This window comes from Kitasatospora sp. NPDC101108 (assembly GCF_055584725.1).
Genome location: NZ_JBVJLM010000020.1, coordinates 57,672 through 113,190 on the forward strand (window position 1 = coordinate 57,672; position 55,519 = coordinate 113,190).

Below are 55,519 nucleotides of genomic sequence, written 5' to 3' on the forward strand. Positions count from 1 at the left end.
GACGCATCAGCGCACTGGGCCCGGCTGCTTTTTTGCTCGCGACTCAGGGGTCACGTGGCGGAGTCAGCGCAGACCGCAGTGGGAATGACGCCCTCCGACGTCGAGCCTTCGTTGACGACGTCGACAACCCATCCGACGGGCTTCTGAGTTCCGACCTCCGTGTACGGGTACGACCTGACGGCCCGGACGTCGGGGCCGGCAATGTAACCTCCGCCGGTGGCGATCTTCCCGTCGGGGCAGGTCACAATGGCGTTGGCAGACCCGCCCGCTGGAACGGGGACCTCGGTCCCGAAGACCCCGATACCTGTCACGCCTCCTGCACCGTCGCCTGAGGGAGCGGTCTGCCCAGCGCCCTGACTGCAGTTGATGTTCTGATTGCCGTTGACTGTGTTGCCCTGCCCGACCTGGCCCATCGGGTAGCACACCTGAAGCAGCGACACGTTGCCCAGGAGCGGAGGGAGGCTCCCATCGGCCTGGGCCTGCGCGCCGGCGGCGCCGAACCACACTGCCGCCGCCACAGTGGTACTGATCACGGCAGACTGCCTGGTGAGCTTCACTCCACGACCTCCGTCGAAACGTCGTACCGGATCCTGCTGTTGGCCAACAGGATGACGATGTGAGGTGTCATACGAACTCGTGGACACGCTGATGCCCTCCGCCTTCCCCCGCATGGCTCCGGTTTGCCCGGCGGCAGGTGCCGCGTACCCGAACAGGGCGACCGGGCGGACGGCGAGCGCGCCGCACCGGCCGTTGGCCTTGTCCAGGACGGACGTTAGGCGGCGCTGGTCCTCGACCGCCCGGTCGAAGGTGAGCTGGACGTCGCCCTCGGCGGCCGGGGCGAGGTGGCCGGCCCTGACGGTGAGGGCGCGGACCCGGATCCGTTGCAGGCCGAGGCAGGCGTGGACGACCTGTCGCGGGGGGGGTGGGGGTGTGGGCGGTGGGTTCGCGCCGCGTCCGGGAGCGGGTATGCGGCCTCTGACCCCATGTGAGCCCTTGTGCGGCCGGTTCGAGGTGGATCTGAGGACCTGGCGGAGCGCCACAAGGTTGCGAGGCCACTTTTCGGCTTGCGGCCTCGTCACCTACATGGCACGGGCGTGGACGCCGATGCCTCCGGAGACGAGCAGGTTGTCGCCCGTGATGTAGCCGGCTGCGTCGGATGCGAGGAAGGCGACGGCTTCGGCGACGTCCGCGGGAGCTCCGACGCGGCCGAGGGGAACGCCTTCGCCCCAGGAGGCGATCGTGTCCTGGTCGATGCCCATCTTGCTGTACGCGGGGGTGTTGACCACGCCGGGGCTTACCGCGTTGACCCGGATGCGGCGCGGGGCGAGTTCGATGGCCAGGGAGCGCACGAGGGGCAGCAGGGCTCCCTTGGCGGCGGTCATGGCGGCGCCGAGCCCCTCGGCCGCGCCGACGGTGAACACCACGGACGCGCCTTCGTTCAGCAGGGGGAGCGCCTTCTGCACTATGAAGAAGTTGCCCTTGACGTTGATGTTGAACAGGGCGTCGAACGTGGCCTCGTCGGTGGACTCGATCGAGAGGCCGGGACGGGGCAGGCCCGCGTTGAGGTGGAGCAGGTCGAGGGAGCCCAGGTGCTCGCGCGCCTGGTCCAGGGCCTGGTCGATGTCGGTCAGGGAGCCGATGTTGGCCTCGACGGCGATGACGTCTGCGGGAAGGCCCGTGCTGTCGAGATCGCCGAGGCCGGTGACCATGACGCGGTAGCCGCGCGAGTGGAGCAGTTCCGCGGTGGCCTTGCCGATCCCGCTGGTTCCGCCGGTGATGAGTGCTGTCTTTGCTGCCACGGTTGTTCTCCTTGCCGATCGGGCGGGGCACCTCCGTCGTCGGAGGCAGAGGTGGCCCGGGAGGCCCAGCGCAGGGCGGGCACCCGCACGCTTCAATGGCAGCGTACGCCACCCTGGCAGTGACTGCCAGACCGCATGCGGGTGCCAGGTTGGCAGGCGGCGCTAAACTGGCGGCATGACGCAGGGAACACGAGGCAAGGACCCGGCTACCTCCACGCTGTGGGATCGCACCCGGCAGCTGGCCTCCCAGGAGATCCTCCGGACCGCGTTGCGCCTGTTCGCGCGGCAGGGCTATGAGGAGACGACCATCGCCCAGATCGCCCGCGAAGCCGGCGTCTCCCAGCGCACCCTCTTCCGTTACTTCGGCACCAAGGAAGACCTCATCGGCGGCAGCGAGGAGCAGTTCGTCGCCTTCCTGACGGAAACCGTCCGCAACCAGCCCGCCGAGGCCGACGCCTGGGAGGTGTTGCGGGCCGCGTTCAAGGCCGCGCTCTCCCTCCACACGAGACCCGAGGAGGCCTTGGAGCGCTTCCGCCTGGTGCACCACACCGACTCGCTGCGCGCCGCCTACCTCGGGAAGCGAGTGCGCTGCCAGGAGGAGTTGCTGCCCCTGCTCGAAGCCCGGCTGACGCCCTCGGGGACGGACAGAGGGCAGGTCCGCGCCATCGTCGCGACCGCGTTCGCCTGCTTCGATGCCGCCACTGCGACGTGGCTTGAGGGCAACGGGCGGGGCGACATCCTTGACCTGTACGACCATGGGCTGGCCGTGGTGCGGGGCTAGCGTTCTCGCGAACGGTCCTTTGCCGGAGCGAGATCGAGAAGAAACATCACCGGGTCGGGTATCGGCGGAGGTGCCGGTCCGCGATGCTGCCCGCGGGCATGGTCTGTGCGCCGGCCTTCCTGTTGGGGCCGGGGTGGGAGCCTGTCCTTTGGTGAGGCGCTCGGTTTCCCTCGGTCGCGAGGATCTACCGGGCGCCCGCCGTAGCGCGAAGCGTACAAGCCGTCGAGCAGGCCAACTCCGGTCTCGCTGGCCGAGAGCGAGGCTCCCGGTGCCCGGGTCAGAGCGTGACCACACTCCGTTCGATCATGCTGCCGCCGGCAGCCGCGACGGCATCCTCGCTGGGGCGCGGGTGCCAGCGCAGGATTCGTCGTGCCTTGTCGGTCGAGAAGCGGCGTGCGTAGCCCAACTGGTCCTTGACCGAGCGCAAGCTGGGGTCGGTGGCGGCGCCGGCGCGCACGGCGTCGTCGGGGATGACAGCGGTGGGCACCCGAGCCGCGTGCCGGCCGAGCTGGGCCCTGAGGATGCCGGCGATCTCGCCCATGCTCAGGGCGGGGTCGGCGGCCAGAAGGAACCGCTCGCCCGCCGCGCCCGGCGCGGTCATCGCGGTGACGTGCGCGGCGGCGATGTCGCGGACGTCGACGACGGGGAAGTAGAGGTTGAGCAAGCCGGGCAGCCGGCCGGTCAGCAGGCGCTGGACCAGCTGGTTGGCGCCGGTGACCTGCGGGCCCAGCACTGGTCCCATCACCGCGACGGGGAGCAGCGTGGTCAGTTCCAGGCCGCCGCCCTCGGTGGTGACGAAGTCCCACGCCGCCCGCTCCGCCAGCGTCTTGCTGCGTCCGTAGGCGTCGGTGCCCGGCCCGTCCAGGACCGTCCAATCCTCTTCGGTGAACACGTGGTCGTCGTGCGGGTGACCCCACGCAACCGCGTGGAACGCCGAGGTGAGCACCACCCGAGTGACACCGTTGTCGCGGGCCGCTCGCAGCACGCGCAGCGCACCCTCGCGTGCGGGGCCGATGACCTGCTGCTCGTCCTCGACGTGGCCGGGCATGACCGGGGAGGCGACGTGGATGACGTAGTCGACCTCCTTGAGTGCGTCGGGCCAGCCCTCGTCGCGGGTCAGGTCGGCGGCGACGAACTCGAGGTCGTCACCGTTCGTCATCCCGGCCTGCGTCAGGGACGCGCGGACGGCGGCTTCCCGGTCCAGCGACCGGACGGTGGCTCGCACCAGGTGGCCCTGGGCGAGGAGCTCAAGGATCACGTGCCCGCCGATCAGACCCGAGCCCCCGGTCACCAGCACACGCTGCTTGGACATGATCATCTACTCCTTGTCGTGGGTGTGTATGAAGCTGGGCACCGGCCGTCCCGACCGGTGCTCGACACATCCCCAGCCTGCGGCCGCGGAGCGGGACGAGGCAGTCCCCCGCTGACACTGGTAGTGCGGGGACCAGGCACCCGGCCCGCTGCCTGCTTAAGCTGGCCGGTATGAGCGAGGAGCCGAACCTGCTGGGTGAATACCTCCGTGCCCGGCGCGAACTGGTCACCCCCGAGCAGGTCGGCATCCCGGTCATCGGCCGGCGCCGCGTCCCGGGCCTGCGCCGCGAGGAAGTCGCGATGCTCTCGGGCATCAGCGCCGAGTACTACCTGCGCCTGGAGCAGGGCCGCGACCGCAATCCCTCGGTCCAGGTGCTCCAGTCCATCGCCCGGGTCCTGCAGCTCGACGACGACACGTACCTGCTCACCCTCGCCGCCGACAAGCCACGTCGCCCTCGTCGGCGTCCGCAGCGTGAGATCGTCCCGCCCAGCGTCGTGCGGCTGGTGCACACCCTTGGCCTGCCGGCGTTCGTGGAGGGCCGCTACCTCGACGTGCTCGCCGCCAACCAGTGGGCCACAGCGTTCTCACCACGCCTGGTACCGGGCCGCAACCGCCTCAAGGACGTCTTCCTGGATCAGGCCGAGGCGGCCATGTTCCCCGAGTGGGAGCGCACGACGGCCGGCCTGGTGGCGAGCTTCCGCAACTCGGTGGGGACCGATGCCGACGACCCGCGCGTGGTCGAGCTGGTGGGGGAGCTTTCGGTGGCCAGTCCGCGGTTCCGCCAGTTGTGGGCCCGACACGACGTCGGGACCCGGCGCACCGCGGTTTCCCTCACGTTCGAGCATCCGCAGGTAGGGCCGATCACCCTTGACCGCGAGAAGCTCCTCCTCAACGGGACCGACGCGATGATGCTCGTCATCTACCACCCGCAGCCCGGATCCGACAGCGCCGAAAAGCTCAGCCTGCTGGCTTCCGCATCGCTGCCACCGGCATCGGCCCCGGATGTCCCCTCCTCCGATGCAGCCCGGGAGCGGCGGACGTAACGGCCGCGCACCCGGTCGGACAGCTGCCCCACCAGCACCACCTGGGAAGTCCGTTCGCGCGTGCCGAGCCGCCGTGTCACAACTCGCCGTCCTCCTCGTCGGCCAACACGTAACGGCCGAGCCCAGGAAGTCGATGCGGTCGGACTGCAGCGGTGAGAGCCTGCGCGTCGATCAGCACGCCTACGCCTACCTCGACGCGCTGCTGCGCGACCTCGTCCTGCCGCTGCGGCCCGTCATCGCCACCGAAGCGCGCGGCATCGCCGCCGGTTGGATCGAGCAACTCGCCAGCCTGGGCGTCGAAGGGAAAGCCGCCAAGCCGCAGGCCGGCCGCCAGCACCCTCGCGGCACCGGAAGCCGGTGACAGCCACCTCGTCCAAGTGACGACCATCGCGATCAATCACAGCCGTGGTCGGGCGGCGATCAGCCGCGCAGACCTCGCCACACCGGCTGACGGAGTCGGCCGGCGTCGGTGAGTTCGAGGAACTCGACCTCGGCGCGCAGCTCGGGGCGGACGAACCGGACCAGGGTGCCGCGTGGCAGTCCCAGTCCGGCGGCGGTGAACGGGGACACCGGGGAGTCGATGCGCCGCAGCACGGCAGCCAGGGCGCGGCGTTCCGCCCCCGCGAACCCGGTGCCGACCGAGCCGACGAACGTCAGTCGTCCTTCGGCTTCGACCGGAACGCCGACCAGGACCGCGCGGACCGATGCTTCACGGGGGGCGGGCAGCCAGCCGCCGATCACGACGTCGGCGGTACGCAGATGCTTGATCTTGACCCAGTCCCGGGAGCGTGTGCCCGGCCGGTACGGGGAGTCGGATCGTTTGGCGACGACACCTTCCAGCCCGTGCTCCCGTGTCCAGCCGAACGCCTCGGCGACCGAGTCCCATACCGGCGGCACCCGCAGGCCCGGCCGCTCCAGCTCCAAGCCCTCCAGCAGCTCTCGCCGCCGCGCGTACGGCTCGATGAGCAGTGATCGCTCCCTGGTGTGCGGGAGGTCGAACGCCACGAACACAGCGGGCGCAGCGGCTGCCGCGGCCCGTACCGCGGCGGGACGCGTGCGGTGGATGCGTCCCTGCAGGGCCGCGAACGAGGGGCGGCCTCCGCGCATGACCACGAGCTCGCCGTCCAGGACCAGCGGGCCCCGCACCGTCAGGGCCTCGGCCACCTCGGGGAACCGGTCGGTCAAGTCCGTTCCGTGGCGGCCGAGCAGCCGGACCGGCGCGGCCTCGGGCACGTACGCCATGCACCGCACCCCGTCCCACTTCACTTCCCCCATCCAGCCTGGCCCGGCTGGCAGTGGGCCGGCCGTCGCGAGCATCGGCTCGACATGCGGCAGCCTCACCTGCGCCGATCCCTCGGGACTCATGCTTCCAGGGTGCAGCCGGCCCGACCGTCGTGGAGCCGGATACGGCCGGTCGGCCGACACCGCAAACCCGGGCACGCCACGACGGACTCGGCATGGTCGGTCGCCGCACCGTAGAACGGGCCTGGAACGTTGCGCCAGTTCCGTTCCGCCCAATCGCGCAGTACGGGGCTCGGATCCAGTACGCGCGGGACGCCTCGGCGGCCGTCGCCGGCCAGCCCGGCGTCACTCTCCGGACAGGAGAGGCCCGTCCAGTCAGTCTTCGGTGGGAGTGCGGATGGCCAGGATGGCCATGTCGTCGTGGCCGTCGCTGGGGTGGTTGTCGGCGAGGGTGCGGACGAGGTCGTCCAGGGGCCGGTGGGCGTGGGCGGCGGCGAGGTCGGCGAGGACGTCCAGGCGGTCGTCGATGGCGTGATCGGGGTGTTCGACGAGGCCGTCGGTGAAGAACAGGACGGTGGTGCCACCGGGCAGGAGGTGGGTGTGGTCGGGGCGACGGATCTCGTCGTCGACGCCGAGGGGGATGCCGGGTTCGGCGTGCAGGTACCGGGGTGGTCCGTCGGGAGTGAGGATGAGCGGCGGCGGGTGGCCGGCGCTGCTCCAGTGGAGTGTCCAGCCGTTGGTGGCGGGTTCGATCCGGGCCAGCAGCGCGGTGGTGACGGGCAGATCGGTGATGGCGTGGATGGTGCGGTCGAGCTGGGTGAGCACCGCGCTGGGCGGGGTCTTGCGGGCGTAGAGCAGGGCGCGGAGCATGTTGCGGGTCTGGGCCATGGCGGCGGCGGCGTGCAGGTCGTGGCCGACGACGTCGCCGATGACGGCTGCGCAGGCGCGGTCGGGCAGGACGACGGCGTCGTACCAGTCGCCGCCGACGGTGGCCGGTTCGGCGGCGGTACGGTAGACCGCGGCGCCGGAGAACGGGGTGAGGTCCGGCAGCACGGGCAGCAGGAGTCGCTGGAACTGTTCCGCGCTGTCGCGCATGTAGCCGAACAGGCGGGCGTTCTCGATGGCGATGCCGGCTGCTCCCGCGAGGGCCCGTACGACCCCTTCGTCATCCCGGTCGAACGGCTGGCCGTCATGGCGGCCGGAGAGGTAGAGGTCCCCGTAGATCTCGCCTCGGACGCTGATCGCCACGCCGAGCAGGGTGCGCATGGGCGGATGGCCGGGCGGGAAGCCGACCGAGGCCGGATGCGAGGGAATGTCGTCCACCCGCAGCGGCTCGGGATGGTGGATCAGGTGCCCGAGGACGCCGCGGCCGTGGGGAAACTCGATCCCGGCGAGGGCCGCGCGTTCGTCGTCGGTCAACCCGGCGGTGATGAACTGCTCCAGGTGGTCGCCGGAGGGGGCAAGCACGCCGAGCGCTCCGTAGCGCGCGTCGGCCAAGTCCATGGCGGTCGTGACGATCCGCTGCAGCACCGTCGGCAGGTCCAGCTCGCTGCCGATGGCCAGCGCCGCCGACAGCAGCCCCTGCACCCGGTCCCTCGCCCTGGCCAGAGCACGCAACTGCTGGGCGATGCCCTCCAACTGATCGTCCAGGAACAGCCGAAGATCCGGCCTGTCCCCCTCACCAGGTGACGTGCCCGGATGGTCCGCATCACGATTCACGCGTCGCCTCGTTCATCACCGTCAACGCTACGCACGACATCGTCGCCAGGCCGGGAGCACACGCCCAGCAGGCATCACCGGTCGCGGGAGCCGGACCCGGCCGAGCGCCGACCGCTCGGTGCCCCATGACGCCGATTCCGGCGGCCGAGCTGCCCCACCTGCAGGCCGAACCGGTCCTGCCGCAGGAGACAGCTTCGAAGGCGAGCAGTCCGACCTCCCCCCAAGGGTGACGCCGCCTTCCGCGGAGCACGGCTCAGAGCCGATGGCAGGCTGCTGCTTCTTACCGATGGATGACGCGGCGGCCGCCTTCGGTGGCTGTGCGGTCCGCGGCCGGTAGCGTCGGCGGGCATGAGGATTCTGGTCACCGGCGGCGCCGGGTTCATCGGTTCGGCGGTCGTGCGGGCGCTGGTGGCGGCCGGTCACGAGGTCCGCGTCCTGGACGCGCTGCTGCCCGCCGTTCACCCTTCCGGGGTGATGCCCGTGCTGCCGGACGGCGTGGAACTGCGGCGCGGGGACGTGCGGGACGCGGCGGCGGTCGGGCAGGTGCTGGCCGGGGTGGACGCGGTCTGCCACCAGGCCGCGATGGTGGGCCTGGGGCTGGATCTCGACGACGCGCCCGCCTACGCGGGCTGCAACGACCTGGGCACCGCCGTGCTGCTTGCCGCGATGGCGCGGTCCGGGGTACGGAACCTCGTGCTCGCCGGGTCGATGGTGGTCTACGGCGAGGGCCGGTACCGGTGCCCGGTGCACGGAGACGTCTCGCCCGGTCCGCGCCGCCCGGACGAGCTGGACGGCGGCCGGTTCGAGCCGCCGTGCCCGCGGTGCGGCGCACCACTGCACCCCGAGCTGGTGACGGAGGACGCTCCGACCGATCCGCGCAACGTGTACGCGGCCACCAAGCTGGCCCAGGAGCACCTGGCGAGCGCCTGGGCCCGAGCCTGCGGGGGCCGCGTTCTGACGCTGCGTTACCACAACGTCTACGGGCCGGGGATGCCGCGCGACACACCGTACGCCGGAGTGGCCTCGCTGTTCCGCTCCGCCCTGGCCCGGGGTGAGGCGCCCCGGGTGTTCGAGGACGGCGGCCAGCGGCGGGACTTCGTCCACGTCGAAGACGTCGCCGCCGCCAACCTGGCCGCGCTCACGGCGGTCGGAGATCGGCCGCCGGGCGGCGCCCGGGCCTACAACGTGGGCAGCGGCGAGGTGCACACGATCGGGGAGATGGCCCGGGCGCTGGCCGCCGCTCACGGCGGTCCGGCCCCGGTGGTGACCGGCGAGTACCGGCTCGGCGACGTCCGGCACGTCACCGCGGACTCCTCCCGTCTCCGCGAGGAGCTCGACTGGCGTGCCCGGGTCCCGTTCGCCGAGGGAATGGCGGAGTTCGCGGCGGCGCCACTGCGCGCGTGACCTCAGGTTCGCGCGGCGGGAAGGACGATCTCGAAGCAGCAGCCCCCGGTGACGTTGCGGACCCGGGCGCGCCCGGCGTGCGCCTCGACGATGCCGCGGACGATGGCGAGCCCGAGCCCGGCACCGCTGCCCCCGCCCTCGCTCCGCTGCCGCGGATTCCCCTGGTCGGCCGGCCGGGGCGTGCGGGCGGCACTGCCGCGCCACCCCGTCTCGAACACCCGGGGCAGGTCCTGCTCCGGGATGCCGCCGCAGCCGTCGGTGACCGACAGCACCACCTCGTCGGCCTCCCGGCGAGCGGAGACCGCGACCACGCCGTCCTCCGGGGTCGAGCGGATCGCGTTGACCAGGAGGTTTCCGAGCACCCGGGTGATCTCGCCGCTGTCCACCTCGACGGGTTCGGCGGCGACCTGCCGGCCCTCCAGGCGGACACCACGCTTCCGGGCCAGGGGATGGGCCCCGGCGAGCGCGTCGTCGACGAGGTCGTAGACGGACACCCGGGACAGCGACAGGGCCAATGCCCCCGCCTGGATGCGCGAGAGCTCGAAGAGGTCGTCCACCATCCCGGTCAGCCGCTCGACCTCGGTCCGCATCCGCTGCAGGTACTGCTGCGGATGCTTCGCGACGCCGTCCTCCAGCGCCTCGGCCATGGCGCGCAGCCCTGCCAGCGGGGTGCGCAGGTCGTGCGAGATCCAGGCGATCAGCTCCCGGCGGGAGGCGTCCAGGGCCTGCGCGCGGGCCCTCGACTCGGCCAGTCGGGCGCTGGTGGCGGCGAGTTCCTCGCTGAGCTGGGCCAGTTCCAGGCCGAGCGGGGGCTCCGGCGCGGTGAACCCGGTGTCGCTGCCCACGGTCCGGGCGGCCGCGGTCAGCGCCCTGCCCCCGGCCACGACCTGGCGGCCGAGCAGCGCGGCGGTCGCCAGCGACACCACCGAGGCCATCGCCAGCACCGTGATGACCACTCCGAGGTCGTGCCGGGACAGGAACATCGCCTGGGCGACGGCGAAGGTCCCGGAGGTGACCGCCAGCACGGTGACGGCGGCGACGCAGAACAGCGCCAGCGCGAGCGAGCGCCGGCGCAGCAGCCGGACGGCCGCCCAGCCGAGCAGACCGGCCCCGCCGGCTCCGAGCGCGGCGAACAGGGCGATCAGCAGCAGGTCCTTCACGCCGGGTCACCCTCCCGCACCGCTGCCGGGCCGCGCTGCTGGTCCGCTGCCGGGCCGCCCGCCTGCCCGGCCGCCGGGTCGTAGCGGTAGCCGACGCCCCAGACGGTGGTGATCAGCACCGGCGCGGCCGGGTCGTCCTCGATCTTCTCGCGCAGTCGGCGGACGTGGACGGTGACGGTGGACAGGTCCCCGAAGTCCCAGCCCCACACGCGTTCCATCAGCTCCTGGCGGGAGAACACCGTCTGCGGGTGCCGGAGAAGGAACGCCAGGAGGTCGAACTCCCGTAGGGTGAGCAGTAGTTCACGCCCACCGCGGTGGACACGGCGGGCCTGCGGGTCGAGCGCCATGTCTCCGGAGACCACCGGGCCGCCGACGGGGGACGCCGGAGCGGCGGCCCGGGAGCGGCGCAGCACGGACTGGACCCGCAGGACGAGTTCCCGCGGGCTGAAGGGCTTGGTGACGTAGTCGTCCGCGCCCAGTTCCAGGCCGAGGATGCGGTCGGCCTCGTCGCCCTTGGCCGTGAGCAGGACGACCGGCAGCCCGGCGCCGTCCTCGGAGGCGCGCAACCTGCGCAGGATCTCCAGGCCGTCGATGCCGGGGAGCATGAGGTCCAGGACCAGCAGGTCCGGGCGATGGGCTCGGGCCAGGGCAAGGCCCCTGTCGCCGTCGGCAGCGCGGTCGACCCGGTGGCCCGCCCGGGTGAGGTAGCCGGCGACGACCTCGGCCACGGTCGGGTCGTCGTCGATCACCAGAATGCGGCCGGGGCACGGCGGTCCTGGGGTGGCGGGGCTCTCGTTCACCCCGCCGAGGATACGAGCCCCGGCGAGCGCCGAGCGGCACGCCGGGTCCGACGTCCGGGTTCCGTAAGATCCGCCGAACGGGCCAGCGGTGCCCGGACGTCGCACTTCCGTAAGGGCGCGGTTCGGCTTCGACGGGCCCGACCGCGGTTAGCGTGGCCGACGTGATCCCTCCCCTTGTCGCTGATGTCGTCCTGCCCTGCCTCGATGAGGCCGAGGCGCTCCCCTGGGTGCTCGGACGCGTGCCCGCCGGTTGGCGGGCGATCGTCGTGGACAACGGCTCGCGGGACGGCTCCGCGGAACTGGCCCGCTCCCTGGGCGCAACCGTCGTCACGGAGAACCGGCGCGGTTTCGGTGCCGCCTGTCATGCCGGACTCCTCGCCGCGACCGCCGAGCTGGTCTGCTTCATGGACTGCGACGGCTCGCTCGACCCGGCCCAACTGCCGCGGGTCGCCGCGCCGGTCGCGGCGGGCGCGGCGGACCTCGTACTCGGTCGGCGCCGCCCCTGGGAGGCACGCGCGTGGCCGGCGCACGCTCGGCTCGCCAACGCCCTTCTGGCCCGCCGCCTGCGCGCCCGGACCGGCGCGCCGCTGCACGACCTGGGGCCGATGCGCGCCGTGCACCGGGAGCGGCTGCTCGCGCTCGGACTGGGAGACCGCCGTTCCGGCTATCCGCTGGAGATGGTGCTCGCCGCCTCGGCGGCCGGGCTGCGGATCGCCGAGACCGCCGTCGACTACCTGCCCCGCACCGGCCGCTCCAAGGTGACCGGGACGCTGCGCGGCACCCGGCAGGCCGTACGGGACATGCGGGCCGTCCTGGCCGCACCGCCGCCCACCCTGCTGGTCATCGCGAAGTCTCCGGTGCCCGGGCGGGTGAAGACCCGCCTCACCCCGCCCTGCACCCCCGAGCAGGCGGCGACACTGGCGGGAGCCGCGATCGCGGACACCCTCGCCACCCTGAGCCGGATGCCCGCCGGGCGGCGGCTGCTGGTGCTGGACGGCGAACCGGGTGGGTGGCTGCCACCGGGATGGGAGGTGGTGCCGCAGTGCGCGGGCGGGCTCGACGAACGCCTGGCCGCCGCCTTCGCGCACGCCGGCCGGGTGGCCCCGCGGGTACCCGCTCTGCTGGTCGGCATGGACACCCCGCAGCTGGACGCGGCGGCGCTGGCCGAGCCGCTGTCGGCCGCCCGCCGCCCGGGCGTGGACGCCTGGTTCGGGCCCGCGACCGATGGCGGGTTCTGGGCCCTCGGGCTGGCGCGCCCCACCGGGCGACTCGCCCGGCGGCTCCTGCTGGGCGTACCGATGTCCACGCCCGGCACCGGGCGTGCCCTGCTCGACCGCCTCGTCGCCGACGGGCTGACGGTCCACCACCTCGACCGGGCCACCGACGTGGACACCATCCTCGACGCGCGCCGGGTCGCCGCCGAGGCACCGCAGACCGCGTTCGCCGCGTGCCTGCGCTCGATCGACGCCGCACCGGGGACGGCCGGATGACCGCCCAGGCCACCGCGTGGGTGGACGATCCGTTCGCCGAGGCCGTCCGCGCCGGGCACGGCCCGCTGTGGCTGCGCCAGGAGGACGGGGCGCGCGTCCCCCTCGATGTCGAACGCTGGTGCGCGCCCGCCGCCGCGAGTGACCACGGCCTGCTGCGGCGCTGCCTGCGGGTGAACGCGCCGGTGGTGGACCTGGGCTGTGGGCCCGGCCGCCTGGTCGCCGCTCTGCTGGCCCTCGGCGTCCCGGCGCTCGGTGTCGACATCACCGGCGCCGCCGTGGCGCGCACCCGGCACCTCGGCGGTCCGGCGCTCTGCCGATCGGTGTTCGACCGCCTGCCCGCCGAGGGCCGCTGGGGCGCCGCGCTGCTCGCCGACGGCAACCTCGGCATCGGCGGCGACCCCGATGCCCTGCTCCGCCGGGGCGCCGAACTCATCGCACCGAACGGGCTGTTGCTGGTGGAGGTGGAGCCGGAGGAGGTGGACGAACGCGCCGTCGTCCGGGTGGAAGGCCCGGACGGCCGCTTGGGCCCGCCGTTTCCCTGGGCCCGTCTCGGCGCGGACGCCACCCTGCGACGGGCCCGCACCACGGGCCTCGTCGGGGCGGAGCGCTGGACCTCGCACGGCCGCCACTTCCTCGCGCTGCGCAAGGGGTGAACCGCGCCGCGCAAAGGGTGAGCGCCCCTGGACGCGGCGGAGGACGGGCGGCGCGGTCCAGGGGCGCCGGCGCGGTGCCGCTCGCCTACCGCTCGGCGTCGGTGGCCCGCCACTGCGGGTGCTCGCGCTCGGCCCAGTGCCGCTCGACCAGGCCGGTTCGCATCCCGAGCCGTGACTCCCGGTCCCGCCAGGCCATCCGGACGTGCCCGGCGACCACGACGGCGATGGCTGCGGCCAGCCAGTCGTGCACGAAGGTCGCGCCGGTGCGCCAGGAGGGCGGGGCCAGGTGGGTGAGCCACATCAGCAGTCCGGTGCCGACGATCACCAGCATCGAGCCGAGCGTCCACTGCGCGTACAGCTTCTGCCCGGCGTTGAACTTCCCGGCCGGCCGGTGCCCGGCCCGGGCGCGCACGGCCCGCAGCCACTGCCAGTCCGCCGGGGTGAAGCGGCTGAGCCGGGCGGCGTCCGCCCGCACCGCCCGGGAGACGAGGCCGAGCAGCAGCGGCACCGGCAGCGCCAGGCCGCACCACACGTGCACGGTGACCACCAGCGGCCGGTTGCCGACCAGTTCGGCCAGCGGCGCGAGGTAGAGGCAGCCGGCCGTGGCCAGGCAGACGCCCATCAGCGCGGCCGTGGTGCGGTGCACCCAGCGCTCGGCGCGGGTGAAGCGCAGGACCAGCTCAGCTCGTCGGCGCATCGTCCCGCCCGTTCGACCGGCCGACCCAGGCGTCGACGTCATAACCGTTGCCCTCCCAGTACCCGGGCTGCACCGCGTCGGTGACCGTGATGCCCGACAGCCACTTCGCGGACTTGTAGAAGTACATCGGCGCGACGTACAGCCGCACCGGCCCGCCGTGGTCGTGCGCGATCGGCTTGTCCTGCATGCGCAGCGCGACCAGCACGTCGTCCCGCCGGGCCTGCTCCAGGGTGAGGCTCTCGGTGTACGCCCCGTCGAAGCAGTCGAAGCGCACGGCCTTGGCGCCCGGCTTGACCCCGGCGGCGTCGAGCAGGTGGGCCAGCGGCACCCCCTCGAAGGGGGTGTCCGGCACCCGCCAGCCGGTGACGCACTGGACGTCCCTGACCAGCCGCCGCTGCGGCATGGCCTGGAGGTCGGCCAGCCGGTGGGTGGCGGGGCGCTCCACCAGGCCGCCCACGGTGAGGGTGTAGTCCGTCGCGTCCCGCTCGGGGACGGAGGTCACCACCGAGTAGTACCGGAAGCCGTTGTTGCCCGGCAGCAGCCCGCTCAGGCCGCTCGGGTCCCGCTCCGCCAACGACGACTCGGCCCGCTGCAGGTACGGGCCCGCCGCGACGCCCACGGCGCCCAGCCCGAGCAGCCCGAGCACCACCCGGCGGCCCACGGGCGTGCCCTTGGGATGTTCCGCTTTTCTGTCCACGGCCCCGATTCGACCAGGTCGGCCCGGGCCTCGGCCAGTGACGGCGGTGTTCCGTCAGGGTTTCGTCATCTCCGGCGCAGCGCCGCGCGCCGTGCGGACCGGCGCGGCGCTCACGAGCCTGCGCAGCGCCGGCACCACCAGGACGCAGACCAGGGCGAGCGCGTAGGCGGTGCGCTGCGCCTGCGGCCCGCCCACCAGGTAGAGCGCCTGTCCGGCCGCCGGGACCGCCAGCCACTCCCACCGCCCGTCGAGCGCCACCAGGGCCACCACCAGCAGTCCGTACCAGGGGTAGCTCGGCGCGACGAGCAGCAGGGCGCTCCCCGTCACCAGGAGCGCGCCGCGCCACGGACGGTGGGGATCACCGCGCCGCAGCACCCACAGCACCACGGCGCCCAGCGCCAGGGCGGCCGCCCACGCGGCCCACCGGTCCGGCACCACCACCCGCAGCAACCCGAACCGGTCGAGGTGCCCCTGCTCGTACCCCTCCTCCCGCAGGTACCCGGGCAGGTAGCCCAGGACGCCGGCACCGGAGACGGCGACGTACGGCAGGTAGGCCAGCACGAACGTCCCGAGGGCCACCGCCGGCACCAGCAGGTCGCCCTTCGTCGGCCGCCGGGCCAGCAGCCCGGACACCGCACCGGGCAGGGCGAGCGCCGGCAGCAGCTTGGTCGCGGCCGCCGCCCCGAGCAGGGCGCCCCCGGCACCGGCCCGGCGGCGGGCCGCACAGCCCAACCCGGCCACCATGAGGAGCGCGCCGAGGGTATCCACGTGCGCGTCGTTGACCGCCCACACCGTCACGCCCGGACACCACCCCCACAGCGCCGCGCGCCGACTGCCCCGCCCGACCGCCAGCAGCACACCGGTGGTGAGGACCGCCAGCAGCGCACCGGCGGCCTGCACGCCGCGCACCCCGCCACCGAAGGGGTGCACGGCGAGGAACCAGGCCTCCGCGACCGGCGGGTAGACGGTGTGCACGGCCGGCCGGTTGATGCGGGTGCAGTCCCCGGCCGCCGTCCGCCGCTCGTCCCAGGTCGCACAGCCGTCCCCCACCGGGAACAGGCCCGCGTCGCGCAGCCGGACCAGCGCCGGGTCGTCCGGGGTGTACGCGTACGGGGAGAGCCCGGCCGCCTGGACCCGCCCGTCCCACACGTACCGGTAGGCGTCGTCGCTGGTACGCGGCGGCGCCAGCAGCCCGGCCGCGGCGACCAGGACACTCCCCGTCAGCACCAGCGGCACCACGTGGCGGCGGCTCACCTTCCGCAGCAGGAGCAGCGCGAGGACGAAGAGCGCGGCGTCGAGCGTGTACCAGTCGTGGAGCGGCGACCGGTCGGCGAGCGTCCCGCCGCCGGTCACGGTCAGCGCGAGGGCCGCCGCGAGGGCGGCGACCGCGAGGGCGCAGGTCAGGGAAGCACGGGTGGGCACGCGCCCACCCTGCCACCGGTACCTGCCCGCCGTCGGCACCGGCGGGGCCGCCGTTCGGAATCCGTAAGCACCGCGCGGTGGTGGCGTCACCGGTCCGGAGCGGTCAGTCGCCGGGGACGCCGGGAAGGCCGGTCGTGAGGCCGTCCAGGGCGCGCGAGCAGACGCACGCGCGCTCGGTGGGCAGCGTCCCGATGGCTTTGAACAGCACCGTGCGCAGCCGGTCGACGCTCCCCGCGAAGACCTTGAGCACCTCGGCCTGGGTGACGCCCTCGCCGGCCTCCACACCGGCGTCGTGGTCGGTCACGAGTGCCACCGAGGTGTAGCAGAGCCCGAGTTCACGCGCCAGCACCGCCTCGGGGTGCCCGGTCATGCCGACCACCGACCAGCCGTTGGCGGTGAACCAGCGGGACTCGGCCCGGGTGGAGAAGCGCGGGCCCTCGATCACCACGAGCGTTCCGCCGTCGACGGGTTCCCAGGCCGCCCCGCGCGCCGCCTCCAGCGTGGCCTGCCGCCCGGCCGGGCAGTACGGGTCGGCCATCGACACGTGCACCACCTCGGGCACCGAACCGTCCGGCAGCGGCAGCCCGTCGTAGAAGGTCTGCACCCGCCCCGAGGTCCGGTCCACGAACTGGTCCGGCACCAGCAGCGTGCCGGGCCCGTACTCCGCCCGCAGCCCGCCCACCGCGCACGGCGCGAGCACCTGCCGCACCCCCAGCGAGCGCAGCGCCCACAGGTTGGCCCGGTAGTCGATCCGGTGCGGCGGCAGCCTGTGGCCGCGCCCGTGCCGGGGCAGGAAGGCGACCCGCCGCCCTGCCGCCTCCCCCACGAACAGCGCGTCGCTGGGCGGCCCGTACGGCGTGTCGACCCGCACCTCGGTCACCTCGTCCAGCAGCGCGTACAGCCCCGAACCGCCGATCACACCCACCTCGGCCCGCGGCTCCTCCTGATGCACCGTCACCTCTACCACCTCTCAGAGCAGGAACGTACCGGCCACTGTAGGAGCCGGCCACGGCGGACTCCGTGAACCACAGCCTTACGATTCGCGGACGCCGTGCACGCGCGGAGGGCCGCCTCGGCGGCCGGCGTCCGGTCAGCGGTGTTCCAGGCCGCCGCAGTGCTTACGCTGCTTCAGTGGGGAGCTACGGCGGGTGCCGCTCACCGCGGCTCGCGTCGCCCGGTTCGATGGGCGGCGCGCAGCCTGAGCGCCAGGCCGACGGCTGCCGCGCCGAACAGGACCCCGGTGATCGCGAGCCATCGGCCGAGGTAGACGTCCGCCGACAGCCCGGTGGCTCCCGGGTAGGGCTCGGACAGATCGAGAATGAGCGGGAACCAGACGAGCAGCAGGAGACCGGAGAGGAAGGCCGGTACCCGGAGATAGCCGATCCACTCCACCGCGGCAGCCCGTTCCCGGCGGTGGCGGAGCACGGCCCGGGCCGAGAGGTCGGCGAGCGAGTACAGCGGCAGCAGGATCAGGTCGTGGGCGACGGCCGCGCCGACGAACCAGATCGCCACGGCGAGAGGCCGGTCGGCCACGAGTCGCTCGACGGCGTACCCGGTCAGCGCGAGGGACGCGACGAGAACGAGCAGGTGCATCGGGCCGGCGCCGTACCAGCGGGTGAGGCGGGCAGGTCGGGCCATGGTCACGTCCTGAAGGTGAGTCGGCGGACCCATTTGGTGTTGTTCACACCGGGGTTGGCGGGAACGATGATCCGGGCGGGATAGCCGTGGTCGAGGGAGAGGTCGGCTCCGTTGACCCTGAGGGCGAGGAGAGAGCGGAGGTCGCGGATCTGATTGTCGCGCAGCACCACGGAGCTGTAGGGCCCGGGCGGTTGGACCGACTCCACCAGCACGCTCGACGCCTCGGGCAGACCGGCCATGGCGGCGAGGTCGGCGAGCCGGAGCCCGCTCCAGTGCTGGTCCGCGGTGGACCAGCCCTCCACGCAGGCGATCGGCAGCCAGGCCGACCGCTGCGACATCGCCAGCAGTTGCTCACGGGAGAGCGACTGCGCCGGCCCGGCGCCGTACAGCTCCAGCCGCCAGCGCGGACCGACCATCGCCGGCGAGACGCCGACGGAGGCGGCCGTCTTGTTGATCTGGAAGCCGTTCGGGCCCTCCCCCGGTTCGCGGTTGTGGGGTGCCAGCAGTGCGGTGGTCCGGAGCCGGCCGCCGACGCTCTGCCCCACGGTGACCGCGAACAGGACCAGGGACCCTGCGCCCACCAGCGCGAGTGCGCCGCGCCGGGCGATCGTCGGGGCGTCGGGGGCGACCGCCACCAGGCCGTCGGCGTCGGGCGGCTCGGGCCTGGTGTCGGCGAGACCGGTGCGCAACTCCCCCAGCAGCGAACGCGACTTCAGGGCGCGGACCGTCGTCGCCAGCTTGAGGGCCACGTGGACGGCGAACGCCGCGACGAACACCCACGCGCCGTAGAAGTGGAGGGCGTAGAAGGACCCCGGGAAGACGTAGTGGAGCTGGATGTTGAGGATCCCGGTCACGAATTCGAAGACGACTCCGCCGACCAGCATCAGCAGCGACAGCCGCTCCAGCGCGTGGGCGGCGCTGCGCACGGGCGGCCACTCGAAGAGCTTCGGGAACACCGACCACAGCTTGGCCAGCACCACCGGCACCAGGGTCACGCCGAGCGTCACGTGCACGCCCTGGGTGAGCCGGTACAGCCAGGACGGGTGGGTGGGCCAGTCGAAGAGGTAGAAGCCCAGCACGCCCTTGTCCGGGGTCTGGTCGTTGAGCAGGCCGAGGTCCGGGTTGTACGCGGCGTAGGACAGGGCTCCGGTCACGAAGAGGACCGGGAGCCCGACGAGCAGCACCAGCCCGAACACCGACGTCAGCCAGGGCCCCCGGATCGGACTGCGCCAGAACCCCGGGCGGAACGGTCCGGGCGGTGCGGGCGCCTGCCCGAGCCCGCGGGCGAACGCCGGCAGTCGCGCACCCACCGCGGCACGGGACCGTTCAACGGCCCGGACCGCGCCGCGCCAGGTGCTGCCGCCGGCCCGGGTGATGCGCCGCAGCGGATCGGCGGCTCGCCACCACCGCCTTCGTCCACCCGATCCACCACCACGCCGAGCCCCGACCACCCGCCACCTCCGCCCGGACCCACCGTGGAAGCGCGGTTCACCGGTCCCCTTCCGCACGGAAGGGCCGGCGATCACCGGCTCTTCCGTGCCACCACGGTCAGAACCGGTCGACCAGCGCCCGCCGGACAGCGAACCACCAGCGGCGCACCCGTTTCGGTGAAGCCGGACCCGACCGACGAGAACATCACCCGGACGGACGCGCCTCGGGCCACGGACGCCTGGGAAGCTGGTCCTCGGTGTGAACGAGGTGCATCTGCAAGGGCGCACCTCCACATCGCCTTCCTCCACCCCTACCCGGACCGCAACGCCCGCCCGGCACTGCCGGTCCTCGCCCACGCCCGGGAAGCGGGCACCTGGGCCGTCGTACGGGCTGAGAGAAAAAGCCGAGGTCAAGTGGCATGGCATGATTCCGGGGTGGCTTCTGCGACCGTCTCCGAGTACATACCGCCTGCTGCACGTGCTGTCCTCGTCGACCTGTTGGCCGGTGCGCGGGCAGGTCGGGGCGGGGCAGCGGTCGTACGTGGTGAGGCGGGCATCGGCAAGACGACGTTGCTGCGCCGTGTCACTGACGGATTGTCGGGTGTGCGGCTGCTGTGGGTGAACGGGGCGGAGTTCGAGGCTGACTTCGCGTACGCCGCCGTGCACCAGTTGACCCGCCCACTGCACGAGCGGATCGGGCGGTTGCCCGCCGCGCAGCGGAACGCGCTGGCGGTGGCGCTGGGGCTGGACGAGGGAGGCACGCCGAGTCGTTTCGCCGTCGGTTCGGCCCTGTTGGGGCTGCTGTCGGATGCTGCCCGGGAGCAGTCCGTGGTGTGCGTGGTGGACGATGCGCAGTGGCTGGATCGGGCGTCGGCGCAGGTACTGGCTTTCGTGGCGCGGCGAGTGGCGGACGAGTCGGTGGCGTTCGTGTTCGGGGTGCGTGACACGTACGTCATCCCGGAGTTGGAGGGGCTGCCGGTGCTGACGCTGCCCCGGTTGTCCGATCAGGTGGCGCGTCGGCTGCTGGCGTCCAGTCTGCTCGGCCCCGTGGACGACCAGGTGCGGGAGCGGATCCTGGCCGAGGCGCGCGGTAACCCGCTGGCGTTGCTGGAGTTGCCGCGCCGGCTCGGGCCCGCCGTGCTGGCGGGCGGTTTCGGGCTGCCGACGCCGGTCTCCCCGGCCAGCCGGATCGAGCAGAGTTATCAGCAGCAGGTGTCCCGGCTCTCCGAGGACGCCCGGGTTCTGCTGCTGGTGGCGGCCGCCGAACCGCTGGGTGACCCTGGCCTGTTGTGGCGGGCGGCCGATCTGCTGGGGGTGGGGCCGCAGGCGGGGCCGGAGGCCGAGGCGAGCGAGTTGATCGAGTTGGGCGGGCAGTCGAGATTCCGGCATCCGTTGGTGCGCTCGGCGGTGTACACGGCGGCTTCCCCGGCGGAGCGCCGCCGGGTGCACGGGGCGCTCGCACAGGTCACCGATCCGCTGACGGCGCCCGATCGGCGTTCGTGGCACCGGGCGCAGTCGCTGTCCCGGCCGGATGAGGAGGTGGCGGCCGATCTGCTGCGCTGCGCGGAGCGGGCGCGGCGCCGGGGCGGGGCCGCTGCCGAGGCGGCGTTCCTGGAGCAGGCCGCGGGGCTGTCGGCCGATCCGCGGCTGCGGGCCGAACGCAGTCTCGCCGCCGCGCGGGCTGCGATGGAGGCCGGCTCGTTCGAGAGCGCGCTGACGCTGGTCGAGGCGGCCGAGGGCGGCCCGATCGACGCCGCCGGACGGGTGCAGGCCGAACTTCTGCGCGGCCGTGCGGCGTTCTTCGGCGACGGTGCGGCGGACGCGGTCGGCCACCTGGTGGCGGCGGCCGACCTCGATCCCGGCCGGGCGCGGACGCACCTGCTGGACGCCCTTCAGGCGGGTCTGGTGGTGGGCAGGTCCTCCCCTGCGGCGCGAGACGCCCTGGCGGCGGCCCGGCGGGCGCCCGCACCGGCCGGTGAACGCTCGACCGCGGACGAGTTGCTGGACGCCCTCGTCGGCTACCTCGACGGCGACCTCGCGGTGGTGCCGGTGCTGCTCGGGATGCTGTCCGACGTGGCCGACCCGTTGTGGGCGGGCCGGCTGTCGCTGGCCGCCTTGCTCGCCGTCGAGTTGTGGGACGTCGCCTTGGAGGACCGGCTCGCCGGTCGGGCCGTCGACTCCGCGCGCGCCGGCGGAACGCTGATGGTCCTGCCGGTGGGCTTGTGGATGCAGGCGATGGCCGCCGCGCAGCGCGGTGACCTCCTCGATGCGGCGGCGTTGAACAGCGAAGCCGACGGCATAGCCGAGGTGACCGGCGTCCCGCCGCACTGGTACGGCCGGCTGTTCGCGGCCGCGGTGCGCGGGGTGGACGCTGAGGCGCGGCCCCTGTTCGACCGGGTGCTGGCCGAGTCGCACGCCCGGCGCAAGGGCATGCTGACGGCGACCGTCCACGCGGCGGCGGCGCTGCACGCCAACGGCGTCGCGGACCACCGCGCGGCCCTGGCCTCCGCGCGGCTGGCCGTGGCGGACGGAGACCTGGGAACGTCCAGCCTCGCCCTGCCCGAGCTCGTCGAGGCGGCCGTCCGGTGCGGCGAGCAGGACACCGCCCAGGAGGCGTTCGCACGGCTGTCGCGGCACGCGTCGGCGGCGGGCAGCGACTGGGCGCTGGGCGTGCGCGCGGCGCTCGCCGCCCTGCTGTCGGACGACCCGGCGGAACTCCACGCCGAGGCAGTGGCCCGGTTGGACGCCGCCGGCCTGCGGGTGTGGCGCGGCCGGGCCCTGCTGCACCAGGGCGCGTGGCTGCGCCGGGACGGCCGCCGCGGGCAGGCCCGTGAGGCGCTGCGCACCGCTCATGAGCTGTTCACCGCGATGGGCGCGGAGGGGTTCGCCGAGCGGGCCCGGGTGGAACTGGCCGCCGCCGGGGAGCAGGCTCGGCCGGCCGGGCTCGGCGCGGTGGAGCTGTTGACCGGTCAGGAGCTGAACATCGCGCGCCTGGTGGCGACCGGCGCGACCTCCCGGGAGGTCGCCGATCGGCTGTTCCTGAGCCCGCGCACCATCGACGCCCATCTGCGCAGTGTGTTCCGCAAGCTCGACGTCACTTCGCGCCGCCAACTCGCCGACGTGCTCGGCCGGGACGCCTAGGCCCCGACCCAGGCCCCGGCCGGCTCACTTAGGCAATCGCCTAGGTGACTTTCGCCGATGAGGGCGCGGGGTGGGGCGGACCAGACTCGGGGGCATGAAGAACACGCCCTCGGGCATCGACCGGGCCGCCCCGGTCGTCGCCCGCCGTGAGCTGCCGATCCGGGCCCCGTCCCCTGCCGTCTGGGCGCTGCTGACGTACGTGCCCGGCTGGCCGACCTGGCAGCCGGACATCGCGGTGGCCCGCGCCCTGACTCCGCTGACCCCGGGCGCGGTGTTCCACTGGCGCACCGGCGGCGTGGACGTCACCTCCACCGTGTACGCGGTGGACGCGCCCCGGTCGATTCTCTGGGGTGGCCTCTCGCAGGGCATCACCGCCGTCCACGAGTGGACGTTCACGCCTTCGTCCAGGGCGACCTTCGTCGTCACGGAGGAGTCCTGGGACGGTGCGCCTGTGCAGGCCGACGCCGACGCCGTCACCCGGGCCCTGGACCGGTCGCTCGCGCAGTGGCTGCTGCACCTGAAGTCCGCCGCCGAGCGCGCCGCGCGCTGACGCCGCCGCGCCGTTCCCCTCCCACCGGCTGTTTCCCACGGCCCAGTTCACGGAGTTCCCATGCCCAGTCCGCCGCGCGGCGCCGTCCTTGCGGTGCTGGCCGCCGCCCAGTCCACCGTCATGCTCGCCACCTCGATCGTGAACGTCGCCCTGCCGCAGATCAGGGATGGCGTCGGCCTCTCCGACTCCGCCACCACGTGGGTGGTCAACGCCTACGGCCTGGCGTTCGGGGCGCTGCTGCTGGCCGGTGGGCGGGCCGCCGACCTGCTGGGACGGCGCCGCGTCCTGCTGGCCGGGCTGGGGACCTTCGGGGCCGCCTCCGCCGTCGCCGCGATGGCCACCTCGCCCGGTGTGCTGATCGCCGCACGGGCCGTCCAGGGGGCGGGGGCGGCGGCCGTCGCCCCGGCTGCCCTTGCCCTCGCGGTGGGCCTGTACGCGCCGGGCCCGGCCCGCGGCCGGGCGCTGGCGGTCTGGGGTGCGGTGTCCGGTGCGGGCGGTGCGGCGGGGGTGGTGCTCGGTGGGCTGCTGACCCAGGCGTGGGGCTGGCCGTGGATCTTCCGCACGGTGGCGATCGGCAGCTTCGCGGTGCTGGCGGCGACGGCCGCATGCGTCCCCGCTGCGGGCCGGGCGGAACGGACCAGGTTCGACTGCGCCGGGACCGCCATGAGCGCCCTGGCCCTGACCGCCCTGGTGTGGGGCCTGACCACGGCCCGCCGCTCGGGCTGGACGGACCCCTGGGTACTGGCCGCGTTCGGCGCCGCCGCCGTGCTCGCGGTGGTGTTCTGGCGGGTCGAGCGCACCAGCACCTCCCCTCTGGTGCCGCCGCGGCTGTTCGCCGCCCGCGACGTGACGGTCGGGAACCTGCTGACGGGCCTGTTCGGCTCCGTGTGGATCGCGTTGTTCTTCTTCCTGCCGCTCTACCAGCAGCAGGTCCTCGGCGAGGACCCGCTGACCACCGGGCTCGGACAACTCCCCCTCGCCTTCGCGAACATGCTCGGCGCAGCCCTCGCCCCCGCCCTCGTCCGCCGGACCGGCGGCCGCGCCGCGCTGGTCTCGGCGCTGCTGACCGAGGCGGCCGGGATGCTGTGGCTGTCCCGGATCGACGCGGACGGCGCCTTCCTCACCGATGTGCTCGGCCCGAGCGTCCTGGTCGGACTCGGTCTGAGCGTCGCCTTCGTCCAGCTCACCAGCCTGTCCGTGGCAGGCGTCGACGGACCGGACGCGGGCCTGGCGGGCGGCCTGGTCAACACCACCCGGCAGGTCGGAGGCGCCGTCGGGCTCGCCGTCCTGGCGACCGTCGCCGGATCCGTCACCTCCCGCGCCGGCCGCCACCAGCCGCCCCTGGAGGCGCTGACCGCCGGCTACCGCACCGCCTTCGCCCTGGGCGCCGCCGTCCTGGCCGGCACCGCCCTGCTCGCCGCCCTGTGGGTGCGCCGCACCCCCACCGCTGACCGGCCGCGCCGCACGCCCACCGAGGAGCCCGCCGTCCCCGGCCGCCGCTGACTGCCCGGCACCCCCTCACTTCACCTCCCCACCCGCATCATCCGTTCGCACCGACCGCCGAGAGGAAACACCGTGATCACCATCGACGAGAGCGCACCCGTCATCGTCCGCCTGTCCACCGAGATCAACGCCCCCCTGGAGCACGTCTGGTCCCTGCACACCGGCATCGACAACTGGCCGGTCTGGAACCCCGACATCGACCAGGCCCGCCTGCAGGGCCCGCTCACCGAGGGCACCTCGTTCACCTGGCGCACCCACGGGATGGAGATCACCTCCACCGTCCACGAGCTGGTGCCCGGCGCCCGGATCGTCTGGGGCGGCCCGGCCCACGGCATCGAAGGCGTCCACGTGTGGACCTTCGAACAGAGCGGTGACCGTGTCGTCGTCCGCACCGAGGAGTCCTGGAGCGGCGCGCCCGTCGACGCCGCCACCGACCAGCTCGCCGCCGCCCTGCGCACCTCCCTGGAGGACTGGCTGACCTGCCTCAGGAACCGCGCCGAGAAGCTCTCCTGACCCCGCCACCTTCCGCCTTTTTCACACTGGAGACACGAGGACCACGAGCATGACCGCCAAGCCCTACCTGACCGGCCACTACACCCCCGTCGCCGACGAACTGACCGCCACCGAACTGACCGTCGAAGGTACCCTGCCGCCGGAGCTGACCGGCCGCCTGGTCCGCAACAGCCACAACCCGAAACCGGGCGTCACCCCCGCCCACTGGTTCAAGGGCAGCGGCATGGTGCACGGCATCCGGCTGCGCGAGGGCCGCGCCGAGTGGTACCGCAACCGCTGGGTACGCACCCCCGCGCTGGACGGCGCCCCCTACCTGACCGAGCACGGCCCCGACCTGACCGCCTCCACCGCCGGCACCCACGTCATCGAGCACGCCGGCCGGCTGCTCGCCCTCTGCGAGGCGAACCTCCCCTTCGAACTCACGCCCGACCTGGACACCGTCGGCGCCTACGACTTCGACGGCAAGCTGCGCAGCGCGATGACCGCGCACCCCAAGAGCGACCCGGTCACCGGCGAGCTGCACTTCTTCGGCTCCTCGCCCTTCCCGCCCTACCTGGTGTACTACGTCGCCGATGCCAAGGGGCAGATCACGCACAGCGCGGAGATCCCCGGTGCGAGCGCCGCGCTCAAGCACGACTTCGCGATCACTCGCCACCACGTGGTCTTCGTGGAGGGCACCGTCACCTTCGACCCCACCGAGCACTCCGGCATCCCCTACTCCTGGCAGGACGAGCAGCCGGCCCGGATCGGCGTCATGCCGCGCGGAGCGCAGGGCGCCGCCGCGATCCGATGGTTCCCGATCGAACCCGGCAACATGCTCCACGTCGCCAACGCCTACGAGGACGCCGAGGGCCGCATCGTGCTGGAGGGCCCCACCGTCGACCGCGAGGGCTTCCAGCTCTCCTGGAACTGGTGGGTCGGCGCGCCCGGCCGCGGCAGCGAGCCCAACGCCCGCTCCTACAACCGCCGCTGGGTCCTCGACCCGGCGACCGGCCGGGTCGAGGAGCGGGTGGTCGACGACCTCGCCATCGAGTTCCCCACCCTCAACGAGGACTTCCTCGGCATCGAGAACCGCTACCAGTACGCGATCTCCTTCCCCGACCAGGACGGCTTCGGCGGCTACGGCGTCGTCAAGTACGACCGTGCCACGGGTGAACGGCGCATCCACCAGGCCGGCGACGCCCGGCTGCCCAGCGAAGCGGTGTTCGTCGCCGCGGCCGGCGGGACCCGGGAGGACGACGGCTACCTGCTCACCGTCGTCTCGGACCTCAAGCAGGACGCCTCGCAGCTGCTCGTCCTGGACGCCGCCCGCCTCGACAAGGTCGCCACCGTCCACCTCCCCCGCCGCGTCACCGCCGGAATCCACGGCTCCTGGATTCCCGACAGCACCCTCTGACTCCACCCGAGCCGGATCCCGGGGACGCCCGCCGCCCCCGGGATCCGCCGGACCACTTCAAGGAAAGAGCACTGCCATGCGCGCACCCGCCGCAGCCACTACCACCGCCCTCACCCTCGCACTCCTCCTCACTGCCTCCACCACCGCCGCGTCCGCCCTCACCACCGACCGGACACCCACCGCAGCGGCCGCCCACCGCACCGACGTGCAGATCGACGAACACGCCCCGGTCATCACCCGCGCCGACATCCTCATCCACGCCCCGCTGCACACCGTCTGGAACATCCAGACCGACGTCGAGAACTGGCCCGCCTGGCAGCCCACCGTAGAAACCGTCGTCAAGGACACCCCCGGTCGGCTGCGCCCCGGCTCGAGGTTCCGCTGGAGCACCGAAGGGCTCGACATCACCTCCACCGTCCGGCAGGTCGATCACGGCAGGCGCCTCGCGTGGGGCGGCCCGGCCCAGGGCATCACCGCCGTCCACGTCTGGACCTTCACCCCCACCCGCGAGGGCGTCCTCGTCCACACCGAGGAGTCCTGGACCGGGGAACCCGTCACCGCGAACCAAGCCGCCCTGCAGGCGGCCCTGGACAACTCCCTGCACAACTGGGTCACCAACCTCAAGCACGAAGCAGAATCCCGTAGTTGATCACAAGGCCGGGGCCGGGCGGCCCCGTGCTGCTGAGCAGACGTCCTGGCCCCGGCCCGTGGGACTGGTGTTCCCACGCAGACCGTGGCCGACCCGCTGCCCGACCCGCCGGGCTGTCCAAGATCAATTCGACGACGCTGCCTGGGCACGGCCACTCAACCCGCCGTGGCGGCGGCGAAGTCTCGGATGAGCGCCCAGATGTCGGCGGGCTGCTCCTCCTGGGCGAAATGCCCGGCGTCGGCGACCACCGCCGTGGTCAGGTTCCTGACCCCCGCGTCGCGGAAGCCTTGGGCGTAGGCGTGGATGTCGCCGCCTTCGCAGTCGCCGCGCACGTACAACAGCGGCGTCTCTACGGAGTCGGCAGCGGCGAACGCGGCGTTGTCCCGGGCGTCTTGACTGAAGGCCCGGTACAGGTCGAATCCCGCGGTGAGCGCCTCCTCACTGCCGTAGGCGGCGGCGTGGGCCGATCGCGACTCGGCGGTAATCCGACGGGGATCGGCCGACAGTACGTCGTAGAAGTAGTCGAAGTACGCCGCCTGGCGCCCCTGAACGAGGGTCTCCGGCAGGGCCGGGACGGTGTGCAGGCCGAAGTGCCAGATGTAGGGGTTGCGCAGGACATCGTTCCAAGGATCGACGCCGGGGATGACGGTGTTCATGATGACGACGCGGTCGACGTCGCCGAACTGCCGCAGGTAGGCGTAGGCCGCCATCCCACCGGCATCGTGGCCGATCAGCGTGGCACCGGTGAGGCCGAGTTCTCGCACCAGAGCGTGGATCGTCTGCGCCAGTCGGAGCTTCGATCCGCCACCGACCGCCCCGGTGGATCCGCCGACGCCGGGCAGATCGAGGGCGATGATCCGGGCCTCGTCGCCCTGGGCCGCTTCCATCACACCCAGCCAGGTCCGCCACGACTCCGGCCAGCCGTGCAGGAACAGGAACGGCCGGCCCTCGGGGGCGCCGGACTCCACGAGGTGAAGCGAGAGGTCATCGATCGACACAGTCGAGTGGCGCAGCTCGATAGACATGATTCATGTCTATCAAACGACATGTGGCATGTCTATTGGGTAGGCTGGCGCTCATGCACGGCGACAACGACCGACCGGCCTTCGAGCGCGGCACCGGCTTCCTGCTGGCACGGCTGGGCTCCCTCGCGACGCGCTCCTGGGCGGCCTTTCTCGGCGAGCACCAGCTGACTCAGGGCCAGTACGCCGTGCTGGTCGCCCTCAGCCAGCACGGCGCCGTAGGGCAGCGGCGCCTGGCAGAACTCGTCGCCATGGACGCCCGCAACATCGTGGCCGTCCTCGACCAGCTGGTGGACAGGCGGTTGGTCGAACGCCGCCCTCACGACACCGACCGCCGCCGCCGCATCGTCGTCCTCACCGACGGGGGGAACGCCCTCGTCGGGGCGATCGCCGCCGCGGCGGCGGCCGAGCAGGACCTGTTCCTCCACGCCCTGACCGAGGCCGAGCGCGAGCACCTCAACCTCCTGCTCCAACGGCTCTACGCCGCACACGTCCCGTCCACCGGCCCGGCGTAAGGTCTCGAAGGCGTCAGGAAACGGGGGTGACCGCGGCGTCCAGGGTCCGCCGGACCACCTGGATCCCCTGGTCAACCGTGGCGGTGATGGGCTCCGCCAGGCCGTGCGGCCGGGTGTCAGTGATTCAGACGAAGCGGCTGCGACCTTGCCGCAGGACAGTCGCATGAGCCGAAGGTCCACGTCACCGTCCGCTTGGTGACGTAGATGCCGCAAGGCGGAGGATCCGGTGGGCAGTGCGCCGACGTGCCGACGGCGGGGAAACGCCACGAGGGCCTGTGCCCGCACAAGCGTGCGGGCACAGGCCCTCGTGGTCACCTCGGTGGTCCCTGTCCGGCCCCGAGGCGCGGGGGGAGGAGACGATGTGGTCGGCTCAGTACCAGTGGTGGTTCTGCCAGAACGCCCAGGCGGCGTTGGGGCTGCCGTAGCGGGTGTTCATGTAGTCCAGCGTCCACTTGATCTGGGTGGCCGGGTTGGTCTTCCAGTCCGCGCCGGCGGAGGCCATCTTGGAGGCCGGCAGCGCCTGGCCCAGCCCGTAGGAGCCCGAGCTCGGGTTGGTCGCGGTCACGTTCCAGCCGGATTCGTGCGAGACGACCTGGCTGAACGAGGCCAGCTGGTCCGCCGGGACGATCTGGGCGGCGATGGCCTGCGGGGAGGCGTCCGCGGCCGAGGCCATGGTGGGGACCACGGCGGCACCCAGGGCGGTCACACCGGCGGCGCCGGCAAGAATCGCGGCAGAGGTACGCATACGGAGCTTGAAAGCGGGCATGTAGAGCAAGACCTCAATCGGGTTGGGCCGGGTCGCGTCCCGTCCTGGACCGTGGCCGGACAGGGGCCATGACGGTCACGGGGCGTGACTCGGCGGTAAGCCGTTCACCGGCGGGACAGGAGCCGGTGTGGCTGACGACGAATGCCAAGTTGCCAGACCGGATCGGCGCTCGCCAAGACCCCCTTCTTACGATCCGCAGTCGTAGCCGGAGCGAGCCGGCACCGATCCGGGAGACGGGCCGCCCCGAGCCGGCCGATCCCCGCCGACCCTTCCGACCTGCGTCAACGCGCTTGAGTCCCTCGTCAAACGGTCTCAAAGTGGATTAAAACGGACATCACTATCCGCCGTCGTGCACCCCATTCCCCTGTGAGCGCACTCACGGGACAGGCCCCGGCCACATCACCGACCGACCCACCGCTATCACGCTGAGTCAAGAGCACTGACCGCCCCTTGAGACCCCCACCACACCCGGCCGACGGGGAACGCCCCGAGGGCAGCCGGCCGCGAACTGCAAGAACGGTCGCGCCGTGCGATCCCAGTCAGCCCTTGCTTACCCGGCGCGGATCCGCAGCCACCGCTGCTCGCGCAGCACCGGCCAGTACTCGGGGTCCCGCCGGTATTCCTCCAGGATTGAACGCTAGGTTGGGCGGCCGAGCTGGCCGACCGCTGCGATCACGCCGCCCCTGAACAAGCCTGTGCATGAAAGCATCCTGATACCCACCGGGCCCAGGGCCACGGCCGGCACACGTGCATCTCTCGTCTGCTGCGTGGCCACTCGCTCCGGGACGTACGTCGGCGGCCTCACGCGGCACCGCGCGCGGGAACCGGCTGCGGCTAAATGAATGAGTCCAAGGGCTCGTAGCCAAAGGCCACCAGCAAGCGGTGACACATGTCGCTGCCATCGCTTGCCCAACGCGTGCAAGGCGTGCCCGTCGTCCTGGCGGTCAGCGGAAGCCGCGTGATGCGTGCTTCAGCAACTCGGGAGACGTCTCGGTCGGGGGCCCAGCTGGGGAATAGCCTTGAGTCTCCAGTGACTGGAGACAGCAGAGTGGGGGACATGGACGTTACGACCCTCTACTCGATCGGGGAGCTTTCCCGGAGGACCGGCTTGCCCGTGAGGACGATCCGGTTCTACTCCGATTCGGGGGTGGTAGCGCCGACCACCCGAAGTCCCGCCGGCTATCGGCTCTACGACCTCGACGCACTGCTTCGTCTGGAACTCCTCCGCACTCTGCGCGAGCTGGGCGTGGACCTGGCCACGATTCAACGGGTACTGGACCGCGAGCTCTCGGTGGCGGAAGTCGCCGCGGCGCACGCCGATGCCATGGACGTCCAGATCCGGATGCTGCAACTGCGTCGGAGCGTTTTGCGAGTCGTGGCCGGACGCGGGTCCAATCCCGAGGAGACCAAGCTCGTGCACAGGCTCACGCAGTTGTCCGGCGAGGAACGCCGACGTTTGATCGACGATTTCCTGGACCGCACCTTCGGCACAGTGGATGCCGAACCGGCCATGGTGGCCATGGTTCGCGCTGCCACTCCCGACCTCCCCGATGATCCGTCCAGCGAGCAGGTCGCCGCGTGGGTGGAACTCGCCGAGCTGGTCGGCGACGAGGACTTCCGGGCCCGGATCCGCCGGACGGCCATGTACCAGGCCGCCGGGCGCAAGCTCGACATCGAAAGCGAGGCCGGCAAGGAACTGATGGAGTTCACCCGTCAGAAGGTGGCCGAGGCCCTGGAGTCGGGCATCGACCCGCTCAGCGACAGGGTTGCCCCCCTCATCGACGACCTCGTACACCGCTTCGCCGAGATGTTCGCACGCACCCCTGACACGGAATTCCGGCACTGGATGGCCCAGCAGTTCGAAGAGGCGCACGATCCCCGGGTGGACCGGTACTGGCGGCTGGTGTGGATCGTCAACGGCTGGCAGGTAGTACCGAACCTGATCCCGGTGTACTCCTGGCTCATCCAGGCACTGCGAAATGACCGCGACGCATAGTCACCGCAGTGGAGACCACTCCAGAGCCCTGAACGAGTCCAAGGGATTGCCTGCGGACATGAAGCGAGGGCGCCAAATGATCCGTTTGTGACGACAGACCTGGACACCCTCGCAACGGCGCTTTGTGCCAACGTCGATGACGCTTTGAAGGCTTCGCCGAACCTGGCGCCGTGGCGCCCCGCGATCGGGATCGCACCTGAACTCGTCCGCCAGAGGCGAGGAGCGCAGGACGTGGTGGTAGCCGGCAACCTCGCCGCCGCGCACGAACTCCGGGCGGGAACGGCTGCGGGTCGGCGCGAGGCCACCGCTCCGGCAGGCACGAGGACTGCGAGTTCGAGGCGCTCGCCCGGATCTGGCCCGCCGGCGCGTGGATGCCCAGGGCGTGAGGGCCCCACGACGCAAGTGTCGGCCCAACGTCCGGCCAACGTCATGGTGGCGGGCTGCCGCTGGCACAACGATGGTGTCGAGCCGGCCCGTCAGCCGGTTGCCACAACGGTCCGACACGAGGAGAACAGCAGATGGCTCGTCGCAAGATCACACGAATCGGTGCCGTGGCGCTGGCGGCCGCGACCCTCGTCGGCGGCAGCGTCCTGGCGGCCTCGCCGGCCAGCGCAATCGGGAGCGTGCAGTGCCCCGGCGGCGGCGCGGAGGCGTACGGCATCGAGCTCTGGATACACGACAGCAGCGGCTATTGGCAGCTCTGCTATGCGGGGAGCGTTGGCACGACGTACCCCGGGGTCGCCGGTGTGTACTCGGTGACCTCGCAGTGGAACAACGGCATCATCACGGCGAACGGCATCAACTACAACCTCTACGCGGGCGGCAGCCTGAGCTTCAACAACGCCTACGTCTCCCGGGTCTCGATCGTCTGACGTCCAGCCGGGTGGACACCAAGTACGGGCGGCGGCCCGGGCCACGAGGCCTTGGTGGAGTCCGTTCCATCCGGGCCCTCACGGGCGAGGGGTCCGGCCGCCGTGGGTACATGGTGCGGGTGTTCAGCCGATCCGGCCGAAGTGGATGACAACGATGGTGACGGTGGTCTCGGTGATCTCGTACATCACGCAGTAGCGGCCGACGTGCATCCGGCGTAGGTCCACGGAGCCGGACTCCGCGCTGCCCGGCGGGCGCGGGGAGTCGGCGAGCAGGTCGACGGCGTCCATGAGCTGCCGCAGGCCTTCGGGGTCGTCCTTGAGGAAGAGCCGACCCCGTCGGCGACGTCCTGGTGTACGACGGCAGCCACGTCTTCGACGGGGGAGTCGGCCGACACCGACCTCGGCGGCCGGGGCGGCAGCGGGCACCGAGGCAGAGCGGGCGGCCAGGGCGCAGCGGCGGGCGGCGGGCACCAGGCCGGCGGACCGAGCGACGGCCAGTTCGCCGTCCGGGCGTCGGCGAGGCGGCCGGGGACGACCTCGGCCACCGGGGGCGGCAGCGACCGAAGCGACCGAAGCGACCAAGGCCGCGGGCGCCGGCGAGGGCACCGGGCATGCGCCATGCTCCGTCCATGGAACGAGTGATTGATCTTGATGAGGCGGCTGCGGAAGTCACCGCCCGGGCCGGGGTGGAATCCGCGGGCCACGCCCATGGCGTTCGAATGTGAGTACGGCTACTCATGTGCGGGCCGGCCGCCTCCGTCAGACTCCTGAACATGATCAGCAGTGCTCCGCCCCCGCCCCACCAGCCGCCGCCCGCCTCACCGGGGTGCCCCGACTGCGGTGCCGGGCTGCCTCCGACCGGGCCCGCGCGCTGCCCCGCCTGCCGGCTGCCGTTGAGCGGGCCGGTCGCGGCGCGGCTGTGGCAGGTGGAGAAGGGGCTCGACGCCGTCGAGCACAGGCGGGTGACGCTGCTGCGGCTGCGGGAGGAGCTGCTCGCCGAGCTGCGGGCGCTGCGCGACCTGCCGGACGCGCCGTCGCCCGCCCCCGCGTGGCCGCAGCCTGTCCCACGTCCCGGGGCAACGGGCGAGGTGTCCGGGCGTTCGGCGCAGACCGTCCTGCTGGTCCTCGGCGGCGTTCTGGTGAGCATCGCGGCCCTCGTGTTCACGGTGGTCAGCTGGGGCCGGATGGGTGTCGCCGCCCGGGCTGCCGTTCTGTTCTGCCTCACCGCCGCCGCGCTGGCCGCTCCGCTGGTGCTGCGTTGGCGCCGGCTGTTCGCGACGGCCGAGACCTTCGCCGGCATCGGCGTCGCGCTGCTCCTGCTGGACGGGTTCAGCCTGGAATACCTCGGGCTGGGAACCTCCAACGTGGCGGGCTACTGGGCGGGCGTCACCGCCGTGGTCTCCGTCGGCTCGACGGTGTACGGGTGGGGGCTGCGGATCGGGGTGCCGGTGTTCGCGGGCTATCTGCTCGCCAGGCTGCCCCTCCTGCTGGCCGTCCACGCCGCCGGGTTCGGTTCCCTGACAGGGTCCGCCGCCGCGATGGCCGCGACGGTGGCCCTGGACCACGCGATCGGACGGCTGGCGCTGGGCCGGCTGGCGCGGCCCGACCGGCCGCTCCCGAAGGGCGTGGTGAACCTCTACGGGGCGTTCGGCCTCGCCTGGGCCCTGCTGGCCGGCGCGTTCGCGCTGAAGGTCTCGCTGGATTCCGGTCTCGGCCTGTCGCCGATGGAGGGTGACGACCGGGTCGGTGCCTCGCTCGGCGCCTGGCTGCCGCTGGGGCTGCTGGCGCTGGTCGCCCTGGCGGTCTCCCGTCCGAACGGTTTTCCCGGGCTCGGCCTGACCGGCCGCCGGATCGCCGCCCAGGCGGCGGGCGCGGCGGCGGTGGCCGCGGGCGGCGGGACGCTGGCCGCGCTGCTCCCGGGTGGCTGGGGCGCGGTGGGCTTCGCCGTCCCGGCGGTGCTGCTCGCGGTGGCGGGCGCCGCCCGGCTGCGGCGGCGCCCGCTCGACGGCCGGGTGATCCCGGTCGGGCTGCTGGCGGTGGCGGGCGCGGTGCTGCTCGTCACCTCGGCGGTCTCACTGGCGCAGCTGTTCCCCGGGGTGGTCGAGCCCGCCGCGCACTGGCAGGCGGCCTGGGAGGGCACCCGGGCGGTACAGGGGAGCCAGTCGACCCCGGCCGCCGCGCTCACCGCGCTGTGGCTGCTGGTGGCCGCCGGGGTGGCGGTACGCCTCCTCGGGCTGAGGGGGTCCGCGACCGCCGGGGCGGAGGCGGCCTTGTCGGCCGTCGCGTCCTTCGCGCTGGCGCTGCTGCCGGCGGCGTTCGGGCTGTCGCCCGTGACGGCGGTCGGGTTCGTCACCGCGCTGGCTCTGGTGGGCGGCTGGTTCCTCCCGGTGCGGCCGGCGCTGATCGCCGGCGTGATCCTCTCGGGCACGCTGGCGCTGCTGTGGGCGCTCGCCGACCGCCCGTCCACGATCGTCGTCCTGGCTCTGGCGGCGGGGCTCGCCGTCGCACTGACCGTCCGGGGGCGTCCGGCACCGGCCGTCACCGCCGTGCTGGCGGTGGCCGCGCTGGGCGGGGAGGCGGCGGCGGTCGCCGTCACGGCGGGTCTGGAGCGGCCGGATCACCTGCTGGCGGTGCTCGCGGTCGCCCTCGCCACCGCGCCGGTGGCGGCGAGGCTCGCGGCGCGTACGGACTCGGCCGTCCCTGCCGCCGTGGAGTTCGCGGGCTACGGAATGGCGGCCCTCGTGCTGCTGCTGAGCGCGGACGTGCCGGGGCGGCTCTCCTTCGAGCTGGCGGTGACCGGGGCCGCCGCGCTCGGTGTCGGCCTGCGGGCGGACCGGCGGCGCAGCGCCCCGGCGGTCGGGGTCGCGCTGCTGATCGCGGCCTCCTGGCTCTGGCTGGCGCTGGCGGACGTCCACGCGCCCGAGGCGTACAGCCTGAGCCTGGCGGTGGCCGCCCTGGTCTTCGGCCATCTGCGGCGCGGGTGGTTCGCGGAGGAGGAGCTCGGATCCTGGCCGGTGTACGGTCCGGGGCTGGCGGCCGGACTACTGCCCAGCCTGTGGGCGCTGTTCCTGGACGGGTACTGGCTGCGGCCGCTGCTGCTCGGCGTCGCGGCGCTGGTGGTGACGGTGCTGGGGGTGCGGCTGCGGCTGCAGTGCCCGCTGGTGCTGGGCGGCGGGGTGCTGGTGCTGGTGGCGGGGCACGAACTCGCCCCCACGGTGGTGCAGGTGCTCGGTCTGCTCCCCCGCTGGGTGCCGCTGGCCGCGGCCGGGGTCCTGCTGCTGGCGCTCGGCGCCACGTACGAGCAGCGGCTGCGCGACGCCCGTCGGCTGCACGGGGCGCTGCGCCGGCTGGGCTGATCGCCGCCTGGTTCCACGGCCGGATCCGCCGCCGCGACCAGGACCGCGCCGACCGGCTGCTCGCCGCAATGACCCTGTCCCGCGCCGCAGCCTCACGGGGAGAGCCGCTCACTCCGACCCTTCTCGCCGGCCGGCAGAAGCTGGTCTGGCCTTCGGCGCGGGCCGGGGCCTGACGGCCCCTCGGCCGAGGTTGTCCGCGCCTGCGGCGCCACCCGAGCAGGTACCGGCCGAACCTGCGGCGGCGGCACGGTGCGGGCAGCGCAGGCGCCGCGGCGGCGCAGCACCGGCCGAACGGGGGCAAGGCCGCGGGGCGGGCGACGGGAACTGTCCCGTGCCACCGAACCTTGGCCGTATGCCACTGAACTTTGACCAATGCACGGTTTGTGTGACTCGGCTACGGCAGGACCTGGTCGATGAGGCCCTTCAGGTGGCACTCCAGCGCGGCGAGGTTGAAGCACGCGGTGATCGGCAGGGTGGGGTGCGGTCGGCAGCCGGCTCTGAGGGTGCCGGGCAGGCCGGAGAAGGTGAGGACCCTTTCGTACGCGACCCGGTAGAGCGCGTACTCCACGCCGTCGATCTCCTCGATGGGAAGGTCGCCCTCCCAGGGGTCCTCGTACCACCTGCCGGAGGTACGGGAGAGGAAGAGGAGCGCGCGTTGGCCCACGGCGAGTGACCGCTGGCCCCAGTGGGTCGGTTTGCCGACGAAGCGGATCTCCGATCCCACGTTGGCCTCGAAGACCCGTGCCGAGTACACCTCTTCGACGATCGCGGTGAACTGCTGCGCGGCTGGCGAACCAGTGATCGCCACCCTGATCAGATCGTTCCGCTCTACCTTCTCCCACAGAAAGCTCATGGACCGATTGTCATCCTTGCCGATGATCGGCGAAAGGATCATCCGAGTGCCGGCAGTGTGCCGCTGGATGCCGCTGGATGCCGCTGGATGCCGCTGACCTGCGACGATCAAACTTCGCTGTCACGAACTGGCGTTGGTCCAGGTTCAATGGCAACGGGTCGTGCTGAGCGCCTCACGTTTTCAAGATCACGTCATGGCCCCTTTTGCACGTACCTTGGCTGGACCCCGCAACCGGTCAGCGTGAGACCGATGGTGAGGACGAGTCCGGCGAATCCGGCCAGGCCGGCCGCCCGGCGCCGTCCGGGTATCCGTGAGGGCATGGGGGGGAGCGCGCTCCGTTCCGTTGGGATGAGGCGTGCGATTCAAGCAGGCCCCGGACACACCGCGCCCACGGTTCCCCCACTCATTGACGGATCGAGACCTTCCGCCCACCGGAAGCGACCTCCACCGGCTCCCGAGGGGCGCTCCGGTCGCCGGGACCGGTCAGCGGCGGCCCTCGCGGCACCGCCAGGGCCACGGGCCGGTGCCCCGCACGCGCCTGCGACGCGCGTGTCCCGCACGCTTCCGGGAGGAGCGTGCGGGACACGGCGAGGGTCGGCGACTCCCGACCCGGAGGTCGGGGCGTCCTGGCGGCTCAGACCTGGGGGATCTTGTCGTTGCGGATGCATTCCTTGTCCGGCTTGGGGGCGACGATGTCCCAGCGGCAGAGCACCGGGATCACCGCGTAGATCGTCTGGACCGGACGCCCGCAGGACGGAAGCTTGTCGGACTTGTCCATCAGCCCCAGCGCCCACACCGGGTCGAGGTAGGAGAGAATGGCGTAGCCGCCGCATTCCTGCGGGATGACGTACCAGTACTGGGCCTTGGCTTCCCTGTCGGTCGGGTCGTCATCGATCTTCTTCTGACGGGCCCAGACGATTCCCCCGCTGATGTCGCCGGGATTGGCGCTCAGCATGACCGGATTGCTGTCCACCGGATGTCCCTGGGCGTCCACCTGGAGGCTCTGGAAGGTGTACAGGTTGTTTCCGTTGTGCTGCGCGCCCAGGTCCATGCGGAGGTAGTGGGCGTGGGCCTTGACGAGGCCGTCGCTGCTGATGATGGGGGTGGCGACGATCTGCAGGTCGCCGTCGCGCCTGGCGTAGCCACCGGTGGCCTTGTGGACGAGGATGACCGGCTCGCCCTTCTTGATGGAGTTGACGATGTCGTCGAGCGTGTTGGGCTTCATCGCTTTCCCGCCGTCTTCTTCCGGGAGCAGGGTGGTTCGTACAAGATCTTCATGGCCCTGACGAACCGCACGGTTGATTCCCGGTGCCGCGGTGAGCACGCGCGTCACCCAGTTGCACCACCCGAACGAGTGGTAAATGCGCAGATAACACCGGCTTTCTCCGGGCGCCACGGGAAAACCGCATCGACACCGAAACCCCCTCAAGGGCCCCCGCCCCGGTCGCCCGGCCCGACCCGCCGTCAACCCGGCCCAGCCCGGCCGTCAGCCAGCCCGGCCGTCCGGCGCTCGAACACCTCGGGCCGAGCGGTCTCTCACGTCATGGCCCCTTTTGCACGTACCTTGGAAGCGGCCGCAATTTCATCAGATGCAGTACTGCGGTCAAGCGGCCCAGCGGCAGCGGTTCTGACGCTACCGCAGGTCGATGAGCCGCAGGAGTGCCTCTGCATCCATCGGCGAGACGGTCGGCGTCGGATGGCGGCGGCTGGAGCGGCTTCTGAGCTGGGCACTTGCCGGGCGATTACTTCTGATGAAAGATTCCTTCGTCTGATGTAGGTGACGGAGGGTTGCCGAAGGATGGGTGGAACGAGGCTGGCGCCGGGGGCGGCGGGGCTGCATCTGGTGGGCGGGCTGCCGCTGTTGCGGCCTGACGAGCAGGTGTTCACCGCGATGTTGGACGGCTGGCGCAATCAGCAGTTGGCGCGAAATCTGGCGTTCTCCACGATCGAGGGCCGGGAGAAGACGGTGCGGGCGTTCGTCCGCCACGCCGACGCCTTCCCGTGGGCCTGGTCGCCGCAGATGCTGGACGAGTGGATGGGCGACCTGCGCGCGGTGCGCGGGCTCAAACGATCGACGCTGCGGAACTACCAGGGGTCGGTCCGCTCGTTCTGCTCCTTCATCACCAATCCCGCCTACGGCTGGGCGGCGACCTGCGAGGAGCGGTTCGGCACCCAACCGGTGCAGGTCGTGCACGAGTGGAACTCCGCGGTGCACGTGGAGGAGGCCGAGGCCGACGCGGGCAAGCGGGCCTTCACCCACGACGAGCTGCAGGCGTTCTTCGACTACGCCGACGACCAGGTCGACAAGGTCCGCGGCCGGGGGCGCAAGGGCTGGCTGCCGGCCTTCCGCGATTCGGTGCTGTTCAAGACCGCCTACGCCTTCGGCCTGCGGCGCAACGAGACGAGGATGCTCGACACCGTCGACTTCGGCCGCAATCCCGACGGGCCGGAGTTCGGCGACTACGGCGTCCTCTACGTGCGCCACGGCAAGGCGAAAAAGGGCTCGCCTCCCAAGCGCCGCAGCGTGCTGACCGTCTGGGACTGGTCGGCGGAGATTCTGCAGCAGTGGAACGAGGAGGTCCGTCCGCACTTCACCACCGCGGGCGCTGGGGCTTTGTGGCCGTCGGAGCGTTCGGCGCGGATCGGGTTCTCGCAGATGAACACCCGCTTCGCCGCCTATCGGGACGCGCTGGGCCTGGACGAGAACTTGGACTTCCACTCCTTCCGAAGGTCCTACGTCGCTCACCTGATCGAGGACGGCTGGGACGCCCGCTTCGTTCAAGAGCAGGTCGGACACGAATACGCCTCCACGACCGCGATCTACACCTGCGTGTCCTCCGACTTCCGCACCCGTACGCTGCGACGGATCCTGGACGCGACGATGGAGGCCGCGCTACGGCCGGCAAGGAGAGCATGATGAAACGCCAGGTCAGCTACCAGTGGCGGCTGCGCGAGGTGATGGCCCAGCGGGGCATCTTCGCCGCCTCCGACCTGTCCCCGCTGCTGGCCGACCGCGGCATCGAGCTGTCCTCGGTCCAGGTCTGGCGGCTGGTCACCCAGACCCCCGAGCGCCTGTCGCTGCCGGTGCTGGCCGCGCTCTGCGACATCCTCGACGTCACCCCCGCTGACCTGATCGCCACCCGCGCCGAGAACGCCGCTCCACGCCGCACCGCTGCCTCCGGCGGCGCCGACGTGGTCGACCTGGCCGCCACCATCCGGCCGAAGCGGGCCCGGGTCCGCCCGGAGAAGTGAGTCGCACCCGCGTCCGGGCCGAGGACCTGTTCTGCGCGCGCTGCCGCCGCCCTGTCCGGATCGGCGCGGCCCACTGGCCCGAGGGCTACATCTGCGCTTCCTGCCGGGGTCATGCGCTGGAGACTTACGGCCGATGCGCCAGCTGCGGCGTCGACCGGCTCACCCCCGGCATCGCACCGAACGGCGGGCGGTGGTGCACCGACTGCGCCGGCGGCCTCGGCGACTTCTTCTGCGAACGCTGCGGGCGCGAAGCCGCGCGCTACCAGCGCGGGGTCTGTGGAAACTGCGTGCTGGCCGAGCGCTTGGAAGACCTCCTGGACGACGGCACCGGTCGTATCCGGCCCGAACTCGTCCCGTTCCACGACGAGTTAAGGAGCGTTCCCCGGCCCAAAGGGATGCTCACCTGGGTCGGCAAACACCACGTTCAGCAGATCCTGCGAGCCCTCGCCCGATCCCAAGTTCCGCTCACTCACAACGGGTTGAGCACGCTGTCGCCCGGCAGGTCGGTCGCGCACGTCCGCGACCTGCTCATGCACTGCGGCGTGCTCCCGAACCGCGACCGGCACCTGCTGTTGTTCGAACGCTGGCTCACCGACTGGCTCGACGGCATCGAGGAGCCGGGACAGCGCCAGCTTCTCCAGCGCTTCGCCACCTGGCAGCTGTTGCGGAAACTGCGAGCCACCGCGGCCACGCGCCCCCTCGGACCTGGAGCCGTCACGGACGCCCGAACCGTGCTCGCCCAAGCGGCCTCGTTCCTGAGCTGGTCCGATGCCCGGGGCCGGGCGCTCGCCGAGCACACCCAAGCCGACCTGGACGCCTGGTTCGCCGAGGGTGCCACCAGCAGGCGCATCACAGCAGGTTTCCTGCGCTGGTGCATGAACCATCGCGTCATGCCCCAGCTGAAGATCCCCGTGATTCGCACCGAGAACCCCGCGCCGATCAGCCAGCATCGCCGCATCTCCCTCATACGACGCGTCCTGACCAACGACGACCTACCGCAGACGGAACGCGTCGCCGCCGCGCTCGTCCTTCTCTACGCCCAGCCGATCCGGCGCCTGGTCCGGCTCACCGTCCACGACGTCCTCACCGACGACAACCAGGTCCTCCTCCGGCTCGGGGAGCCGCCCACCCCCGTCCCCGAGCCCCTCGCCAGCCTGCTGCAGGGCTACGTCCGCAACGGGCGGCCGAATCGGCCCGGCGGAACCATGCCGGTCAGCGACTGGCTCTTCCCCGGTCGCCGGGCCGGACAGCCCCTGGATCCCGCGACGCTCGGCGGACGCCTTGCTGCCGCGGGCATCCCCACCCTGCACGGACGCACCGCGGCCCTGCGGCAATTGGTCCTCCAGGCGCCCCCGTCCGTGGTCGCCGGGATGCTCGGCTACCACACCGTCCACGCCGAAGCCCTCGCCGCCGAGACGGGCAGTATCTGGAGGAAGTACGCCCCAGGCGACCACGGTCGGTGATCCTCCAGGCCCCAGACCTTTGCGCTCAGGTCACCCGATCACAGACCTCCTACCAGGAAGCCCACGCTTTGGAAGGGCCCCAAGTGATGCACAAGATCGGACACGCTCGCTCCATCCTCCTGATCTAGGGGTTTACGGGCCCCTGGTCCCAGGTAGGGTCTGGAAGCGTCCAGCTCCCCAGAGGAGCTGAGGACGTGGCAGCCCACGATGAGGAACTGCAGCCTCCGCCCACTGCCATCTACCCCGCAACGCTCCGCGCCCCGGTCAGCGATCTCGCTGACCGGGGCGCTGTCGCGCGTGCCCAAACAAGCCTCTGCCCTCACACACGGAGGAGGTGATTCACATGCTTCGCGATCTCGGAATCGCAATTGGCGGCGGTCTCATCGCCACACTTCTGATCCAGATTGGAACGACTGTCTGGCACCTGGTGGTCTAGGTGCACTCCCAGCGCGTACCAGTCATAGCGCGGCTTCTGGGCCCGGAAGCCGCGCAAGGGCCGCTATGCACCACCCGCTGGGGCTGCCCAGAAGGTCGACCAGCACGGAGGCCCATGCCGAAGCGACCGCCCGGGTGACCACTCACGGTGACATCGGGGACCCACCGCAATATGGAACACAGATCACTCAATCACAGACTTCTACCAGTACTGGACCCCTTCGAGGAGCCCCCGGGCACCTCCAGCCGCCTGCACCCCCTCCAGCGGCCGAAGTTCGGCGAGCTGCTGGCGTACGCGCGGCCGGGCGGCACCGTGCACATCTCCGAGATGTTCCGCCTCGTACGCGGCACTGGGCACATCCTCGACGTGCTCGACGTCCTCCACCAGGGCCGCCTCGCGCTGCGTATCCACGATGGCGCGTTCTCCGCGATGGACCTCACCGCCCGCCACCCGCGCACCGGGGAACTGCTGTCCACCGTGAAGTTCATGGTGCAGACCCTCGCCGCCGCCGGCGAACTCCAACGCGACCTCCAACGCGAGCTGACCTACGACGGGCTCCGGGCCGCCGAGGCCAAGGGCAGCAAGGGCGGCCGGCGCCCCGCCGTCCCGGCCGAGAAGACCGCCACCGTCCGCACCGCGTACCTGGAGGGCCGCTCCATCGCCGCCCTCGCCCACGACCACGACGTCAGCCGCGGCGCCATCCGCACCGCCGTCGCCGACTTCCTGCCCGACCACACCGTCACCGCCACGGACAGCCCGGCCCCCGAGCTGCCGGTCACCCTCGACATGCCGGGCAAGGCCGCCGACTTCCTCCGTACCGCCGAACTGGAGCCCGCCGAACGCGCCGCGCTCGACCAGGGCGTGGCCGTCCGACGCGGGCAGGGCTACACCCTGCGCGTCAGCGCCGTCCCCGCGGTGCACCGCAGACTCCTCGCCTGCTGCCAGCCGCTTGACGGCACCCCAGGGTTCCCGGCGGTCCCTGCCCAGCGCAAGGCTCGCCGCGAGTACGAGAGCCGGGTCAGCGCGCTCGCACCGACCACGCCTTGATCGTTCCCACCGATGACCACGGTTCCGTTGATCTAAGCACCTGGCTACAATCCCTGGTAGTAACGCGCCAGGCCGTCGACGATGGCCCAGACCTCTTTAACGCTGATTTCGTTCAGACTGGCTGTCTCCGTGTACCCCTTATACCGCATCGACTTCCTGGCGATCCGGGTCGTCGCTCCGAGCGCGCGTACTGCCTCCCCGGTCGCAGTTTCCACGGCGGTGGCAATCGCACCGACAGCGAAACTCCACTGTCCTTCCCTGCGATCGAAGCCCTGACGGGCATGTTCCTGCAAGCGGTTCCCAGTGTTGTTGGCCTTGCCCCACTTTAAGAAGCCCGCTGCGTCGTTGACGACAAGGTAGACGTGCGCTGGCTCGTTCTGATTGAAACCGTAGTCGGCGCATTGCGTGCAGCCGCCTTGTCCGCGGCGGATGTCAGCCAAGCGGGGGCCAGGACGAAGCACGGTTTTGCACCGCATACACGTGCAGGGCCAGTTAAGCCCCCCGTTGCCTGGATAGGGAACATCCGGGCGAAGCCTGGCATCCACCATGCTCTTCACAGCCTCGGCCTCGCTCAAGCGACGTGAATCCGCCTGACGGATGCGACCGCATCGCATGCAGACGTGCCCGAGCCGCTTAATGACGCTGTACGTCGTCTTCCCGCCCCGATGATGACAGATCGCACATTCGAGTTGCCATGGGTCGTCCGCGCCGGTGTACGGAGCGAGAGGAATGAGACTGTTGGCGAGGGCGAACCTGGCGGCGAGCTCGCCATCCCCTCGGTTGCTGTCACCGATCCGGTCTCGCTTGCATTGCTGATCACACAGCCCAATTCCCTCGCGCATCGCGTTCGAGTACGTCGGATAGACCAGCGCACCGCACCAGATGCAGATGCACTCGATCGGTATTCTGTTATTGGCGTAGTCACCGACGACGATGACACCCTTCGCCTCCATGTCACGAATGACATCGGCGAGGGCAGACGCAACGATTCCTGCACCTTCTTGACACCACAGGACCTGCACGGACCTTGCCGCTTGGCATTGGTCAATGAGGGCCGACACGGCTGCTTGCACGTCTGACAGGTGCCGCGCCATAGGGCGTCGACCGATCCGGGGTAGGGCTCGGTCGGGTCCATGCCGTAGGTGACCATTCGATCCCACGCGACCTCGGCGTTGAGCCGCGCTACCACGGCGCCCCCTCATGTCTCCCCATCAGTCGTCAACGCGGAAGCATGGCAGAAGGGTCCGACAATCGATATGAGGCATGAATCCGATACGCCGCTGGCGATCACACTCGGTGACCAACTGGCTGGGGTCCTCATGGAACTCGCGACTGTTGAATACGCGAGCCCACCAGTACCGAGGCCGGTCTCGGCCTCGACCCGCTCGCGCTTCAAGTCGCGTCGAGGCCGAGACCACCGTTCGTCGCCGCCGCGTCATCAGCCGTTCCTCCGTGCCCGTCAGGCTCGTTGAGCTGGGCGTGAACCCTGAGAAATCGTCTGAGGACGACCCCCACCGAGCACAGGCCTTCGCCGAGTGTGCTGGTCGAGCAGCGCGCGGGCCTGCCCGTAGGAGAGGCGGGCCAGGCCGGTGTCCGGGCAGATGTCGCGGGCGGAGAGCACCTTGCCCGGGTCGGGGCGGCGGTGGGCGACGAACACCGGCCCGCGGGTGCGGCCCTTGAGCAGGCGCGGCAGCAGCCGGGCGGTACCGGCGTCCCAGAACACCGTCTCCAGCACGTAGTCCGCGCGGGCCGCGCCGCGGCGGCGGACCTTCGGCTGGGCGCCCTTCCTAGAGAATGTCGAAGTTGTTGAGGTTATTGCTGAGGATGTTGGTGGCCGTTGTTGTCTGAATTTCCGGCACCGGCGAACCGGGTGAGATACCAGCCGTTTTTACTCGCGTCGAAGTACACCTTGTCCACGTGACCGTTTCCAACCTCGTCTTCGGCTATGGAGAGGCTCCCGGAACGGTCGAAGGCTATGTCGCGAGGGGCTTGAAGGACTACGTCGGTTGCCTTCGGATCCCCGTCCTGGCGTTGACTTCCGTCGGGGCTTTCATTTTGGCCTGGCGACGGACTTTTTCCGGCGAAGTGCGTGATGATGCCGATCGCGAACCTCCTGCAGCAGCGAGGTCGGCCTGTATCACGACTCCAGCGGCTGGTGGGGCGTGCACGAGTGCGCGGCCCGATCCGGGGCTCACCGGTGCCCGGCCGGACCGGGCGAAGGACGGCTCCGTCGCCGTCATCCGCCGTCAGCCGTCCTCGGACGACGGCTGGGGGCCGGTCCCGGCGGCGAGGTCCTCGACGAACCGTTTGAAACGGCGCAGGTCGCCGCGTACCTGGAGGCCGAGCACGCCCAGCCTGTCGGCGGCCTTCTCGGCCAGGCCGGTTGGCTGGAAGACCATGGTCATCCTCACCCTGGTCCGGACCGCGCCGAGCGGCTCGAAGTCGACCGTGCCGGTGTGTTTCACGCTCTCGCCGGTGGTGCGCCAGGCGACCCGCTCATCGGGCACCCGCTCGACGACCTCGGTCTCGAACTCCCGGGACAGCCCGGCGATCCTGGTCCGCCAGTGGGCACGGCGGTCGTCCAGTTGCCTGACCTCCTCCACGCCCTCCATGAACTTCGGGAAGTCCTCGAAGGTCGCCCACTGGTCGTAGACGACGCGGACGGGGACGTCCACGTCGATCGACTCCACCACCGTGCTCATGGGAGGCCCATCCCTTCTGCAGCCCTCTTCGGTAGGGTCGTGACCTCTCGGTCTCGCTGGGTGCATGGCCGATCGCGCGAACCGTTCGTCGGCCAGGACGAGTTACGCCAGCCCCGCCGGGCCGAGGCCGTCTGATCGGCTTCAGGGACACGCCCGGCAGAGGGCCGATTGATGAGCTCCCGGCAGATGACCTCACGACCGGGCAGGAGCTCCGCCTTCGGCATGGGGGTACGACCTTCGTGTTCATCGGATGGGACTGGGCGACCGAGACTCACGATGTCACCGTCATGGACAACTCCGGCACCCGCGTGGACCGTTGGGAGCTGGCACGCACCGAGCAGGGCATCGACGTCACGCTCAGGCGCCTGCGGAAGCACGGAGCCCCGGCCGACCTGCCGGTGGCGATCGAGACCACCCACGGCCTGGTCGTGGGCCGGCTGCCGGCCGCCGGCCACCCGGTGGCGCCCGTCCACCCGAACGTCTTCCACGCGATGCGCCCGCGCTGGGGCGCCTCCAAGGCCGAGACCGACGCCGGGGACCGCCATAAGCTCGCCGACTACCTGCGCACCGACGGGCACCGACCGCGACGCAGCACCCTCACCGACTTCGCCGCCAACCGGCGAGTACGCCTGGCCGTCACCACGTTCGCCGACAACAGCCGGCACGGCAGCGACTGGGCCGCGAAGATCTGCACCGACGCCCGGGCCCGCAAGAAGCGCTACCCCCACGCCACCCGCATCCTCGCCCGTGCCTGGCTGCGAGTGATCTGGGCCTGCTACGACCCCGCTACCCACCAGGCCAACAGCAAGATCAAAACGACTCCCGGGACGGCTCCGACGACATAGGGGTTGACTCAGGAAACTCATCGCCGTACCTCTCCATGCCGTCCTGCCAGCCGTCCTGCCAGCTGTCCTACCGCCCGGCCGCTCGGCCGCCCGGCCGCCGGAATCGGGGAATCCGCAGCCGACGCTTCTGCCAGCCTGGGCCGTGCACCGGGCGACGGCAACCCGCCGTCCTCCCCGCCGCCGTCGGGCGGCCAGCTCCCCCCTCCCGGAGGGCACAGGATGCTCGCGGTCGTCCTCGGCCGAGGGCGCTGCCCGGCCGTTCGCGATCACCACACGGTGTCCGGACCGGCCGCCCGGCCATGGTCGGGCGCTCTGCTCCGGACCGGGCAGGGCGCGACCGGGACCGATGTCCGCATCGCCGGCGAAGATCGGAGTGCGCTCGTCAGCCGGCCAGGATCACGGCGGAGATGTAGTCGAGGAGCGGCGCCGGATCGGTGCTCCGTTCCGCCGCCAGTTCGATGAACGTACGTCTCGACGTACCCCTCGAACCAGGTCTGTGCTTCGTTCGCGACGGCGGTCAGGCGATGCGTGTCATCCGTGGTTCCTCATTCTTCGTGCAGACGAGCCCGGGCCTCGGGTCAGCCGTTGAGGGTCTGCATCAGCTCGGGGGCGTAGCGGTCGCCGGAGACGATGCCGCGCGGGGCGACGGCTTCGATGGCGGCCAGGTCCTCCTCGGTGATCGTCACGGTGGTGGCCGCGACGTTCTCCTCCAGGTAGCGGCGGCGCTTGGTGCCGGGGATGGCGACCGCGCCCTGGTGTAGCACCCAGGCGAGCGCCAGCTGGGAGGGCGTGACCTGTTTGGCGGCGGCGATGCGGCGGACCTCGTCGACCACGGCCAGGTTGCGGGCGAAGTTCTCGCCCTGGAAGCGCGGGTCGGTGCGGCGGAAGTCGTCGGCGGCGAAGTCGTCCGGGCTGGTGATCGCGCCGGAGAGGAATCCGCGTCCGAGCGGTGAGTAGGCGACCAGGCCGATCCCGAGCTCGTCCACGGTGGCCATGACCCCGTCGTCCTCGATGCCGCGTTCGAAGAGCGAGTACTCGGTCTGGACCGCCGTGACCGGGTGGACCGCGTGTGCGCGGCGGATGGTCTGCGGGGCGGCTTCGCACAGGCCGATGTGTCGGACCTTGCCGGCGGCCACCAGGTCGCCCATCGCGCCGACGGTCTCCTCGATCGGCACCTGCGGGTCGACGCGGTGCAGGTAGTAGAGGTCGACGTGGTCGGTGTCCAGGTGGCGCAGGGATCGCTCCAGGGCGCGCCGAACGTACTCGGGGCGTCCGTTCAGGCCGACGAGCGTTCCGTCGTCGGTGAACTCGACGCCGGTCTTGGTGGCGACGACGGCCTGCTCGCGGCGGCCGGCGAGCGCCTTGCCCAGGAGCTGTTCGTTGATGAACGGGCCGTAGCTCTCGGCGGTGTCCAGCAGGGTCACGCCCAGTTCCAGGGCGCGATGGACGGTGGCGAGGGACTCGGTCTCGTCGGTGCTGCCGTAGAAGGCGCTCATGCCCATGCAGCCGAGTCCTTCGACGGAGACGGTCAGGCCCTGGCTGCCGAGTGCGCGGAGTTCCATGGTGTTCTTCCTTGCTGTTGCGGGGTCGTCCCGCGGTGACGACTGGTTGGTCGGGCGGCGGAGCGCTGGTCAGCGCACCCAGGCGTCGGTGAGGGCGCGGACGGCGGAGCCGTCGAGGTCGGCGAGGGTGGTGGCGGCGAAGTCGCGGGCCCACTGGGAGGTCTGGATGCGGAAGGGCGGGCGGGGGAGGGCCAGGGCGTCGACGATCGGGGCGGCCGCCTCGGCCGGCGTCTGGGCGTTGTCGAACGACTGCCGGGTGCGGGCGAGGTAGGCGTCGAGCGCCGGGGCGTACGGTCCGGCGGCGGCGAGCAGCGCGGGCAGGTCCAGGCCGAGGTTGGCGACGAACTCGCTCGCCACCGCGCCCGGTTCGACCACCGTGACGTCGACACCGACGGTGGCGGCGACCGGCGCGAGGGACTGCATGAAGCCCTCGACGGCGAACTTGGCCGCGCAGTACGCCTCGTTGAAGGGCTGGCCGACGACGCCGCCGACGCTGGTGACGGTGATCACCCGCCCCCTCGACGTGCGAAGGTGGGGCAGCGCGGCCCGGGTCACCGCCACCACGCCGAAGAAGTTGACCTCCATGGCCGCGCGGACGTCGTCCAGGCTGCTCTGCTCGATGGTGCCGACCTGGGCGGCGCCGGCGTTGTTGACCAGCGCATCCAGGCGGCCGTGTTCGGCGACGACCTCGTCCAGGCAGGCGGTGATGCCGGCGGAGTCGGTCACGTCCAGGCGCTTGACCTGGATCAGTTCCTCGACCCCCGCTTCGGCGGCGGACTTGAGCAGGGCCTCGGCCTTGCCGGTGTCGCGCATGGTGGCGATGGTCGTCCAGCCGGCCTGGGCGGCGCCGATGGCGGCCGCCAGGCCGATGCCGGAGGAGGTACCGGTGATCAGAACCGTCTTCGGGGAGGTCATGAGGGTCTTCCTTGCAGAGGAGCAGAACGGGAACGGGCCGACACCCGTAACCGGGGAGTTCCCCGGTTCTCGTTCACGGTAAGCGGGGAACTCCCCGGTTGTCCAGCTAGACTGATTCCCGACGAAGGGAACAGCCTTGACCACCAAGCCGAGCGCGTTGCGCGCCGATGCCCGCCGCAATCGGGAGCGCATCCTCGAAGCGGCCGTACGCGCCTTCTCCGAGAAGGGCCCGGACGTCGCGATCGACGCGATCGCCAAGGCCGCCGGCGTCGGCTCGGCCACGCTCTACCGCCACTTCCCGACGCGCGAGGCGCTGGTCGAGGCGGCCTACCGCAACGAGCTGGCCCGGGTCTGCGACAGCGCCGCGAAGCTGCTCGCCGACCATGCGCCGGACCGGGCGATCCGCCTGTGGATGGACGACTTCATCGACTACGTGGCTGCCAAGCAGGGCATGGCCGACGCGCTCCGGGCCGCGGTGGCATCCGGTGCGGACCCGTTCGCCGAAACCCTCGACAGGCTCGGCACCGCGCTCGACAGCCTGCTGCGCGCCGGGGCCGAGGCCGGTCTCCTGCGCCCGCACATCGACCCCCTCGATGTCGGCTTCAGCCTGGCCGGCGTCGCACTGATCACCAGCGCTCCCGACCAGCGCGAACGGGCGGGCCGCCTCCTCGACCTGCTCCTCGACGGCCTCCGGTACGGAGCGGACCGGCCCGCGTCCAGCTCCTGACCCCACTCCGGCCAGGCCGCCGGCCGGCCGGTGAGCACAAGGAGCACGACGGTCCGGACCGCTACGCGGCCGGCCGAGCGACCGAGGCCACGGACGCCCTCCGCGGTGCCGAACAGCGCTGCACCTCCTTCACCACCACACTCGCGGACGGCACGAAGATCCGGGAGACCGCGTCGGTCACACCAGCCGGGGTGCCGGCTGACGACAGCCTCCTGGTCCACTTCGGCCGTTCCCCGTCGGTCGGGTGTGGTGGCGGTCTCAAGGGGTGGTCAGTGCTCTTGACTCAGCGTGATGGCGGTGGGCCGGTGGGTGATGTGGCCGGGGCCTGTCCCGTGAGTGCGCTCACAGGGGAATGGGGTGCACGACGGCGGATAGTGATGTCCGTTTTAATCCACTTTGAGACTGTTTGACGAGGGACTCAAGCGCGTTGACGCAGGTCGGAAGGGTCGGCGGGGATCGGCCGGCTCGGGGCAGCCCGCCTCTCGGATCGGTGCCGGCTCGCTCCGGCTACGACTGCGGATCGTAAGAAGGGGGTCTTGGCGAGCGCCGATCCGGTCTGGCAACTTGGCATTCGTCGTCAGTCACACCGGCTCCTGTCCCGCCGGTGAACGGCTTACCGCCGAGTCACGTCCCGCGACCGTCATGGCCCCTGTCCGGCCACGGTCCAGGACGGGACGCGACCCGGCCCAACCCGATTGAGGTCTTGCTCTACATGCCCGCTTTCAAGCTCCGTATGCGTACCTCTGCCGCGATTCTTGCCGGCGCCGCCGGTGTGACCGCCCTGGGTGCCGCCGTGGTCCCCACCATGGCCTCGGCCGCGGACGCCTCCCCGCAGGCCATCGCCGCCCAGATCGTCCCGGCGGACCAGCTGGCCTCGTTCAGCCAGATCGTGTCGCACGAATCCGGCTGGAACGTGACCGCGACCAACCCGAGCTCGGGCTCCTACGGGCTGGGCCAGGCGCTGCCGGCCTCCAAGATGGCCTCCGCCGGCGCGGACTGGAAGACCAACCCGGCCACCCAGATCAAGTGGACGCTGGACTACATGAACACCCGCTACGGCAGCCCCAACGCCGCCTGGTCCTTCTGGCAGACCCACCACTGGTACTGAGCCGACCACATCGTCTCCTCCCCCCGTGCCTCGGGGTCGGACAGGGGCCACCGAGGTGACCACGAGGGCCTGTGCCCGCACAAGCGTGCGGGCACAGGCCCTCGTGGCGTTTCCCCGCCATCGGCACGTCGGCGCACTGCCCACCGGATCCTCCGCCTTGGTCTTCCCACCCCCACACGGCCCGCCACTTGCCCCGCTGACCAGCCCGCGATCGGGCGGCAACTGCGGGTCGACGCGGGCCGCGGCCGTGTGGATGGCTGGTCCGCGCCGGGACCTGGGGGCTGAAGCCGAGCCGGTGCATCAGCCTGGTGGCGCCTGAGACGCTGTACGAGACGTGGACCTTCCGCCCGATCAACGTGGCCACCCGCGAGGCCGTCCACACCTGGTCCTCCACCCAGCCGTGCGCGGCCGGGCCCTGGTCCAGGTACGCGGCGAGTTTCTCCAGGCAGCGCGGCGACCGGCGGCACCCTGCCCAAGGTCATGCTTGTTTCGACGCGCCTGCTGGTGCGGTCATCGCCCGCGGCGCGGGAGCGGGGCGCTGCGGGCGGATGCCAAGGTTTCGCTGGATGCGGCCGGGCAGCGGGTACTGGCCGACTTGTGCGGGGTCGGCGAGGAGGGCGGCCGTTGCCGGGCACGGGCATGGGCAGGCAGGTGCCCATGCCCGGCATGCGGCACGGTCCGGTGGCTCGGAATCACGGAGGCGTTCCGTGGCCGGTCCGGTCGCCATCCGGCCGACGGTTCCCGCGGCCGACGGGCGGAGGGGTGCGCGGTCGCAGGCGCTCGCCCTGGGGTCCGAACATGATCAGGTACTCGACGGGCCCGCCGGAGCCGGCGTTCGCCACCCCGTGCGGGGTGCGGGTGTCGAACTCGGCAACGTCCCCGGCGGTCAGGACGAGGTCCTGGTCGCCGAGCGCGAGCCGCAGCCGCCCGTACAGGACGCACAGCCACTCATAGCCGTCGTGGGAGACCTGACGGGGCCGCGCGGGCGGGTCCTCGACGGCGGGCAGGACGTGCTTGTGGGCGTGCAGGCCGCCGACGTACCGGGTCAGCGGTAGCACCGCCTTGTCGTCGCCGAAGCTCAGCGGCGCCCTGGCGGGCGGCTCGGCCGCGGGGGCGGGGGCGGTGCCGGCCAGTTCGTCCAGGGAGACGCCGTACTCCTTCGACAGTTGCAGCAGCACCTCCAGCGTCGGCTTGCGCCGGCCGGTCTCGATCCGGGACAGCGTGCTCGGGGAAATGCCCGTCGCGCAGCTGACCCCGGTGAGCGTGACGCCGCGCTGCTCGCGCGCGGCCCGCAGCCGGGGGCCCATCGCCGCCAGCGCGGCGGCCACGTCCTCGCTCGTCACCCTTCCTGCCCCCTTCCAACGCGGCGCTCTATCGGGCTGTCCTGCGACTTTGCCAGAATGGCAAGGGTAGTCGCGCCGGACGGCGGCCGCGTCGCATGATCGACGGGCAGCCACGTCCACCCGCGAACCCAGGAGCAGCCCCATGCAGTCCGAGCCGTCCGCCGAGGTCCGCCACCGCACCGTCGAGGCTCCGGCCGGGCGCCTGCACCTGGTCGAGCAGGGCGCCGGCCCGCTGGTCCTCCTCGTGCACGGCTTCCCCGAGTCCTGGTACTCCTGGCGCCGCCAGCTCCCGGCTCTGGCGGCGGCGGGGTACCGGGCGGTGGCGATCGACGTGCGGGGCTACGGCCGTTCCTCCAAGCCGGAGGCGACCGGTGCCTACCGGATGCTCGATCTGGTGGAGGACAACGTCGCCGTCGTGCGCGCCCTCGGCGAGGACAGCGCAGTGGTCGTCGGCCACGACTGGGGCTCCAACATCGCCTCCGCCTCCGCCCTGCTCCATCCCGAGGTCTTCCGCGCCGTCGCCCTGCTGAGCGTCCCCTACGCGCCGCTCGGCGGCCCCCGCCCCACCGATGTCTTCGGCCGGATCGGCGGCCCCGAGCAGGAGTTCTACGTCTCCTACTTCCAGGAGCCCGGCCGCGCCGAGGCGGAGATCGAGCCCGACGTCCGGGGCTGGCTCGCGGGCTTCTACGCGGCCCTGTCCGCCGACACCATGCCGGCCCCGAGTGAGCCCGACCCGCACTTCGTCACCCGCGGCGGTGGCCGACTGCGCGACCGCTTCCCCACGGGGGTCCTGCCGGCCTGGCTGAGCAAGGACGAACTCGACGTCTACGCCGGGGAGTTCGAGCGCACCGGTCTGACCGGTGCCCTCAACCGCTACCGCAACATGGACCGCGACTGGGAAGAACTCGCCCCGTACCGCGGAGCCCCGATCGAGCAGCCGTCCCTGTTCATCGGCGGCGCCCTGGACGCCTCCACCACGTGGATGTCCGATGCCATCGACGCCTACCCCACCACCCTCCCCGGCCTGTCGGCCTGCCATCTGCTGGAGGCTTGCGGCCACTGGATCCAGCAGGAGCGCCCCGACGAGGTCAACCGCCTGCTGACCGACTGGCTCGCCACCCTCCCGGGCTGAACCGCACGGGACGCCTGGGTTCCGTCGGCCGACCGGCCGACCGGCCGACACCGAACCGGCCGCACCACCTCCGCTGTCAGGCGCTGGAGGGCGCCATCAGCCGAAGTTCTGGATCACCGCACTGCATGCCAGGCCACACATCACGCTCACGGCGGCTGCGACGAAGCGCCATGGAGCCCAGCGCATCCGGGGCGGCAGGACCCAGGCAGCCACGATGAGCACCAACTGTGCGCCCATCAGGCCGTGGGCAGCGTCGTACTGCAGGCCCCAGTCCCGCCCGCAGGCACCTCGTGGAGTGCACTGGTCGACCTCGACCGCGCGCACCAGGGCGAAGTACCAGTAGAGGATCTGGCAGAGCGGCAGCAGAACCGTCGCGACGAGCGGAAACTTCCACGCGTCACGGTCGTGCGGTGACGATGCGGATTCGGCCGGGATGGTGTCCATACGCCGATTCCACCGTGTCGAACCGGACCGCACATGAGCGCGACTACTCAGTCGGGACGGATCAGGTACCCAGTGATCTCCACCCACACGACGCGGCGGCGGCCCGGCACCACCAGCCGAAGACGGTCCCGGCGCATGCCTGTTCAGCGCCGGGTAAGCGGGTCAGGGCGTTCGCAGCAGGATCTCGCCGGTCGAAGGGTCAGCGATGACGGCGACGTCCGAGGTGAAGAAGAATCCGATCTCTTCGTCCTCGACGAACGGGCTGACGTTGGTCGTCACGTGCGCGTACTCATCCCCGATGTCGTATCCGCAGGCACTGTTGAGGACCACCAGCCGCATGCCATCCCGCAGGACGACCTCCGTCGACAGTCCGTCCCGTTCCTGGAGCAGATCGACAATCGCCGTATCACGCGGCGCGGGCTGGGGCGGGAACATCGTGCCAGCTTGCCACACCGGCCCACCGGCCGTGGCGGGCCAGCCTTCGGCCTGCCGGGCAAGGAGGGCCAGGAGCCGGGCCTGGACGGCGCCGGCAGGCCCCACCACCCCGCCGGCGAGCGTCGCATGCGGGGTTGTCTGGACCTTTGGTTGGGCCTGTCCGGAATGCGGGTGGAGGGAGAGCTACTTCTCTCCGTGGCTCGCACGCGCCACCGTGTCCCCGCCGCCTACGCCGCGCTCCGGGGCGCCCGACAGTCCCGGGCGGTCACACGGTGTCGAGGGCGGCGTTGGCGCTCTGGCCGGCGGCGGTTTGCTCGATTCGCCGGGCGAGCATGACTGCCATCTTCTGCAGCTTGGGAACGTCCGACGGTCCCGTGACCAGGACGCCTGCGAACGTGGTACCCACCCGCATGAGAAGGAGGTTGCCGGTGCTGCTGCTGAACGTGCCGCTGTAGGCGGTGGTTTCGTTGCCGACCATCCCGACGGACAGCGGGGAGGCGTTCTTCCCGTACTTCTTCACGCTCGTCGCGAGGTAACTGCTCGCCTCCGCCGCGGTGGCGAAGGTGGTGATCTTGAACGAGGCCTTCGCGGTACCGGCCACGAAGTCAGCGTTGCCGTCGAGCTTGCAGCCGGGACAGTCGTCGCCGTCCTCCTCGCTGACCTGGCTGACCGCCTGGTTGACCTCCTTGTGGTGGGCCGTCCAGCCGGGCATGGACGCTGGGTCCGGAAGGGTCTTCTTGAGCGCGTCCTCATCGGCGAGCACGCTCGGGAAGTCCACCCACTTCTGCGGCACCGCAGCGGCTGACGGGCCGGCGGCCGGGCTGGAGCTGCAGGAGCTCAGCGCACCCGCCAGCAGGATCGATGCCATACCCACGCCCAGCCCCTGCGCTGCGGCAACAACCCGTCCGGCCATGTGAAATCCCCTGTTCGCGTTGATCGCCCGCCCGGGCATCCGCACCCGCACAAGATGCCGACGATCGAGCGAATTTTCAAGATCGTTCGATGATACGTCAGTTGTCCTGCAAACTACGACCAGCGAAGGCGGCCACCGGAATCCGTTCCGCCACAGGTTCTCTGAGGGGACGTCAGTTCCGGTCATCGCTTCCTTGGTGATCCCGCGGCGGTGCGCCGGCACCCACGGAGCCGGCCTCATGGTCGCCGGTTGCGGGCCGGGTGTCCGGATGGGGGTCGGGACCAGCCCCGTTGCACGGCGCGCCGCCCAGACCGGCGAAGGCGGTGTCGACGAGGGTGTCGATGCGGACTGCCTCTGGCGCGCGCTGGGTGAGCAGCCAGCGGTGGTAGACCGGGCCGTACAGCAGCTCGGTGGCAAGCTCGACGTCGACGTCCGCGCGGATCTGGCCCCGCTGTTGGGCGAGTTCGATGCGCTCTGCGGCCCGAACCATCATGGGCCGGATGAGACGCTCCCGCAGGGCCTCCGCGAGGGCGGGGTCGTGCTGCGCCTCGCCGATGAGGGCGCGGTAGTGCTCGCCCACCGGTGAGGTGGCGAGGTTACGCGCTGCCGCCTTCATCTGCGCCTTGAGGTCGGCCACCACGTCACCGGTGTCGGGGAAGGGCGCGGACTGGCCCCAGATCCCCAGCAGACCGTCCAGCAGGACGGCTCCCTTGGAGGGCCACCAGCGGTAGATGGTGTTCTTGCCGACGCCGGCACGGGAGGCGATGCCCTCGATG

At 71.8% G+C, this 55,519-nt stretch carries 51 protein-coding genes and 4 pseudogenes (1 of these 55 running past the window's edge); 26 read left to right on the forward strand and 29 right to left on the reverse strand.

What is annotated here, in order from left to right; genetic code table 11:
- Positions 1-50: 50 nt before the first annotated feature.
- Together ACZ6Z8_RS31395 and ACZ6Z8_RS31400 are read right to left on the reverse strand one after the other, a co-directional pair.
- A complete protein-coding gene (locus ACZ6Z8_RS31395) occupies positions 51-557 on the reverse strand; it encodes a hypothetical protein (protein ID WP_465613427.1) in 507 nt (168 codons plus the stop codon).
- A 522-nt stretch (positions 558-1,079) separates the two neighbouring features.
- Positions 1,080-1,799, reverse strand: a complete 720-nt coding sequence (locus tag ACZ6Z8_RS31400) for an SDR family NAD(P)-dependent oxidoreductase (RefSeq protein WP_465613428.1) — start codon at positions 1,797-1,799, stop codon at positions 1,080-1,082.
- Between the two features lie 175 nt (positions 1,800-1,974).
- Between ACZ6Z8_RS31400 and ACZ6Z8_RS31405 the strand changes: the two genes are divergently transcribed.
- Positions 1,975-2,580: a TetR/AcrR family transcriptional regulator gene (locus tag ACZ6Z8_RS31405; RefSeq protein WP_465613429.1), complete on the forward strand. Its 606-nt coding sequence runs from the start codon at positions 1,975-1,977 to the stop codon at positions 2,578-2,580.
- Positions 2,581-2,857: 277 nt separating this feature from the next.
- Here ACZ6Z8_RS31405 and ACZ6Z8_RS31410 read toward each other — a convergent pair whose 3' ends face one another.
- The gene (locus ACZ6Z8_RS31410) at positions 2,858-3,892 is read right to left on the reverse strand and encodes an SDR family oxidoreductase (RefSeq protein WP_465613430.1); all 1,035 of its coding nucleotides are present in this window, start codon (positions 3,890-3,892) and stop codon (positions 2,858-2,860) included.
- Between the two features lie 170 nt (positions 3,893-4,062).
- Here ACZ6Z8_RS31410 and ACZ6Z8_RS31415 point away from each other — a divergent pair, with 170 nt between their 5' ends.
- Together ACZ6Z8_RS31415 and ACZ6Z8_RS31420 are read left to right on the forward strand one after the other, a co-directional pair.
- A complete protein-coding gene (locus ACZ6Z8_RS31415; RefSeq protein ID WP_465613431.1) occupies positions 4,063-4,935 on the forward strand; it encodes a helix-turn-helix domain-containing protein in 873 nt (290 codons plus the stop codon).
- A gap of 133 nt (positions 4,936-5,068) precedes the next feature.
- Positions 5,069-5,296, forward strand: a complete 228-nt coding sequence (locus tag ACZ6Z8_RS31420; protein WP_465613432.1) for a hypothetical protein — start codon at positions 5,069-5,071, stop codon at positions 5,294-5,296.
- Positions 5,297-5,355: 59 nt separating this feature from the next.
- On the opposite strand, the gene ligD is transcribed toward ACZ6Z8_RS31420, so the two are convergent.
- Both ligD and ACZ6Z8_RS31430 read right to left on the reverse strand, forming a co-directional pair.
- Positions 5,356-6,300: a non-homologous end-joining DNA ligase gene (gene ligD / locus ACZ6Z8_RS31425; RefSeq protein ID WP_465613433.1), complete on the reverse strand. Its 945-nt coding sequence runs from the start codon at positions 6,298-6,300 to the stop codon at positions 5,356-5,358.
- Between the two features lie 252 nt (positions 6,301-6,552).
- Positions 6,553-7,806, reverse strand: a complete 1,254-nt coding sequence (locus ACZ6Z8_RS31430; RefSeq protein ID WP_465613482.1) for a PP2C family protein-serine/threonine phosphatase — start codon at positions 7,804-7,806, stop codon at positions 6,553-6,555.
- A 438-nt stretch (positions 7,807-8,244) separates the two neighbouring features.
- Between ACZ6Z8_RS31430 and ACZ6Z8_RS31435 the strand changes: the two genes are divergently transcribed.
- Positions 8,245-9,300, forward strand: a complete 1,056-nt coding sequence (locus tag ACZ6Z8_RS31435) for an NAD-dependent epimerase/dehydratase family protein (protein WP_465613434.1) — start codon at positions 8,245-8,247, stop codon at positions 9,298-9,300.
- Between the two features lie 2 nt (positions 9,301-9,302).
- On the opposite strand, the gene ACZ6Z8_RS31440 is transcribed toward ACZ6Z8_RS31435, so the two are convergent.
- Together ACZ6Z8_RS31440 and ACZ6Z8_RS31445 are read right to left on the reverse strand one after the other, a co-directional pair.
- Positions 9,303-10,460: a sensor histidine kinase gene (locus ACZ6Z8_RS31440; protein WP_465613435.1), complete on the reverse strand. Its 1,158-nt coding sequence runs from the start codon at positions 10,458-10,460 to the stop codon at positions 9,303-9,305.
- A complete protein-coding gene (locus tag ACZ6Z8_RS31445; RefSeq protein WP_465613436.1) occupies positions 10,457-11,260 on the reverse strand; it encodes a response regulator transcription factor in 804 nt (267 codons plus the stop codon). Before ACZ6Z8_RS31445 ends, ACZ6Z8_RS31440 begins: the two co-directional genes overlap by 4 nt.
- A gap of 152 nt (positions 11,261-11,412) precedes the next feature.
- Between ACZ6Z8_RS31445 and ACZ6Z8_RS31450 the strand changes: the two are divergent.
- From ACZ6Z8_RS31450 to ACZ6Z8_RS31460, 3 genes and pseudogenes are all read left to right on the forward strand, one after another.
- A pseudogene (locus ACZ6Z8_RS31450) lies at positions 11,413-12,123 on the forward strand (glycosyltransferase family 2 protein); the annotation flags it as partial.
- Between the two features lie 99 nt (positions 12,124-12,222).
- Positions 12,223-12,750, forward strand: a complete 528-nt coding sequence (locus ACZ6Z8_RS31455) for a TIGR04282 family arsenosugar biosynthesis glycosyltransferase (protein ID WP_465613483.1) — start codon at positions 12,223-12,225, stop codon at positions 12,748-12,750.
- Positions 12,747-13,403 carry a class I SAM-dependent methyltransferase gene (locus ACZ6Z8_RS31460; RefSeq protein ID WP_465613437.1) on the forward strand — a complete coding sequence of 219 codons (657 nt, stop codon included), beginning with the start codon at positions 12,747-12,749 and terminating at the stop codon, positions 13,401-13,403. Before ACZ6Z8_RS31455 ends, ACZ6Z8_RS31460 begins: the two co-directional genes overlap by 4 nt.
- A gap of 85 nt (positions 13,404-13,488) precedes the next feature.
- Here the strand turns inward: ACZ6Z8_RS31460 and ACZ6Z8_RS31465 are convergent, their stop codons facing one another.
- From ACZ6Z8_RS31465 to ACZ6Z8_RS31490, 6 genes are all read right to left on the reverse strand, one after another.
- The gene (locus ACZ6Z8_RS31465; protein WP_465613438.1) at positions 13,489-14,100 is read right to left on the reverse strand and encodes a cytochrome b/b6 domain-containing protein; all 612 of its coding nucleotides are present in this window, start codon (positions 14,098-14,100) and stop codon (positions 13,489-13,491) included.
- Positions 14,084-14,797, reverse strand: a complete 714-nt coding sequence (locus ACZ6Z8_RS31470; RefSeq protein WP_465613439.1) for a molybdopterin-dependent oxidoreductase — start codon at positions 14,795-14,797, stop codon at positions 14,084-14,086. The genes ACZ6Z8_RS31465 and ACZ6Z8_RS31470 overlap by 17 nt, the downstream gene beginning before the upstream one ends.
- Before the next feature lie 54 nt (positions 14,798-14,851).
- A complete protein-coding gene (locus ACZ6Z8_RS31475) occupies positions 14,852-16,219 on the reverse strand; it encodes a glycosyltransferase 87 family protein (RefSeq protein ID WP_465613440.1) in 1,368 nt (455 codons plus the stop codon).
- 103 nt (positions 16,220-16,322) lie between these two features.
- Complete coding sequence (locus tag ACZ6Z8_RS31480) at positions 16,323-17,171, reverse strand: S-methyl-5'-thioadenosine phosphorylase (RefSeq protein WP_465613484.1); 849 nt, start codon at positions 17,169-17,171, stop codon at positions 16,323-16,325.
- Between the two features lie 203 nt (positions 17,172-17,374).
- Positions 17,375-17,857: a hypothetical protein gene (locus ACZ6Z8_RS31485; RefSeq protein ID WP_465613441.1), complete on the reverse strand. Its 483-nt coding sequence runs from the start codon at positions 17,855-17,857 to the stop codon at positions 17,375-17,377.
- A gap of 2 nt (positions 17,858-17,859) precedes the next feature.
- Positions 17,860-19,167, reverse strand: a complete 1,308-nt coding sequence (locus tag ACZ6Z8_RS31490) for a molybdopterin-dependent oxidoreductase (RefSeq protein ID WP_465613442.1) — start codon at positions 19,165-19,167, stop codon at positions 17,860-17,862.
- A gap of 555 nt (positions 19,168-19,722) precedes the next feature.
- Between ACZ6Z8_RS31490 and ACZ6Z8_RS31495 the strand changes: the two genes are divergently transcribed.
- From ACZ6Z8_RS31495 to ACZ6Z8_RS31520, 6 genes are all read left to right on the forward strand, one after another.
- Complete coding sequence (locus ACZ6Z8_RS31495; protein ID WP_465613443.1) at positions 19,723-22,428, forward strand: AAA family ATPase; 2,706 nt, start codon at positions 19,723-19,725, stop codon at positions 22,426-22,428.
- Between the two features lie 94 nt (positions 22,429-22,522).
- Positions 22,523-22,978, forward strand: coding sequence for an SRPBCC family protein (locus ACZ6Z8_RS31500; RefSeq protein WP_465613444.1), 456 nt, complete (start codon positions 22,523-22,525; stop codon positions 22,976-22,978).
- A gap of 60 nt (positions 22,979-23,038) precedes the next feature.
- The gene (locus tag ACZ6Z8_RS31505) at positions 23,039-24,481 is read left to right on the forward strand and encodes an MFS transporter (RefSeq protein ID WP_465613445.1); all 1,443 of its coding nucleotides are present in this window, start codon (positions 23,039-23,041) and stop codon (positions 24,479-24,481) included.
- Positions 24,482-24,553: 72 nt separating this feature from the next.
- Positions 24,554-24,994, forward strand: a complete 441-nt coding sequence (locus tag ACZ6Z8_RS31510) for an SRPBCC family protein (RefSeq protein WP_465613446.1) — start codon at positions 24,554-24,556, stop codon at positions 24,992-24,994.
- A 49-nt stretch (positions 24,995-25,043) separates the two neighbouring features.
- Positions 25,044-26,390, forward strand: coding sequence for a carotenoid oxygenase family protein (locus tag ACZ6Z8_RS31515; RefSeq protein ID WP_465613447.1), 1,347 nt, complete (start codon positions 25,044-25,046; stop codon positions 26,388-26,390).
- 76 nt (positions 26,391-26,466) lie between these two features.
- Positions 26,467-27,039 (forward strand): SRPBCC family protein, encoded by a 573-nt coding sequence (locus tag ACZ6Z8_RS31520; RefSeq protein ID WP_465613448.1) that lies wholly within the window; start codon positions 26,467-26,469, stop codon positions 27,037-27,039.
- Positions 27,040-27,194: 155 nt separating this feature from the next.
- On the opposite strand, the gene ACZ6Z8_RS31525 is transcribed toward ACZ6Z8_RS31520, so the two are convergent.
- The gene (locus ACZ6Z8_RS31525; protein WP_465613449.1) at positions 27,195-28,064 is read right to left on the reverse strand and encodes an alpha/beta fold hydrolase; all 870 of its coding nucleotides are present in this window, start codon (positions 28,062-28,064) and stop codon (positions 27,195-27,197) included.
- A 53-nt stretch (positions 28,065-28,117) separates the two neighbouring features.
- Here ACZ6Z8_RS31525 and ACZ6Z8_RS31530 point away from each other — a divergent pair, with 53 nt between their 5' ends.
- Complete coding sequence (locus ACZ6Z8_RS31530; RefSeq protein ID WP_465613450.1) at positions 28,118-28,576, forward strand: MarR family winged helix-turn-helix transcriptional regulator; 459 nt, start codon at positions 28,118-28,120, stop codon at positions 28,574-28,576.
- A gap of 370 nt (positions 28,577-28,946) precedes the next feature.
- On the opposite strand, the gene ACZ6Z8_RS31535 is transcribed toward ACZ6Z8_RS31530, so the two are convergent.
- A complete protein-coding gene (locus ACZ6Z8_RS31535; protein WP_465613451.1) occupies positions 28,947-29,321 on the reverse strand; it encodes an aggregation-promoting factor C-terminal-like domain-containing protein in 375 nt (124 codons plus the stop codon).
- A gap of 1,078 nt (positions 29,322-30,399) precedes the next feature.
- Here ACZ6Z8_RS31535 and ACZ6Z8_RS31540 point away from each other — a divergent pair.
- From ACZ6Z8_RS31540 to ACZ6Z8_RS31550, 3 genes and pseudogenes are all read left to right on the forward strand, one after another.
- Positions 30,400-31,338, forward strand: coding sequence for a helix-turn-helix domain-containing protein (locus ACZ6Z8_RS31540; protein WP_465613452.1), 939 nt, complete (start codon positions 30,400-30,402; stop codon positions 31,336-31,338).
- An 87-nt stretch (positions 31,339-31,425) separates the two neighbouring features.
- Positions 31,426-31,542: pseudogene (locus ACZ6Z8_RS31545) on the forward strand (IS982 family transposase); the annotation flags it as partial.
- A 314-nt stretch (positions 31,543-31,856) separates the two neighbouring features.
- A complete protein-coding gene (locus ACZ6Z8_RS31550; RefSeq protein WP_465613488.1) occupies positions 31,857-32,210 on the forward strand; it encodes a hypothetical protein in 354 nt (117 codons plus the stop codon).
- A 123-nt stretch (positions 32,211-32,333) separates the two neighbouring features.
- Here the strand turns inward: ACZ6Z8_RS31550 and ACZ6Z8_RS31555 are convergent, their stop codons facing one another.
- The gene (locus tag ACZ6Z8_RS31555; protein ID WP_465613453.1) at positions 32,334-32,498 is read right to left on the reverse strand and encodes a type II toxin-antitoxin system RelE family toxin; all 165 of its coding nucleotides are present in this window, start codon (positions 32,496-32,498) and stop codon (positions 32,334-32,336) included.
- Positions 32,499-32,983: 485 nt separating this feature from the next.
- Here ACZ6Z8_RS31555 and ACZ6Z8_RS31560 point away from each other — a divergent pair, with 485 nt between their 5' ends.
- Positions 32,984-35,566 carry an SCO7613 C-terminal domain-containing membrane protein gene (locus ACZ6Z8_RS31560; protein ID WP_465613454.1) on the forward strand — a complete coding sequence of 861 codons (2,583 nt, stop codon included), beginning with the start codon at positions 32,984-32,986 and terminating at the stop codon, positions 35,564-35,566.
- A gap of 394 nt (positions 35,567-35,960) precedes the next feature.
- Here the strand turns inward: ACZ6Z8_RS31560 and ACZ6Z8_RS31565 are convergent, their stop codons facing one another.
- Together ACZ6Z8_RS31565 and ACZ6Z8_RS31570 are read right to left on the reverse strand one after the other, a co-directional pair.
- Positions 35,961-36,419, reverse strand: a complete 459-nt coding sequence (locus ACZ6Z8_RS31565; protein WP_465613455.1) for a hypothetical protein — start codon at positions 36,417-36,419, stop codon at positions 35,961-35,963.
- A 634-nt stretch (positions 36,420-37,053) separates the two neighbouring features.
- Positions 37,054-37,752, reverse strand: a complete 699-nt coding sequence (locus tag ACZ6Z8_RS31570) for a hypothetical protein (RefSeq protein WP_465613456.1) — start codon at positions 37,750-37,752, stop codon at positions 37,054-37,056.
- 465 nt (positions 37,753-38,217) lie between these two features.
- Between ACZ6Z8_RS31570 and ACZ6Z8_RS31575 the strand changes: the two genes are divergently transcribed.
- From ACZ6Z8_RS31575 to ACZ6Z8_RS31590, 4 genes are all read left to right on the forward strand, one after another.
- A complete protein-coding gene (locus tag ACZ6Z8_RS31575; protein WP_465613457.1) occupies positions 38,218-39,336 on the forward strand; it encodes a tyrosine-type recombinase/integrase in 1,119 nt (372 codons plus the stop codon).
- Positions 39,333-39,671, forward strand: a complete 339-nt coding sequence (locus tag ACZ6Z8_RS31580; protein ID WP_465613458.1) for a helix-turn-helix domain-containing protein — start codon at positions 39,333-39,335, stop codon at positions 39,669-39,671. The genes ACZ6Z8_RS31575 and ACZ6Z8_RS31580 overlap by 4 nt, the downstream gene beginning before the upstream one ends.
- Positions 39,668-41,134: a hypothetical protein gene (locus tag ACZ6Z8_RS31585; protein WP_465613459.1), complete on the forward strand. Its 1,467-nt coding sequence runs from the start codon at positions 39,668-39,670 to the stop codon at positions 41,132-41,134. Before ACZ6Z8_RS31580 ends, ACZ6Z8_RS31585 begins: the two co-directional genes overlap by 4 nt.
- 607 nt (positions 41,135-41,741) lie before the next feature.
- Positions 41,742-42,617: a recombinase family protein gene (locus ACZ6Z8_RS31590; protein WP_465613460.1), complete on the forward strand. Its 876-nt coding sequence runs from the start codon at positions 41,742-41,744 to the stop codon at positions 42,615-42,617.
- A gap of 44 nt (positions 42,618-42,661) precedes the next feature.
- Here ACZ6Z8_RS31590 and ACZ6Z8_RS31595 read toward each other — a convergent pair whose 3' ends face one another.
- From ACZ6Z8_RS31595 to ACZ6Z8_RS31605, 3 genes and pseudogenes are all read right to left on the reverse strand, one after another.
- On the reverse strand, positions 42,662-43,570 hold the full coding sequence (locus ACZ6Z8_RS31595; RefSeq protein WP_465613461.1) for a hypothetical protein: 909 nt from the start codon (positions 43,568-43,570) through the stop codon (positions 42,662-42,664).
- A 572-nt stretch (positions 43,571-44,142) separates the two neighbouring features.
- Positions 44,143-44,403: pseudogene (locus ACZ6Z8_RS31600) on the reverse strand (site-specific integrase); the annotation flags it as partial.
- A 460-nt stretch (positions 44,404-44,863) separates the two neighbouring features.
- Positions 44,864-45,319 carry an SRPBCC family protein gene (locus ACZ6Z8_RS31605; RefSeq protein WP_465613462.1) on the reverse strand — a complete coding sequence of 152 codons (456 nt, stop codon included), beginning with the start codon at positions 45,317-45,319 and terminating at the stop codon, positions 44,864-44,866.
- Positions 45,320-45,558: 239 nt separating this feature from the next.
- On the opposite strand from ACZ6Z8_RS31605, the gene ACZ6Z8_RS31610 reads away from it, so the two are divergent.
- On the forward strand, positions 45,559-46,164 hold the full coding sequence (locus tag ACZ6Z8_RS31610) for an IS110 family transposase (protein ID WP_465613463.1): 606 nt from the start codon (positions 45,559-45,561) through the stop codon (positions 46,162-46,164).
- 578 nt (positions 46,165-46,742) lie between these two features.
- On the opposite strand, the gene ACZ6Z8_RS31615 is transcribed toward ACZ6Z8_RS31610, so the two are convergent.
- Complete coding sequence (locus ACZ6Z8_RS31615) at positions 46,743-47,726, reverse strand: aldo/keto reductase (protein WP_465613464.1); 984 nt, start codon at positions 47,724-47,726, stop codon at positions 46,743-46,745.
- A 69-nt stretch (positions 47,727-47,795) separates the two neighbouring features.
- Positions 47,796-48,641, reverse strand: a complete 846-nt coding sequence (locus ACZ6Z8_RS31620) for an SDR family NAD(P)-dependent oxidoreductase (RefSeq protein ID WP_465613465.1) — start codon at positions 48,639-48,641, stop codon at positions 47,796-47,798.
- Positions 48,642-48,777: 136 nt separating this feature from the next.
- On the opposite strand from ACZ6Z8_RS31620, the gene ACZ6Z8_RS31625 reads away from it, so the two are divergent.
- Together ACZ6Z8_RS31625 and ACZ6Z8_RS31630 are read left to right on the forward strand one after the other, a co-directional pair.
- Complete coding sequence (locus ACZ6Z8_RS31625) at positions 48,778-49,368, forward strand: TetR/AcrR family transcriptional regulator (RefSeq protein ID WP_465613466.1); 591 nt, start codon at positions 48,778-48,780, stop codon at positions 49,366-49,368.
- 733 nt (positions 49,369-50,101) lie between these two features.
- Complete coding sequence (locus ACZ6Z8_RS31630) at positions 50,102-50,476, forward strand: aggregation-promoting factor C-terminal-like domain-containing protein (protein WP_465613467.1); 375 nt, start codon at positions 50,102-50,104, stop codon at positions 50,474-50,476.
- Positions 50,477-50,738: 262 nt separating this feature from the next.
- Here the strand turns inward: ACZ6Z8_RS31630 and ACZ6Z8_RS31635 are convergent.
- Both ACZ6Z8_RS31635 and ACZ6Z8_RS31640 read right to left on the reverse strand, forming a co-directional pair.
- A pseudogene (locus ACZ6Z8_RS31635) lies at positions 50,739-50,942 on the reverse strand (helix-turn-helix domain-containing protein); the annotation flags it as partial.
- A 226-nt stretch (positions 50,943-51,168) separates the two neighbouring features.
- Positions 51,169-51,783 (reverse strand): helix-turn-helix domain-containing protein, encoded by a 615-nt coding sequence (locus ACZ6Z8_RS31640; protein WP_465613485.1) that lies wholly within the window; start codon positions 51,781-51,783, stop codon positions 51,169-51,171.
- A gap of 178 nt (positions 51,784-51,961) precedes the next feature.
- Between ACZ6Z8_RS31640 and ACZ6Z8_RS31645 the strand changes: the two genes are divergently transcribed.
- Positions 51,962-52,951 (forward strand): alpha/beta fold hydrolase, encoded by a 990-nt coding sequence (locus tag ACZ6Z8_RS31645; protein ID WP_465613468.1) that lies wholly within the window; start codon positions 51,962-51,964, stop codon positions 52,949-52,951.
- A 96-nt stretch (positions 52,952-53,047) separates the two neighbouring features.
- Here ACZ6Z8_RS31645 and ACZ6Z8_RS31650 read toward each other — a convergent pair whose 3' ends face one another.
- The 4 genes from ACZ6Z8_RS31650 to ACZ6Z8_RS31665 all read right to left on the reverse strand — a co-directional run.
- On the reverse strand, positions 53,048-53,395 hold the full coding sequence (locus ACZ6Z8_RS31650; RefSeq protein ID WP_465613469.1) for a hypothetical protein: 348 nt from the start codon (positions 53,393-53,395) through the stop codon (positions 53,048-53,050).
- Positions 53,396-53,557: 162 nt separating this feature from the next.
- Positions 53,558-53,938, reverse strand: a complete 381-nt coding sequence (locus tag ACZ6Z8_RS31655; protein ID WP_465613470.1) for a hypothetical protein — start codon at positions 53,936-53,938, stop codon at positions 53,558-53,560.
- 157 nt (positions 53,939-54,095) lie between these two features.
- Positions 54,096-54,929: a hypothetical protein gene (locus ACZ6Z8_RS31660; protein WP_465613471.1), complete on the reverse strand. Its 834-nt coding sequence runs from the start codon at positions 54,927-54,929 to the stop codon at positions 54,096-54,098.
- Positions 54,916-55,519, reverse strand: the 3' portion of a protein-coding gene (locus ACZ6Z8_RS31665) for a TetR/AcrR family transcriptional regulator (RefSeq protein ID WP_465613472.1). The gene runs 101 nt beyond the window's last position; only the last 604 of its 705 coding nucleotides appear in the window; its start codon lies beyond the right edge, outside the window; its stop codon occupies positions 54,916-54,918. Before ACZ6Z8_RS31665 ends, ACZ6Z8_RS31660 begins: the two co-directional genes overlap by 14 nt.

Bases quoted from the DNA above. Each gene is read 5' to 3' on its own strand.
- ACZ6Z8_RS31420 (WP_465613432.1), top strand. From the start codon at position 5,069: ATGCGGTCGGACTGCAGCGGTGAGAGCCTGCGCGTCGATCAGCACGCC.
- ACZ6Z8_RS31640 (WP_465613485.1), bottom strand. From the start codon at position 51,783: ATGGGCCCCCGGCTGCGGGCCGCGCGCGAGCAGCGCGGCGTCACGCTC.
- ACZ6Z8_RS31580 (WP_465613458.1), top strand. From the start codon at position 39,333: ATGATGAAACGCCAGGTCAGCTACCAGTGGCGGCTGCGCGAGGTGATG.
- ACZ6Z8_RS31410 (WP_465613430.1), bottom strand. From the start codon at position 3,892: ATGTCCAAGCAGCGTGTGCTGGTGACCGGGGGCTCGGGTCTGATCGGC.
- ACZ6Z8_RS31660 (WP_465613471.1), bottom strand. From the start codon at position 54,929: ATGACCGGAACTGACGTCCCCTCAGAGAACCTGTGGCGGAACGGATTC.
- ACZ6Z8_RS31505 (WP_465613445.1), top strand. From the start codon at position 23,039: ATGCCCAGTCCGCCGCGCGGCGCCGTCCTTGCGGTGCTGGCCGCCGCC.
- ACZ6Z8_RS31645 (WP_465613468.1), top strand. From the start codon at position 51,962: ATGCAGTCCGAGCCGTCCGCCGAGGTCCGCCACCGCACCGTCGAGGCT.
- ACZ6Z8_RS31575 (WP_465613457.1), top strand. From the start codon at position 38,218: ATGGGTGGAACGAGGCTGGCGCCGGGGGCGGCGGGGCTGCATCTGGTG.
- ACZ6Z8_RS31405 (WP_465613429.1), top strand. From the start codon at position 1,975: ATGACGCAGGGAACACGAGGCAAGGACCCGGCTACCTCCACGCTGTGG.
- ACZ6Z8_RS31520 (WP_465613448.1), top strand. From the start codon at position 26,467: ATGCGCGCACCCGCCGCAGCCACTACCACCGCCCTCACCCTCGCACTC.
- ACZ6Z8_RS31515 (WP_465613447.1), top strand. From the start codon at position 25,044: ATGACCGCCAAGCCCTACCTGACCGGCCACTACACCCCCGTCGCCGAC.
- ACZ6Z8_RS31455 (WP_465613483.1), top strand. From the start codon at position 12,223: ATGCCCGCCGGGCGGCGGCTGCTGGTGCTGGACGGCGAACCGGGTGGG.
- ACZ6Z8_RS31435 (WP_465613434.1), top strand. From the start codon at position 8,245: ATGAGGATTCTGGTCACCGGCGGCGCCGGGTTCATCGGTTCGGCGGTC.
- ACZ6Z8_RS31460 (WP_465613437.1), top strand. From the start codon at position 12,747: ATGACCGCCCAGGCCACCGCGTGGGTGGACGATCCGTTCGCCGAGGCC.
- ACZ6Z8_RS31615 (WP_465613464.1), bottom strand. From the start codon at position 47,726: ATGGAACTCCGCGCACTCGGCAGCCAGGGCCTGACCGTCTCCGTCGAA.
- ACZ6Z8_RS31525 (WP_465613449.1), bottom strand. From the start codon at position 28,064: ATGTCTATCGAGCTGCGCCACTCGACTGTGTCGATCGATGACCTCTCG.
- ACZ6Z8_RS31485 (WP_465613441.1), bottom strand. From the start codon at position 17,857: ATGGCCCGACCTGCCCGCCTCACCCGCTGGTACGGCGCCGGCCCGATG.
- ACZ6Z8_RS31565 (WP_465613455.1), bottom strand. From the start codon at position 36,419: ATGAGCTTTCTGTGGGAGAAGGTAGAGCGGAACGATCTGATCAGGGTG.
- ACZ6Z8_RS31650 (WP_465613469.1), bottom strand. From the start codon at position 53,395: ATGGACACCATCCCGGCCGAATCCGCATCGTCACCGCACGACCGTGAC.
- ACZ6Z8_RS31465 (WP_465613438.1), bottom strand. From the start codon at position 14,100: ATGCGCCGACGAGCTGAGCTGGTCCTGCGCTTCACCCGCGCCGAGCGC.
- ACZ6Z8_RS31500 (WP_465613444.1), top strand. From the start codon at position 22,523: ATGAAGAACACGCCCTCGGGCATCGACCGGGCCGCCCCGGTCGTCGCC.
- ACZ6Z8_RS31560 (WP_465613454.1), top strand. From the start codon at position 32,984: ATGATCAGCAGTGCTCCGCCCCCGCCCCACCAGCCGCCGCCCGCCTCA.
- ACZ6Z8_RS31620 (WP_465613465.1), bottom strand. From the start codon at position 48,641: ATGACCTCCCCGAAGACGGTTCTGATCACCGGTACCTCCTCCGGCATC.
- ACZ6Z8_RS31555 (WP_465613453.1), bottom strand. From the start codon at position 32,498: ATGGACGCCGTCGACCTGCTCGCCGACTCCCCGCGCCCGCCGGGCAGC.
- ligD (WP_465613433.1), bottom strand. From the start codon at position 6,300: ATGAGTCCCGAGGGATCGGCGCAGGTGAGGCTGCCGCATGTCGAGCCG.
- ACZ6Z8_RS31415 (WP_465613431.1), top strand. From the start codon at position 4,063: ATGAGCGAGGAGCCGAACCTGCTGGGTGAATACCTCCGTGCCCGGCGC.
- ACZ6Z8_RS31540 (WP_465613452.1), top strand. From the start codon at position 30,400: ATGGACGTTACGACCCTCTACTCGATCGGGGAGCTTTCCCGGAGGACC.
- ACZ6Z8_RS31595 (WP_465613461.1), bottom strand. From the start codon at position 43,570: ATGGAGGCGAAGGGTGTCATCGTCGTCGGTGACTACGCCAATAACAGA.
- ACZ6Z8_RS31630 (WP_465613467.1), top strand. From the start codon at position 50,102: ATGCGTACCTCTGCCGCGATTCTTGCCGGCGCCGCCGGTGTGACCGCC.
- ACZ6Z8_RS31605 (WP_465613462.1), bottom strand. From the start codon at position 45,319: ATGAGCACGGTGGTGGAGTCGATCGACGTGGACGTCCCCGTCCGCGTC.
- ACZ6Z8_RS31590 (WP_465613460.1), top strand. From the start codon at position 41,742: ATGGAACACAGATCACTCAATCACAGACTTCTACCAGTACTGGACCCC.
- ACZ6Z8_RS31535 (WP_465613451.1), bottom strand. From the start codon at position 29,321: ATGCGTACCTCTGCCGCGATTCTTGCCGGCGCCGCCGGTGTGACCGCC.
- ACZ6Z8_RS31530 (WP_465613450.1), top strand. From the start codon at position 28,118: ATGCACGGCGACAACGACCGACCGGCCTTCGAGCGCGGCACCGGCTTC.
- ACZ6Z8_RS31550 (WP_465613488.1), top strand. From the start codon at position 31,857: ATGGCTCGTCGCAAGATCACACGAATCGGTGCCGTGGCGCTGGCGGCC.